The following is a 55,325-nucleotide window of genomic DNA, read 5'->3' on the forward strand; positions in this document are numbered from 1 at the left end:
TTTGGTTGCGCAGTGACTAAGCAGATGCCTGCTAGAGTAGGCGGGAGTCAGGAAGTGCCACTGGCGTATTGTGCTAGACCCGATCATTTCATATATCTTGTGGCGATTTTTCTTTAACTTGGCAATATCCCTGGTGACCTTATCTCTTTGGTGTTCGTACAGCTCCTTATCAGTTGGGTTTCCTTCCGGACAGTAGCACTGAAATACAATTCCTGTTTGGGTGTACCCCTCAATTCCCAGGTCTCCGCCGTAGCGCGCCGGCACCTCGTGATACCCGTCGTTCACGTACATCAAGCGCAAGACTTTCTGGCACAGCGACTCCCAGTCGGGGCCGTTCAGCTCGCCAACTGAGGTTCTCATGCCTTGCGAGTGATAGTTATGAGGAAAGGGGCAGGCTCGTCGGAGGCGTCCTACTAGGCATTCCGCAGCACAAGGCGGCTTGGCCAGGAGAGGTGGAACGAGGAGAGCAGGGAGCTAACTCCGAATGGGCGGCAGGACAATCTAGCCAAGAAGACCCCTAGGTATGGCTGAGTGGTCATGGGAGGATAATGTAGAGTAGCCGCGTGCACCGTGTCACCGTCATGGGGCCATTTGGTCGACATATATTGCTATTTGCAATAGTATATAGGTTGATTGCGGCGGGTCTTGGGCTAGGTCTCTAGTAAGGCCTGATTAATTATGCTGTGCGCAGCACTAGGGCGTATCCGGGTGTACCTCTCTGTGACGACAATAGACGAGTGGCCAGCGAATTGACGAATGACCTCCACCGGGACCCCTTTCTTAGCAAGCCGCGTCAGCGCAGTGTGCCTAGTCGAGTGGAAGTTTGTCTCGTTCGGCAGTCCTGCCAGCTTCCTAAACTTCGAGAAGCCCCGTGACAACTGATGGAGTCGAGGGGCCTCACCTTGGTGGGTCCGAAAGACGGGTCCGGATTCAGCGGACTGTTGGAGCCGTTCGATGACGGTGAGCGAGGGGCCCGGAATGGGGATGGCCCTCTCCTTCCCCGACTTCGTCTTGAACCCGTCCTCGTTCCTGACCAGCAGCACGCGGGCCTCGATATCGACGTGGTGCCACTGGAGCGCGCAGACCTCCCCTCTCCTGAGGCCAAGCCAGACGTTGGCCCTCACCACGTCTGCAATCCATGACCAGTCCACGGCCCTTCCATCTCGTCGGGTGATGGCGCTGAAGGACTCGACAGCGGCGAGGAAGGCCTCGACCTGCTCGTCTGTCATCGACTTCGGCGCCTGCTCGGGGAGCTTGGGGAGCCGGACGGCCTTGGTGTGGTCCGCATTCAGCACTCCGTCTCTCACCAGCCACCGGTAGAGGTAGCCGATGTGGTTCCGGTACTTGTGCTTCGTGATGAGCTTGACGGACCTCGACGCCAGCAGTGAGGCTACGTGGTCCGCCGAGAGGGCACACGCTGGCGTGTCCTTGCCGACGTGGGCCTCGAACACGCTCAGGATGTCCGAGTAGGTCTGGACGGTGAACGGGGAGAGGTGGTCGTGGGCTTCGAGGTAGGCCGCAACGGCATCCCCAAGAGTCAGGTCGCTTGGGGCCGTGGCTTCTGGCTCCTGAGGTGGCTGCTCTTTCGGAGCCCATGGGTCATCGGTCCACGGGTTGAACTCCTGATCCGCGAACCGGCGCTCTAACTCGGCCAGTCTCCTTCGTGCTTCTGGCTTCGTCGTCGTCTTGAGTGGGACCCGCTTGCGTTGCGGGCGGAGGTGCTTGCAGAAGAACTGGGCGTAGTAGAGGTCGCCTTGCTTGAAGAGGCTCGCCATGAGAAGGGGGGCTGCGTCCCCACCCACTCCCTCCAGGCCACCGGCCCCATAGAGGGGCTGGAAATCGTAGCAGTATCGTAGCACTGGACGCTGACGCCAACGAGGAAGCCCACCCCTACTCAGTGTAGAAGTGGGCTTCGAGGCCTCTAGAGGCCCATCGCGCGGGAGGTGCCGACCGGATTTGAACCGGTGTAGCAGGTTTTGCAGACCTGTGCCTAACCCCTCGGCCACGGCACCATGCGGGCAATCTACGGACGACCACCCCGGGTGCGTATGAGAACCCTGCGGAGCGTCACGTGTACCCCGGCCAGGACTCGAACCTGGACTCAACGGCTTAGAAGGCCGTCGCTTTATCCAATTAAGCTACCGGGGCGGACAATGGAAACTAGGATGTGTTCAGACTGTCGGGAGCGTCTCCCCCTGGGCGACTTCTACCGATCCGGGGCGAAGGTCCAGTCGCGGTGCAAGGCGTGCTTCAACCGAATGGGCGTCGAGCGCTGGCGCCGGATCAAGATCGAGGAAGTCGAACGCCTCGGCGGGCGCTGTGCCGACTGCGGCGGTCGGTTCCACCCGGACGCCTTCGAGTTCCATCATCTGGACCCATCGGCGAAGGACTACCAGTGGACGAAGCTTCGGCTGTTCTCTGCAGACCGACGCCGCCGAGAACTCGACAAGTGCGTCATGCTCTGTGCCAACGGCCACCGGATGCGGCACGTCGTCTCCGAAGACCCTGTCGCCTACCAGATCCATGTCGGGGCGGCGGGATTCGAACCCACGACCTCCTGCTCCCAAAGCAGGCGCGCTACCGGGCTGCGCTACGCCCCGAGGTGACCGCGAACGGCCGCGCCGAAGATACAGGTTCAGGAGAGTGAACCCATGCGGACCGTCGCGATCCGTCCGATCTTCGGGCATGACGCTCTTCGAGACCGCCCGCCTCGGCGTCCGCCGGCTCACCCTCGCCGACGCGCCCTTCATCGCGGAGTTGCTCACCGAGCCGCTCTGGATCCAGCACATCGGCGACCGCGGCGTCCGCACCGTCGCCGACGCAGAGGGGTACCTCCGCTCTGGCCCGCTGGCGAGCTACGCCGAGCACGGGCACGGGCTCTACCGCGTCGCCCTCCGCGACACCGGCGAGCCGGTCGGCATCTGCGGCCTCCTACGCCGCGAGGGGCTGGAGGCGCCCGACCTCGGCTACGCCATGCTCGCCCGCCACCACGGCCGCGGCTACGCCACCGAGGCGGCCCGAGCGACGCTGGCGCACGCTCGCCACGACCTCGGGATGGACCGGGTCCTCGCCATCACGGGCCTTGACCACAGGGTGTCGCAGCGGGTGCTGACCCACGTCGGGATGCGCCGGGCCGGGACGGTCGATGGCGACCCGCCGCTGGCGCTCTTCGAGACGGTATGGGGGGATCCTCGGTCGGGGGCGTGAGCCGGACCCCAGCGTCCCGCCGCGCGTCGGATCTGGCATGACGCCTCGCCCGACCCCGCTCGACACGTCCGTTTCCTTCCGCCAGCGGGCGCGCTACGTGGTCGTGCTGGTGGCGCTCGCCGTGGTGGCGCTGTTCGTGCTGTGGACCACACGCCAGGCCGTGCTGCTCGTCTTCCTGGGCGTCGCCATCGGGGTGCTGTTCTTCCACGCGAGCCAGTGGCTCGCGGAGCGAACCGGGGTGCCACGCGGCGCCGCGCTGGCGGGCGTGGTGCTGGCCGTGATCGGGGCGATCGCGTCGGCGTCGGCGCTGGGCGGCCCTCGCCTGATGGCCGAGGCGTCGGAGCTCTGGGGGGCGGCGCCCGAGTTTCTGGAGGCCACCCGCGCGCGCCTCGGTCTGCCGGAGGGCGCCCTCTCGCTGCCGTCCGACCTGAACGCCGTCGGCGGTCGACTGCTCGGGTGGTTCTCGTCGGCGGCGGGCGTGCTCTCGGGCGCGCTGGTGGTGCTCGTGGTGGCCGTCTACACCGCCGCCTCCCCGGCACAGTACACGGGCGCCGTGGACCGGCTGTTCGACCGCGACCACCAGCCGTTCGTCGAGGACGTGCTGTCGGACATGGGCACGGTGCTGCTGGCGTGGGTCAAAGGCGTCGGCATCGCGGTGGCCGTGCTGGGGCTGATGGCGGTCGTCGGGCTGACGGCGATCGGGCTACCGGGCGCGCTGGCGCTGGCCGCGTTCGCGGCGGTGCTGACCGTGATCCCCACGTTCGGGCCGTTCATCGGGTGGGCGCCGGCCATCATCGTCGGCTTTGCCGAGGGCACGACGACGGGGCTGTGGACGCTGGGGCTGGCCGTCGCGGCGCAGCAGGTCGAGGGCAACCTCATCACCCCCAAGGTGCAGGGCGCCATGATCCGCGTCGCGCCGGCGTTCGTGGTCGCGGGGCAGATCGTGCTGGGCGCGCTGACCGGCTTCCTGGGCATCCTGCTCGTCGTCCCCATCCTGGGCGTCGGGCGGGTGCTGTTGCAGCGCCTCTACATCGGCCCGTTCGTGGAGGGCGAGGCCGCCGACCCGGACGACCCGTCCGAGGCGGCCCTGGTCGAGCCCGACGCCGAGGCTGGCTAGCTCGGCCTCGGGCCCGAGGCGGGCACGGCGGCGCGTGGCACCGGCGCCGCGGCCGAGGCGACGAGGGGCACGGCGGGCTGCTTCTCGGTCAGGTACGGCCAGTAGCGCTTGGGCACGTGCCGGAGGTGGAGCTTGAGGTTGCGTCGCTCGGGGATGGTGACGGCCTGGAAGTACGCCTTCCACATCGTCTGGTACGCCGCCTCGTCGGGCGCCTCGTCGGCGAGGCCCAGCGTCACGGCCGGGACGATGCGGGACGCGGGCGCCCCCGCCTCGCGCTCCGGAGCCGGCGTGTGGACGAGCGCCAGCCCGCGGCGGGCGTCGACGATGCGCCACGCCAGCGTCGGGTAGCGCGCCTCGAAGTGGGGGTGCAGGATGGGCAGCACGTGGTACTCGGGCCGCGCCGTCGCCGTCCACGTCTCGACGCCGTCCGCGACGTGCTCCTCGAAGCGGACGAACGCTTCCATCCGGTGCGCCTCGCGGCCGACGCGCCCGGCCCACCGCCCGACCTCGCGCGCAGGCTCGAACGTCCAGTCGTCGGCCACCGCCTTGCCCTCCACGCGGACGGCGTCGGCCAGGCGGAGCACGGCGACCTCGATGCCCGGCCGCTCGCTCAGGACCGCCCGCCGGAGCCGCCCGACGAGCCCCGGCACCGCGCGGTCCAGCCCTCGCTCGACGCGGTCGGCCACGGTCGCCTCGGTCTCGACGCGGAGGGTGTCGCCGAACAGCGTCCCGCTCGCCCGCTCTCCAGCGAGGCCCACCGAGGCGGGCAGGGCGCCCCGCCGGTACGTCTCGGCGTAGGCGCAGAGCAGGCCGGCGAACGTGCCGTCGGTCTCGACGGCAAGGTGCGGGTCGACGGGCAAGGCGGGATGCTCGGACATCGGCTAGGCCGCCTTCGCGAGAGGTGCCGCTTTCGCGAGCGGCGCTGGCATCACGAGCGGCGCCGGCGCGAAGAGCGACAGCTGGGGGGCCTCGGCCTTGCCGCCCACGATCCGTCGGCGGACGGCGCCGGGGTCGGAGCCGATCAGGTGAGGCTTGTGGTCCGGCGTCGTCAGGAAGTACTGGGCGCGCTTCATCACGACGCCCATCGCCCGCAGGTCGTCCCAGCGGACGGTGCCGCGCCGCCGCGCCGCGACGATCCGCTTCGAGCTCCGGATGCCGAGCCCGGGCACCCGCTGGAGCCACTCGATCGGCGCCGTGTTGACGTCGACAGGGAAGAGGGTCGGGAATCGCAACGCGTAGGCCGTCTTCGGGTCGATGTCGCTGTCGAGGTTGGCGGACCCAGGCGGGGCCACCTCGTCCAAGTCGAAGCCGTACTTGCGCAGGAGCCAGTCGGCCTGGTAGAGGCGGTGCTCGCGGTGGAGCGGGGCGCGATAGCTCTCGGGGTCCGGCACGCGGTCGTCGCCGCCGAGGGGCACGAAGCCGGAGAAGTAGACGCGCCGGAGCTTCTGCTCCGAGTACAGCCCGTCGGTCAGCTCCAGGATCTGGCGGTCCGTCTCCGGCGTCGCCCCGATCACGAGCTGGGTGCTCTGGCCACCCGCCGCGAACCGGGGCGCGCGGCGGTCTTTCTGCCGCTCCTCCCTGGCCGCGTCGATCCGGTCGCGGACGTGGCCCATCGGCGCGAACACCTGGTGGTAGTCCTTCTCCGGCGCGACCTGCTTGAGCCCGGCCTCGCTCGGGATCTCGACGTTGACCGACAGGCGGTCGGCCAGGCGCCCGGCCTCGGTGAGCAACTCGGGCGAGGCGCCTGGGATCACCTTGAGGTGGATGTAGCCGTTGAAGAGGTGGTCGTGGCGGAGCGACCGGGCCACGGCGACCAGCTTCTCAGTCGTCGTGTCGGCGTCGCCGAAGATTCCCGACGACAGGAACAGCCCCTCGATGTAGTTCCGCTTGTAGAACCCCATCGTCAGCTCGACGACCTCCTTGACGGTAAACGCAACGCGCTCGACCTCCTCGTTCGAGCGGCGGCTCACGCAGTAGGCGCAGTCGTAGATGCAGACGTTCGAGAACAGCACCTTGAGGAGCGAGACGCACCGGCCGTCCTCGGTGTACGAGTGGCAGATGCCCGCGCCCGTGCTGTTGCCGATGCCGGTCGGCGAGTTCTTGCGTGTGCCGCCGGACGAGGCGCACGAGGCGTCGTACTTGGCCGCGTCGGCGAGGATTTCCAGCTTCTCGATGACCTGTCGACGCATTCCGGAGGGGGCCCGAGGCGGGCGAATTGGGCGGAGCCCAAAGATCTGGGATAGGTGTGACAGGTGTGTGGCGCGTCCCTGGGAGAACCCGTCGCTAGTGCACCGCTCCCATGACCGGCCGCTGACACCCGGGCGTGCGACCCTGCGGCCTCCCCACCGCGCCCGTCATGGACCTCACCGTCGGCGTCGGGCCGCCGCGCTCGGCGCTCCCGCCCGACCTCGGCGTCGGCCTCCCGCTCGTCAAGGCGGCGTTGCTCTACGGAGACCGTGTCACGCTGTGCAGCCCGGCCGCGAGCCTGCTGCTGCGCCTGCGGGATCACACCCCGACGGCGGTGGGGTCGCGACTCGCCGTGCTCGCCGGGCTGGCCGACGACCTCGGCCTCGGTGACGCGCCCGCTCGCCTGGCCCATGTCGTCGACACCCCCCATGTCGACCCCGAGGTGGTCCGGCTGACGGTGGACGCCTGGTGGCGGCGCTACCGCCGCGCGTTGGCCGAGGCTCTCGTGGAGAGCGGACTGGAGGCGCTGGGCCCGGCCGTCGCGGCAGGGCGTCTGACGGTCGAGACGCTCGGCGTCGGGGCCATCGCCGGGCCGTCGGACTTCGCGGAGGCGGCGGCCGAGACCTACGCCAGGGTGGTCGCGGATGCGGTCTCGCAGGGCCATACCACGCCGTTGCTGGACGGGGCCACCGCCGACGGGCTCCGCGGCGCGGTGGCGTCGGGGCGCCTCGGCGTGTCGGAGCCACGGGCGCACCGGGCGCGCGACGGCGGCCTCGCGGCGCACGTGCTGCAGCGACTCCCGCTGTTCGACCGGGCGACGGTCGCCGAGGTGCTCGACATCCGCGCCGACCTGGACGCGGCACTGACGCGGTTCCGCGCCGCCGTGGGTGCCTTCGCGGCGGAGGTCGCCGCAGCGGCCTGGGACCCCGACTTCGCCGTCGAGGCGGACCGCGTCTACCAGCGGCAGGTGGCGCCCGCGGTCGCCGAGATCGAGGACGCGGTCGCGACGGTAGGCTACCTCCGCGAACTCGTCACGCGCTACGCCGAGCGTCCGGGCCAGTTCGTGCCGCTCGCCGCGCCAGCGCTGACGGTCGCACTGGCCTCTCCGGACGTGCTCGCCCAGACCGTCGCGGCGACGCTCGCGGGCGGGTCGGTCCTCGCCAACGCCGCGCAGGCGGGCTGGGCCGTCGCCGACGCTCGCCGTGCGGCCCGCGCGAAGCGCCTGTTCTTCGTCTACGCCGCCCGGCGGCGCTTCGCGGGCGACCGGTCGTGGCGGGGCCGGACCGCATAGCCTGCTCCGCCTCGGGCCCGAGGCGGGCGCGCTCAGTCGCAGCCAAAGGCGCCGTCCGCCGGAGGGGTCAGTTCCATGCGGACCTGCGCGTTGCCGGTGGCGCACATGCCGCGGAGCGTGCCCGCGTCGTCCGACGAGAGGTCGCAGGCGAGGGGGCGGGGCAGGATCGTGCCTGGCAGGCGGAGGCGGCTCGTCGTGAACCGGAGCCGCCCGCGCTGCCACGTGGCTGGAGCGCTCTCGGGGACGCTCGCGGTCCGCCCGGCGACGCTGAGGTCGAGCGTGAAGCCCGTCGCGCAACGCTCCAGCGTGGCATTGACGGCATGGCGAGCGCCGTCGGCGTCCGTGAGCGTGCCGGTCCATGTGCCGGAGGGCAGCATCTGGGCCGCCGCACCGGGCGCGGCGAGGAGCACGGCGAGCAGAAGAAGGCGAGAGACGGGGGCGGACATCGGCGTGGTGGGGCGGCTCGGGCTTCAGGGCGTGTGGAGGCGGTGCGCAAGATCGGCCGGGACGGGAACGGGTGCCGGACGCACGCGGCCGATCTCGAACGTGGCGGCGACCGCGGCTGGTGTCCGCGGGCGCGCGTCGCCCTGCCCGAGCGCGGCCGCCAGCCAGCCGACCAGCGCCTCGGGCGCCACGCCGGCCTCGCGGAGGGAGCGGACCGTGAGGCCCTCGTCTCGCTTCGACAGCTTCTCGCCGTCGGCGCCGACCAGCAGGGGGAGGTGGGCGTAGGTCGGGGGCGTCCCGCCGAGGGCCTCGATCAGGCGGATCTGCCGGGCGGTCGAGTCCAGCAGGTCCATCCCCCGGACGACCTCGGTGACGCCCATCGCGAGGTCGTCCACGACGACGGCTAGCTGGTACGCGTAGACGCCGTCGCGGCGCTTCAGCACGAAGTCGCCCACGGACGTGCTGACGTCCTCCGAGACCTCGCCCACGACGCGGTCGGTGAACGCGACCGTGCCCGCCTCGACGCGGAATCGGAGGGCCGCATCGGCGACAGCGGCGGGGTCGTCGAGCCACGCGGCCGGGAGGGCGTCGGGGCGGAGGCTGACAGGGTAGGGGGGGAGGCCGTCAGAGCCGTGGGGGGCGCTCGCGAGTGCGCGGAGGTCGGCGCGCGAGACGCGGCAGGGGAACAGGTGGCCTCCGTCGGCGAGGCGTCGCAGCGCAGCCTCGTAGATCGCGCTGCGCTCGGACTGACGGTATGGTCCGTCCGGTCCGCCGACGTCCGGGCCCTCGTCCCAGTCGAGACCGAGCCATCGGGCGTCCGCGATCTGGCGCTCGGCCGAGCCCGGGACGGCGCGCGGTCCGTCGAGGTCTTCCACTCGCCACACGAACCGGCCGCCCTGGCGTCGTGCGCTCGCCCAGGCCGCCAGCGCGGCCAACGCGCTCCCCACGTGGAGGTCGCCCGTCGGGCTCGGCGCAAACCGGCCCACGGGAGGATGGCTCGTCGGCTCGCCGAGGGCAGGGGCAGGGGCAGGGGGGAGAGGAGCGGGCATACAGCGGCGACGCGCGCGACGGCGTCGGGGTTCACGAGGGACTGTGATCAGGTGAATGACGAGATCGTCCCCCTGGGAGGCATTTCGCCGAGGGCCGGGAAACTGGCCGGAGCCGCCGCCCGTGCCCCAATGGCCACCTCGCTCTCTGCTCATACTTCAGGACACGCATGCATCTCTCCAGACTCTTCCCTCTCGCGCTCGTGGCGCTGGTCGCCGCTGCGCCCGCCGCCCAGCCCGACCTCCGCATCTCCTCGTTCCTGGAAGAGGGGGACCAGCAGGCGGAGGCCGGCGACCGGGTGACCGTCGAGTACACGGTCACGAACTCCGGCGACCAGGACGTCGAGGACGTGCCCGTCGCGTTCTATTTCTCCAACGACGCCGCCTTCGACGACGGCGACCAGTTCCTCGAGGCCGAGGAGGTCAACGTCGAAGCCGGCGAGAGCGAGGGCGACTCCGAGCAGTTCAACCTGCCCTCTGGCATCGCCGACGGCGACTACTTCGTGCTCGCCGTCGTCGACCCGAACGACTTCGTCTTCGAGACGGACGAGACCAACAACGTCGGCGCGAACGCCATCACGATCGGTGAGGGCGGCGGCGGGCCAGGCCCGGACCTGGTCGTCTCCGCCTCGGTCGCCCCGGATGACGGTGACGTCGGCACGTCCCGGCCCGACGCAGGCGAGGACGTGACGCTCGACTACACGGTGTCCAACGTCGGCGGCGTGAACTCGGGGAGCCTGACCCTGCGGTTCTACTTCTCCTCCGACACCACGATCGACGGGGCGGACGAGGTGCTGCTCGACATCGGCAACGATGGGATCGACGCAGGTGACAACGCGGACGACTCGGCGACGGTCACCATCCCTGAAGGAACAGCTGACGGGACGTACTACATCTTGCTCGAGGTCGACACCTTCGACGAGGTCGCGGAGACCAACGAGGGCAACAACACCGCCTCGGTCGAGGTCGGGGTGCCCGGCGGCGGCGGCGGCGGCGGCGGCGGCGCGGACCTGGTGGTCTCGGGCACGCTCACGTCGGGCGACCCGATGGCCGGCGAGGACGTGACCCTCGACTACGCGATCTCGAACGTCGGCGACGAGAACACCGGCCCGCTCGTGCTCCGGTTCTACTTCTCGGCCGACCCCGTGCTCGACCCCGCGGATGACGTGCTGCTCGACATCGACAACGACGGCGTCGACGCGGACGACGAGTCGGACGACTCGGCGACGGTGACCATTCCCGAAGGCACGGCCGACGGGACCTACTACATCGTCCTCGAGGTCGACGCCGACGAGCAGGTCGCGGAGAGCGACGAGGACAACAACACGGCTGCGGTCGAAGTGACGGTCGACGGCACGTCGGGAGGCAATGCGGCCATCGGCGAGATCGGCGTATTCAACTGGCCCGAGCAGGAGCCCGGCCGCTTCTACCCCATTTTCCTGGAGCGGGCCTACACGAGCCCGGTCGTGGTGGCGCCCTCGTTCTCCTCGGAACAGGTCGCCAGCCCCGCCGTCCCGCGCGTGCGTGACGTGACGGCCGACCGGTTCGAGATCCAGCTTGCCGAGTGGCCCTACCTCAACGGCACGCACCTCGACCTCGACATCCCGTACCTGGTGGTCGAGGAGGGCGTCCACACCCTGGACGACGGGCGGCGGATCGAGGCGGGCTTTACCACGACCAACGGCAACGGCGTCGGGTCGATCGACTACGCGACGGCCTTCCCGGGCGCGCCGATCGTGTTCGCCCAGGCCATCGACACCGACGCCGTGGTGACGGCGCGGCTGCGGGTGCGGGAGGACCGGGCGCAGGTCCGGTTGGTGCAGCAGGAGGCCGGCGGCCCCTCCCTGGCGCCGGCCACGGTCGCCTGGGTCGCCATCGAGGCGGGTGTGGGCAGCGGGTCGCGCCCGGCCGTCGCCAAGCGGGTCCGCGCTGGTGACTCGATCACGCGGACCCGCTACGGCACGACCGTCTCGACGAGCGCCCTGATCCTGGCCGCGACGCAGTCGATCGCCGAGGCCGACCCGGTGACGGTCCGGGTCCGCCTGACGGGTCGCATCGGCGCGCGGCTGCTGCTCCAGGAGGAGCGCTCGGCCGACGACGAGACCTCGCACGCCCAAGAACTGGTCGGCTACGCCGTCTTCGAGCCGGGTACGCTGCGGTCGTCGTCGTCCGCGCGTGTGGCGCCGGTGCGCGCGTCCTCGGAAGCGTCGGCGCTGGTCATGGGGGCTCGCCCGAACCCGGTCCGAGGCCGGGCCGTGGTCGCCTTCGAGGTCGCCGAGGCCGGGACCGTCCGCCTCGACGTGTTCGACACGACGGGCCGCCGCGTGACGACGCTGGCCGACGGGCCGCAGACAGCCGGGACGCACGAGGTGCCGCTGGATGCGTCGCGGTGGTCGGCAGGCGTCTACCTGGTCCGGCTGGTCGATGGCGCCGGCGCGGTCACGACCAGCCAACTGACGGTCCTCCGTTAGCCGAGATCGCGCAGGACGCGGTCGTTCAGCCGGTGCCCACCGCTGAACGTCCGTGTCTCGACCGGGACGTCGGCGGCCCGGAGCCGGGCCTCCTGCTCCAGCACGCGGGCGGGCGTGGCGAACCCGTCGCGGTCGCCCGCGACGAGTGTGACGCCCGCGTCGGTGAGCCACCCCGCCTCGGCGCCGAGGTCGAGGTCGTGGGGCAGGCCACCGCCCCACAGGATCAACCGGTCGGCACGCCGCGGACGCCGCGCCAGCAGCGGACTCCGGGCCAGCCATCGGGAGACGGTGGCCGCGCCCTGGCTGAACCCGAAGCCGGTCAGGCGGACCGCGAGCGGGTCGGCGTCGGCACGGGTGCAGGCGGCCACGAACACGTCGTCGAGGTAGCGCGTGAGGTCGGCGATGTCGGACGCCCGCTCCTCGCGCGTCATCCAGGTGGCCCCGACGCGGCGGTCGCGCGCGGGCGCCGCGTCCACGGGCGTGACGTAGAACCGGCTCAGCGCCTCGGGGGCCACCACCAGCCGCCCCGGTCGCTCGACGGCGCGGAAGTGACGCCCGAAGTAGGGCACCAGCTGGCCGTAGCCGTGGCAGGCCATCCACACCTCATCCACGGGGCCGTCCTCGGGGCCCAGCACGGCGTACCGGGCGGTCTTGACGGCGGCGATCTGGCGGACGGTCACGAGTGAGGAGTGAGGAGTGAGGAGTGAGGAGTGAGGAGTGAGGTCGCCACGGCCATGAAAAGTTCCACTCCGTCTCCGACTCCGCCCACCTCGGTGCCGAGGCGGGTGCACCTTGGCTCTCCGCGCTCTCCGCGCTCTCCGCGCTCTCCGCGCTCTCCGCGCTCTCCGCGCTCTCCGCGCTCTCCGCGCCCCAGTGGCCCATCGCAAGCCTCACCTTCCCACCAAGACGTGCCCCGTCTGCAGCCGTCCCTTCGCGTGGCGCAAGAAGTGGGCGCGCGACTGGGAGGCCGTCGTGTACTGCTCCGAGCGCTGCCGACGCAGCAAGTCGTCGGCAGGCGGGCCGTCTACTGGCGACGGAGCGAGAACTCGTCTTGGTTCGACGGGCTGAGAGTGATCGTGAAGTCGCTCTCGTAGTCCTCGAACACCTCGAAGGTGTAGCCGTGAATGATCTGGGTCGCCTCCAGGCGTGCCCGGTCGCCGACGACGGTGAACGTCCAGAGGTCCTTCGGGAAGATGCCCAACTCCTCGGCCTGCGGCAGGTCGAGCTCCAGCGTGGGGCGGCCGTAGGTGCCGTAGACGGGCCACGTCTGCACGAGGTCGTCGTCCCAGATCGCCGTCCGCTCGATGATGGTCTGGTTGCCGTCCTCGTCGTCGCGGGGCTCGCGGAGCGTGAACGTGCCGGTGTTGTACTGGTAGAGGTAGCCGAGAACGAGGCCGTCCTCGTCTTCGGTCAGTTCGAACTCGTAGCGGGTCTCGTAGTCGGTGAGCACCCGGAAGTTCTGACCCGCCATGAGCGTGTCGATCTGGAACTCGGCCGTGCCGGCCCAGACGCCGGACGTGGCGCTGGTGGACGAGCCACTCGAGTCGCAGGCAGAGAGACCGAGCAGGACCGTGGCGGCGAGGAGGACGCGGAGGGCAGTCATAGGAGGGGGCGAGCGGACATCCCCACGGATATCGGCTCCCTCCGAGCGGGCCTTAATCCCGGCGCCCGACTTCTGCTACGCCTCGGTCTGCGGACGCCGCGGGGCGCGGACGATGCCGTACGGACCCGCGTGCCCGGCGTAGCGGCCGAGTACCTGCGGCTCCACCGTCGGCTCGTCACACTCGACGTCGCCGTCGGTGCCGACGGTGCCGAGGGACAGGCGGCCGCCGTCCATCACCACGACAGTCTCGCCCTCGGGCGCCTCGTCATCGGAGACGAACACGTAGCGGGCATCTCCGAGCTCCGACGTGCGGGCAGTGTCGTCCTCGATTTCCAGGGCGTGGAGGCCCGAGAAGTCCGGGAAGAGCGTCGTCAGCGAGAGCCGGTCCGAGGGGGACGGCTCGATGCGCCCGTCGCGAAAGGCCCCCTTGACGCGGATCGACCCGTCCCGCGAGGTCGACTCCACGAGCGCGTAGCCGTTTCGGTCGCGCTGGAGAAACCCCTTTCGTGAGAGCGCCTGCAGGTTCTGCGTGACCGAGTTGGGCGACCGGTAAGCGAAGTGGTCGGCGATTTCGCGGTAGGTCGGCCAGACCTTGTGCGTCTCGACGTGCTCGCGCAGGTATTCGAGGAAAGAGTGCTGCTTCTGGGTCAGCTGTCGACGGCTCATGGAGGACCAGGGTGTCCGTCGCGAAGGTAGGGCACGCGTCCGTCACACACAACTCTGCACAGGTAGCCGATGGCGGAAGCCAGGCCGCCTCGCGAGGGGTGCAGGGCGGTTCCGTACGGAACTCAGGCCTCGTCCTGGCGCCCCAGTCCGGCATCGAGTTGGTCCGCCACCTGGCGAACGCGCTCCGGGTACGTGGACTCGGTGTGCACCCGCACGAAGGCGTCGACGAGGCCCTCCACCTCGCGGCGGACGTCTGGGGCGAGGCGCATGCGACCGGCGGTGGCGAGCGGCGTCCGCGCGAGCACGGCGAAGGCGCGGAGCGCGGCGCGGCTGGCCTCGATGCCACCGCTGGAAGACGACATCTCGTATGCGCCCGCCTCGGCCCCCGCCGGGATCACGGCACCGCTCTGGAGGAGCAACCGCCCGCCCTCGTCCCCGAGCGCCTCGACATCCTCCCGCCGGATGTCGGGCGCGAAGCCGAGCAGCGAGGCGAGATGAAGCTGAAACCAGGGCACGGCGTTGGCTGCGTTGGCGTCCGCCTCGTCGATGTGCTCCAGCGTCCGTACGACGAGGTCAAGCGCGAGCGGGTGGGCCTCGCCTTCCTCCACGAGCGAGCGCGTGACCTCGAGCACGCGGAGGCCCAGCGGAACGCGCTCGATCTCGGACGTGAGGCGCTTGAACCGGACCACGTGGGCGGTCTCCTTGAGCGTCTGTAGGCCACGCTGGGGCCGGTGGTAGTAGACCGCCTGGACGTACGAAAGAGGCTGGAGCGTCGAGCCGAAGGCGCTCGTCGGACGCCGCGCGCCCCGTGCGAGCACGCCGATGACGCCATGAGGGCGCGTCAGCAGCCGGACGATGCGGCTGGTCTCGCCGTAGTCGAAGGCGTGGAGGACGATGGCGTCGGTGCGGACGATCATGCCCGACGTACGCTCGCCGGTCGGCGCGGTGCCGCGAGCGGGGCAGAGGTTACGTGTGGCGGTGTCGCGGGTCTATGGGGACTCTCGCAGACTTTCTTCCTGCCATGCGCTGGCTCTACCGCCTCCGGACGCACGCGGGACTGAGCGGACCCGAAGGCACGGCGGCGCTCGTCCTGCTCCTCGCCTTGCTGGGGGGCACGGCCGCGCGTCACGTCCAGTCCTCCTCGGCGCCGGTCCCGGCTGACCTCTTCGCTGCTGCCGACGCCGCCTTCGCCACGGCCGCTGCGGACACGGCGTCGTTCACCCCTCGGGCCTTCGCTGCGCCGCTCACTGGCGCAGAAGAGGCTGCCGAGCCTCCCCCGAACGCCGCGCCAGAGGAGAGCGACTCGACGGCGTCCGAGATCGCCGAGGCCGTCGTCGAGCGCGCGGCGGCCCCGCGCCGCTCGGGCAAGCCCCCGCCCGCGCCGACCAACATCAACACGGCGTCCGCGGCGGAACTGCAGCGGTTGCCACGGATCGGTCCCGCGCTGGCCGGGCGAATTGTCGAGTACCGTCGCGTGAACGGACGCTTCCGGAGTGCCGAGCAGATCACCGAGGTGCGCGGCATCGGCGAGAAGACCCTGGAGAAGATGCGGCCGTGGATCCGGTTGTGATCCCTCAGCCGTCCGGCGTCGGCGGGTCAGGGGGCGTCGCCTTCCGGGCTGCCCGCGTCCGGTCCGCGACCGCGCGAGGCGTCCAGTCGTCCGCGATGCGCTCCTGGCGCTGGAGGAACCGGTAGACCGGGTACAGGAGCACGAACGCGAGCAGGATGAACCCGAAGAAGGTCCCGGCGATGACGAGGTAGATCTGACCGTCCATGGGGTGTGAACCGCGCCGAGGCGGTTCCGTTCTCCCGCCATGCCCGTCCTCTCGATCCACGCCGTCGATGTGTACCCGTACCGCCGTACCCCGGCGGGGGAGACCGAGTGGCTCGTGGCTCGGCGGGCCGCCGGGCACGCCTACGCAGGTACCTGGCGCATGATCGGCGGGAAGGTGGACGCAGGGGAGGCTGCCTGGGAGACCGCACTCCGCGAACTGGCCGAGGAGACCGGCTGGCATCCCGGGGGCGGGCTCCTCACGATGTGGACGCTTCCGTCCGTCAACGCCCACTACGACTGGGTTGCAGATCGGGTCGTGCTCGCGCCCGCCTTCGCGGCCGAGGTCAAGGGTGAGCCCGTCCTGGACGAGGAACACGATGCCGCGGCGTGGCTTCCTGTCGAGGCGGCCGCGCGGCGTCTCGCCTGGCCTGAGCAGGCCCGCCTGCTCCGCCTCGCCGCGTCGCTGGCCGGAGCGGAGCGCCCTGCCACCTGGACGGTCCCTGTCGACGGGAGGTGAGGTCAGGAATGTCCGTATAAGGCCGTGAAATGCAGGTGAGTGGCGATCCTGTGCGTCGGTAGCGGGTTAGGGAGACAAAGGGCTTCTTGCCCCTCTCTCTCCTTACCCGCCCTGCTATGACCTCCCGTCTTCCCCTTCTTGCACTCGTGCTCGCGTTGCCCTTCTCGGCGTGCGAGTCCACCCCCGACGAGCCTGTCGTCGAGGACACGGCCGTCGTCGAGACCGTCGACCCCATGCCGGCTGACACCATGGCCGCCCCGGCGACCGACGTGACCGCCGAAGGCACCGTCGAGGCGGTGCAGGCAGCCGGTGGCCTGACGTCGCTTCCGGGCGAGGCCGCCATCAGCAACATCGACGGCTGGATCGCCCAGCTCGACGGCAACCCGGACTTCGCGCCAGTCGTCGAGGATCTCCAGCTCCTCCGTGGTCAGCTCCAGGAGTCGCCCATCGACGGTGCGGCCGTCGGCGCGACGCTCCAGCGCCTCGGTGAGGCCACGTCAGCCGCGGCTGGCGACAACGCGTCTCTCCAGACGCTCGGCTCGGCCCTGACGGAAGGAGGCAACGCCCTCACTGGGGGGGCGATGTAGTTTCGCGCAGAGACCATTCGAGGCCGTCGGCTCTCCCGTTTGGATGAGCTGGCGGCCTTTTGTCTGTGATACAGGACGGGTCCACAGTCTTCACAGAGCGGTCGAAAACAGTCCTCAGAGGGCCACAGGGCCGAATAAGGTGCTCGGGGAGGCGTCATTCTGGAGGCTGTGTCTGAAAAATTGGACGCCGTTGTCCAGCAATGTGGGCAACTACCGGGCGGTGGCGCCGTTGTAGCAGCACTCGTCACCTCGGTGCGCGAGTCCCGGCGATCGCTCCCGGGTCCCCTGTATCACACCACCCCCTACTACCATGACGAAGCGTATTGCGCTGTTCGCGCTCGCTCTCTCGCTCCCCATCGCCGCCTGCGGCGATGATACGGACACCTACCAGACCGACGACGCCATCGAGGCCGATGCCGAGATGATGGGCGCCGAGGCCGACGCCGCCATCGACGAGATGGGTGCCGAGACCGACGCCGCCATCGACGAGATGGGCGCCGAGGCTGATGCGGCCATCGACGAGATGGGTGCCGAGGCCGACCAGGCTGGCGAGGCGATCGAGGACCAGGTCAACGAGACCGCCGGTGACGTCGAGGAGGCCACCGACGACGACGGCATGTAATCGGCTCGGGGCTCCGGCCCCGGATCCGTTGCCAGCGGGGCGATCTCCTTCGGGAGGTCGCCCCGCGCTGCGTTCGGGCCCCGCGGGCTCTATTTGGTCGGCCAGGCACCACCCGGCAGGACGCCGCGTTGGGTCCCTGGCGGCTCCGTGGTCTCTGCGGATGGCCCCCACCTCTGGTTGACTCCTGTTCCGGCGCAGTCTATCCTGCCCGATCCGCCCCGACCGTCTCGATGCGCACGCTCGCCCTCGCCGCTCTCCTCGCTTTCGCCGTGCCCGTCCGCGCTCAGCGCGCGGCCGATGTGCCCGTTCGCTCAGCGCCGGTGGTGCTGTCTGAGACGCCCAGTGCTCTCGGCCTGGGTCAGTTGTTCAACGCCCAGACGCTGAAGTTCAGCCAGTCCTACGAGGCGTCGTACAGCGGTGGGGCGGGCGGCTCCATCGGCCTCGGCGTGTACACGGCCTCGCTCCGGTGGCAGCCGACCCAGAACCTGGCCGGGCGCGTGGACGTGGGCGTGATGCACAGCCCGTTCGGTTCGTCCGAGATCCAGGGCGGCCTCGGGCTTGACGGCGCCAGCGACACGCGTGTCTTCCTCCGCAACGCGGAACTCGCGTACCGGCCGACGGAGAACGCCATGATCCACCTCAGCGTCCAGCAGAGCCCGTACGGGAGCTACGCCTCGCCGTACGGCACGTCCGGGTATGGCTATGGGGCGCGTAGCTACGGCCTGTACGGCGGCGGTGGCACCGGCTTCAGCACGGGATTCAGCGTCGGCTCCGGAGACGACCTCTTCTTCCGCGACGCCGAGTAGCGATCTCTTGTCCGGCTCCCGCCTGAGCGACGGCCTTCTCAACGCGGCCCTCCTGGTGGGCGGGCTCGCGGTGCTCGTGCTCCTCTACGGCTTCGTCACGCGGACGTTTACGCCGCGGACGGTACCCGAGCGCACCGCCGCCGAGGACCACTCGCGCATCCAGGTGGAGGTCCGCAACGCGGCCGGCGTCGATGGGCTCGCGGCCGGGGTGACGGCCCACCTCCGCCGTCGGGGGTTCGACGTGGTCGATATCGGCAATGCGCCCGCGCGGGACACCACGACGGTGGTCGTGCGTTCGGGCACCGCCCTCGACGCTCGCTACGTGGCCCAGGCCCTCGGCCTCGGCGCAGAGCGTGTCGACACCGGAGGGCCGACCACCGACTACTCTCTCGACGTGACCGTGTACGTCGGCGCCGACTACCGCGCGCTGGCCTCGTACGATTCCGACTGACCTTTTCTCTGATCTCGACCGACTCCATGTCTGCCTCTGCCTCCCAGTCTCAACGCGCTCCCCGCTCCGGCCCCACCCCCGGCCGTGAGCTGGCCCGCATCGCGCTCGACGCAGCCCTCGACAAGCGTGCCCGCGACGTGACCGTGATGGACCTGCGCGGCATCTCCGGCGAGGTCGACTATTTCGTGATCGCGACCGGCGAGTCGGACCTTCAGATCCGCGCCATCGTGGACGGCGTCGTGGACGCGATCCGCAAGCAGGCGGGCGAGCGGCCCGTGGCGCGCGACGGCCAGCCCGGCACGAGCCGCTGGATCGTGCTCGACTACTTCGACCTCGCCGTCCACGTCTTCGACCCCGAGCTGCGGGCGCACTACGACCTGGAGCGCCTCTGGGGCGACGCACCCACCGAGACCGTCACCGACGAACAGCCCGAGGCGAAGCTCCTCGCTGGCGACGCGCCGTCGTCGCTGACGCCGCCGCCGAGCCGGGCCGCCGAGGCGGCGCCGGTCGCGGACGATGAGGCGGCTCCGGACGACGAGGCCGAGTGATGCGCGCGCTCTTCCTGGCCGTATTCGCCCTCGTGCTGGCCGCCTGCGGCGGATCGTCGGGGGCAGCGGATGGCCCTGACCGCGACCGCTTCGGCTATCGTGTCGGGAGCGACCCGAACCGCGAGACGATGCTGATCCGGCCGCTCTCGGACAGCACGCGCTACCTCGTCTACCCGGCCGTCGTGGATTCCATCGCGGTCCGCCCTGCGGGACGCCCGCTACCGGGCGACGGCGTCGCGGTGGAGGTGCTCGTCCAGGGCGCGCTTCCCGACGCGTGCGCGGAACTGACCGACGTCACGCAGAGCCGCGACAGTCAGTTCGTGACCGTCGACCTGACGATGCGCCAGCCGCGCGAGACGGTCTGCGCGGCCGTCGTCCGGCCGTTCCGGTTCTATCTGATGCTGGATGGGTCGTACCCGGCGGGCAGCTACCTGCTTCGCCTCAACGGCAAGACAGTCCCGTTCCAGGTGCTCCCGGCGCGGACGGTCGAGGGCGGCTCCGATGCGGGCTGAGCCCGGCCTCCGGCTGGCAGCCGTGGCGGCCGTCCTCGGCGGCCTCGCGGTCGCGCTCGGTGCCTTCGGCACCCACGGCCTCGCCGACGCCGTGACGCCGGAGCGGCTGACGACGTGGCGGACGAGTGCGCAGTATCACCTCGTCCACGCGCTCGCGGCGGTCGGTGCGGGCGTGTTCGCAGGGCGTCGCGGCTCGGCGGTGGCGCTCTGGGCCGCCCGACTGTTCGTGGCGGGCGTGGTCCTGTTCTCAGGGAGTCTCTACGCGCTCGTCCTGCTCGACCTCGGTGTGCTCGGCGCTGTCGCGCCACTCGGTGGCCTCGCGTTCATGGCGGGCTGGGCAGCGCTCGCGCTCGCGCTGTGGCGCGAAGGGACCGCGGTCGACTAGACGGCCGACCGCCGGCCCGCAGGATCCGGTCGGGCCGCCGCCGAGACGGACACCGCCCACCCCAGCAACGTGCCGAGGTGGGCGGGATCGAAATCGGTGCGGTCGTCTCCGCAGTCCGGAGCGCTAGGCCGTGTCCTCGTCGAAGAGGATCATGAAGCTGGGGCCGAGGTTGTGCTCGCGGGCGAGCGTCATGAGCACCTCTGCGGCGGCCTCGGGCGTCTCGTAGGTACCGTACTCCTGACCATCGACGGCCAGGGCGTAGTCCACCTCGCCATCCTCGTCGGCGTCGAGCTCCTCCCACTCGACGGCCTCCTCGATGAGGTAGATGTCGCGGTCGGGGTCGTAGGACGCGAGGTAGCGCTCGCGAACGCTCTCCTTGTCGATGAGGCTGACGTTGCCGAGCGCGCCGTACTCTTCATCGTAGAAGAGGGCCTCGGCGAGGAGCTGGCGGGCGAATTGGTCGACGTTGAAGGGAGGCATGGGCACGCGGTTGAAAGAGGGGATGGGGAACGTACGCAGCCGCCCCGCGAAGTTGCCCGGCAGGGCGAATCTCCGCAGGGAACGGGGAAACAGGCGGTCTCAGGCGTCGCTCAGCGCCAGCCCCAGCCGGTCCCCGAGGTGGACCAGCAGCCGGTCAGCGACGGCGTCGAAGGTCGCCGGGCGGTCGGACTCGCGGGCGAGTGAGGTCACGCCTCGGTCGTCGATGCCGCAGGGCACGATCCGGTCAAACCACCCCAGGTCGGTCGTCACGTTGAGGGCCAGTCCGTGCATGGTCACCCAGCGACTGCAGCGGACGCCCATCGCGCACACCTTCCGCTCGTCGCCGCGGGCGTCGGGGCCGACCCAGACGCCGGTACGCCCGGCTACCCGGTCGGCTGTGACCTCCCACTCGGCGCACGTCCGGATGACGGCCTCTTCCAGTTCGCGCAGGTAGCGGTGCAGGTCGTGGAGCGACTCGCCCTCGGGCGTGTAGAGCCGGTCCAGGTCGAGGATCGGGTACACCACCACCTGCCCCGGACCGTGGAACGTGATGTCGCCGCCGCGGTCGACCGGTACGAAGGTGGCGCCGAGGAGGTCCAACTCGGCCTCGCTGGCGAGCAGGTTAGCCGCGTCGCCGCTCTTGCCCAGCGTGTACACGGGCGGGTGTTCCACGACCAGGACGGCGTGCGGGAGGGCCCGCGGCGGGTCGGCACGCTTGGCCGCTACGAGCTCATCCTGGAGCCGCTGCTGGAGGGCCCACGCTTCGCGGTACGGCATCCGCCCGAGACGGTGGAGAACAGCGGGTTGGGGCAGACGCATCGGGGGCAGCGAGCCCGGCGGGTCCCGACGAGTCCTGGGCGGACCGCCTCGACCCGTCGGAGGGCGCCTAGTTCGAGAACAGAATCCGCAGGCTGACGCCGCCGGTGAACCGGTTGGTCGTCCCGGCGACCTCGGAGGTCGTCTGCTCGTACTGTGCGATCAGGTTGGCCGTGACCTGGCTGGAGACGGTGTAGCTGATCTGCGGCGAGAGCTGGAAGCGAGACGTGAGGGTCGGGGTCTGGATTGCGAGGTCTCTCCCCTGGAGGAGGTTGAGGACATCCACCTGGAGCGGCAGCCCCGTGAAGGTCTCGTCGTCCGCGATGAGCGCCGTCAGCTGGAGGCGGATCTGGTTGTTGACGCCGCGGAGGCCGAAGAGCCGGAGCCCGGTCCGGGCGTACGACAGGTCCACGCGGAGGTCGCGGGAGGTGCGCTTGAAGACCGAGGCGGACGGCGTCGAGAGCGTGTAGAGCGACGTCCGGTTGGTGGAGAGGCTCGCCTGGATGTTGCGCTTGAAGCCGAAGGACATGCCGACGAGCGGCTGGAAGCGCTCGTTGACGGTCACCGAGGTCGCCTCGTCGTACCCGCTCTCCGAGAGGGCCGCGGCGCCCGCGTAGAGGTCGCCGCCCAACTCCGACGGGAGCTGGATCAGGCGGGCGTCCGGGTCGAAGATGGTCGCGAAGCCCGTCTGCGAGGTCGCCGAGTAGCCGTGCTGGAGGCTCACCTGGTTGGCGATCTTCCGGATGAGCGGCAGCCGCTCCAGGCCCGAGTACGTGACGTTCCAGTTGGGCAGCGGAATCGGAAAGAGCCCGTTCGGCCCGAACGCGCCAAAGCCGCGCCCCAGCTCCGCGGCGAAGTCGTCGGCGTAGCCGGTCGGGGAGAGGAATTCCGACACGATGATGCCGTCGGCGTTGGGCGTCGCGTTGGCGTCGTAGCGCTCCGCGTGGCGCGCGACGATGGCATCGTAACTGCCGCCGAACGCGAACACCGTCGACTCGCCCTGGCCCGACCGCCGCCCGACCGAGCGGATCGGGTCGCCGCCGCCCTCGGGGATCTGGAAGTCGATCTCCTCGGTCGCGCCCCAGGCGGTGCGGAGGCTCAGCCCGACCGAGAGGCCGCGGAAGGGCGACAGCTGCGTCCGCACGTCCACGTCGTGGTTGGCGCCGAGCAGGTCCGAGAAGGTGTTGAAGGCCGCGTCGTTGGCGATGCGCTGGTCGATGCCGATCTCGCGCGAGAGCCCCAGCCGGTAGCCCAGCGACGGCGCAGCGCCGGTGAGGCCGGAGAGCAGGCTGTAGGCCTGCCCGTCGAGGCCGCCCGTGGCCGTCGTGGACGCCCCCCGGTAGGTGACGGTGATGTCGTCGATGCCGGTCGCGGCGACGAACACGCGCCGGGCGAGACGGGCCGGGTCGAAGCCGCTCGACGAGTCGGACGCCGCCGCGGGCCGCTCCCAGGAGCGGTAGAAGGGGAAGAGCCGCCAGAACGTCCGCGGCGCGATCCGGAGCGAACTCTGAACGGAGGCCGAGGCGCCCGCGGAGGCCACCTCCAAGTCGGGCGCCGCCGCACTCGGCTGATCGCGCCACTGGTAGTTGGTGGACACGCTGATCGGCTGGAGCTGCAGCCACGAGAGCCACTTCTGCTTCGCGATGTTGACCCGTAGCGAGGCCGTCGCCTGCTGCGTGTACTGGCGCGTCCGGAGCTGGCCGTTGAACACGTTGCTCAGCGCCTCGCCGAGGGGGAGGATCTGGAGGTCCGAGCCGCCGAGGATCTCGACGCGGTCGCTCGGGAACGGGTCCCCGTCGTTGAAGCCGTCCAACTCGGCGACGAGGTCGCGGTAGACGATGCTCGTGTCGGAGCGTGCGCCCGCCGGGCTGAGGTCGTAGACGCGGGCGAAGCCGCCGTCGCGCTCGCGGACGAGCACCCGGAACTGCTCGCGCTGGCCTGCCTCACCGAGATCCTGGTCGGTGTCCGACCCGAACGACATCTGGAGGAACGGGAAGGGCGTGTACTGGAGGTTCATCTGGCGGCCGTGCTCGAAGCGCTGCGAGCGCCGCGTGAGGGCCCGGAAGGCGCTGATGGAGTCCGGCTCCGAGAGGAACTCACTGCCGAGGCGCTGCTGCGTCGCCGAGAGGCTCCGCTGGGCGTCGGTCGCCAGCGTCAGGTTGGACGGCAGCAGGTTCAGCCGCAGCCCGCCGATGGCCCGCCCCAGCAGCGGCACCGACCGCGTGAACCAGAACGGCTTCACCGCCAGCGGGTCCGGCACCGTGACGCGGTAGTTGAGCGTGCCCGTCCACCCGTCCGACTCGTTGAGGCTGCTCGACGGGTTGGTGCTGCTCTGCATCGAGCGCGAGTAGGACGCCGAGAGGCCGTCGACGGTGTAGCGCAGCCAGGGCGAGCGGCTGCCGTTCTTCGACACCTGCACGCGGACGCTCTGGGACGCCGTTTGGGTGCGCGCCCGCTCCAGGATGGCGTCCGCCCGGAGGTCGGGGGGGAGCGCGGTGCTGCCCTCGACCACCTCCGCCTCGCGCGCCTGCTGGACGAGGTCGTCCAGGCGGACGTCGCCGTTGTCGGGGTCGAAGCGCGGCGTCGAGCCGTTCTGCGTCAGCGAGTACGAGAGCGGGATCGACCACCCGAAGCGCTCCGGCAGCAGCTTGTGGGCGTTGAACGAGGACGACAGGGTGAAGGCGGTCTGCTGGGCGAAGTTGCGCCCGCCGAGCGCGCCGCCGAGCTCGCCAAAGCCGTCGTCGGTGAAGCTGACCCGTGCGTTCAGCGACGCCACGTCCGCCAGCGCAACCGTCGCCGTCAGGAAGCCGCTCGCGCCGCCGCCTTCGTCGTAGCCGGTCACTCGGAGCTCGTTGAACCAGATCGAGACCGTGTCCACGACGGCCGCCCCGCCGGGGCCGTTGCGGACGCCCAGGACCACCGTCCGGATGTCCTGGATCGAGGGCTGGCCGCGCACGGTGATCGTGGCGCCCGGCGGCGCGCCCTCGGGGTCGCTCAGCGTGAACCGCTCGTCGAGCGGTCGGCCGCTCCGGTCTCGCTCCAGCTTGGCCCGGTTCAGCTCCGAGAGGACCACGTTGATGGGGTTCAGGTCCACCCGCTCGCCGCCCACCATCACGTTCGTCTGCCAGAGGCTGTCCGACTTGGCGCAGTTGAAGGGCTGGTCGATGGGGCAGTCGCCCGGCACCAGCGCGAGGTCCTGCGGGTCGAACGGGTAGACCGGCTGCTCGATCTCGTAGTAGTTCTCCGTCTCGTCGTCGCCGAAGCGGAGGAAGACGCGCATCGAGTCGCTACGCGCGAAGCCGTCGCCGTGGATGGCCGTGCGCAGGTTGGAGTACTTGGTCAGGTCCAGCGGGCGGGTCGCGTAGGAGCGCGCCAGCGCGGCGCGGCGGCCGTCGGAGAGGCCCTCGGCGCGGAAGACGAGCGCCTGCTCGCGGGTCGCGCGGATGCTGCCGCTCTGCGTCCGAGCCGTGTTCTGGATGGTCCCCTTGGGGATGGCGTAGATGGACGCGTTCTCCTCATTGTTGACCGACTCGATGAACAGCATCGGGTCCAGGCCGCCGCTCGCCGCAGGGTCGTCCTGGGTGCCCTCCTGCACGAAGCCGATCTCCTCGGACTTGAGCCACTGGCTGCCGACGAGCTCGAACGACGCGATCCGGAGCGTCGCCGGGCGGTCGTGGCCGGTCGTCCAGAGGCGGACGGCCTCGACGCGCGAGAAGTCATCCTCGGCGATGCCGCCGATCTCGGTCTTGTTCTGGGTGCGGACCGGGATCCGGAGCAGGTACCACGTCTGGGTCTGGTTGAGGCTGTTGGTCGTCGAGAGGGTATTGAGGAAGAATGGGCTGGCGGCGATGCCGGCGGCGTCCAGCGGAATCTCGTAGCGGTGGAAGGACTCCGCCTGGTCGAGGGTGTTGTTGTTGTTGATGTCCTCGGTGTTGGGCTGCACCGAGACGCCGCGGCCGTCGGCGAGGAGCCGCTGCTGGGCGACGGCCGAGTTCAGCTCGTAGGCCGGGTAGTAGTGCGCGTACCGCTCCTGGACCGAGGCGCCATTGGTGCCGGGGTAGCGCAGCTGGTCGTTGAAGCGGTTGTCGGCGAAGTTGTAGTAGTCGTCGGCGGCGGGGTCCTGCGCGGCGCGGCGCTGCTCGGGCGAGTCCACCGCCAGCGCGTCGAGGAACGGCCGGAACTGGTCCACCTCGGTGATCGCGTAGGGGAAGGTGGGAAACAGCTCATTGGTGGAGGGCAGGCCGTCCAAGCCGAGGTCCTCGGTGCGCTCGGTCTCGTCGAAGAAGTCGACGAAGCCATTGGTGCGGCCGGTCGGCCGGCGGCTCCACGCGTCGACCTCGCCCGCGACGGGTGCGTCGCCGTTCTGGAGGCCGTCCTCGGAGTTGAGGAAGCCGTTCGGCAGCACATCCTCGTTGAGGCGCCCGAGGTCGAGGTAGAGGCGCGCGCCCTCGGCGATGGGCTCGGTGCCGTTGCGCCCGCCGAGCGGCGACACGAGCAGCTCCACGAACTCGATGTTGTTCTGCCCGTCGAAGTTGGAGTAGGAGCTCTCGATGGAGCGGATGAAGCCGCCCCACACGTCCTCCGGCTGCTGCACGAACTCGCCGCCGGTGACCGTCCGGTTGAAGTTGTACGGCCCGCGGCGGGTCGGGTCGAAGTAGAGGTCCAGCAGGTCCAGCGGCAGGTCCTCCTCGCGAGACGAGGTGTAGGGCCGCTCGGGGAAGAGCTCGACGGCCGGGATGGGCTCGGTCGCCGGCGACAGGATCTGGTTGAAGCCGCGGTACACCGACTCCGTGAGGGTGTACCAGGTGAAGAGGCCGCGCCAGTTGGAGCGGAGGATGGGGTCGGTGACATCGGCCTCCTGGGCGGCGCCGTCGCGGCTGCCCTCCGGCCCGGCGTCCTCCGGCGGGGCCGCGATGCGCCAGCCGTCGGTGAAGCGGAGCGCCGTGTAGGCGTTCTCCGAGCCCTCGAAGTCGTCGACGTAGCTGACGCCGGACTGCTCGTCCTCGGCGAAGTCGAGGCCCTGGTCGCGGAGGGCGTCGCGGGTGCGGTCGTAGGCGAACGTCTGCGGGTGGCCGGGGTTGAGGCGGGCCACCTCGCCGCGGAACTCGAGGCGCGACGGCGCGCGCGTCTGGATGAGCGGCAGCGCGTCGATGGCACGCGTCAGCCAGCGCGGCTCGGCGCGGAAGGCGCCGTCGAAGCCGACGATCGAGTTGTTGAGCGCCTCCTCGCCGACGCGGAACTTGTCGCCGAGGGGCCGCTCCGAAAGCCGCATCCAGGTGGCGCCGAGGCCGAAGTCCTCGCTCAGGCGGTAGTCCGCCCGGAGGCCGAGCAGCGTCTTGCTCCCGATCGAGAAGAACTTATTCTGCTCCACCGAGACGGCCACGCGCTGGCCCTCCAGCAGGTACTGCGGGTTGGTGATCTCGACCGTGCCCGCGGTGTAGTTGACGCGGTAGTCGGTGCCCTCGACCAGCTCCAGGTCGCCGGAGGTCACGCGCACCGTCCCCTCGACCAGCTGGAAGCCGATGTTGAACACCGACTGGGTGGCGCTCTTGAACTGACCCTCGACGCGGTAGTCGGACAGGCGCGGCAGGCGGCGCCGCGCGTTGTCGCTGGTGAGGTCGTAGAGCGACTCGCCCGCCTCGGTGCCGTCGGACAGCGTCGGGACGTACTTCGCGACCGCCTGGGCGGGCGTGAGCGACCCGGTGGAGACCACGATGCGGCCGTTGTCGCTCGGCGCGCCGATCGTGCCGACCGTCCAGCCCGTCTCGATCAGGTTGCGCAGGTAGTCACCGAAGGGCTGGCGGACGGGGAAGATGACGCGCCCATTGTCCGGGTTGACGGTCACGCCCGAGCTGAAGTCGAAGACGTCGTCCGGGTTGGCGAGACCTTGCTCGTTGACGCGGTCGAGGCCGAGGACTTCGAGGAACGTCCGCTGCTCGAACGAGAGCTCGGCGGCCGGCGGCGTGGTGCCCGCGCTGCTGCCGGCAGGCTTGTACGTGATCCCCAGCTCGAACGTGGTCGGGTTGAGGCTCCGTCCGCCGACGCGGTAGATGTTGCGCATCGTCAGGTCCCAGAGCGGGTCGATGGGCGTGGCGCGGTCCGACCGGATCAGCTTCAGGATGGTGCGCGGGCCGGTCTGCGAGGTCGACTGCGCTGGGCGGCCGTAGTCGCCGACCGTGACGAGGCGTCCGTCGAGCGTCTCGTACTGGTAGGCGACCGCGATCAGGTCGCTGTCGGTGACCGAGGTCGCGAGCGAGATCCAGCCCAGCTGTGCGTCGAACGTGTAGTCGATGTTGGCGCGGAGGCGCCGGAAGACGTTGTTGGCGAAGGCGCCAGAGGCGGGCAACGGCCGCTCCAGGCCTGCGGTGATGGTCTCGACGGTGGCCGTGGCGCCGTTCACGCGGACCCCGTCCAGCACGGCGTCGGGATACTGGTCGAGCGCGGGGTTGGGCAGCGGCGCTGCCTCGTTGGCGTACTGGCCGGTCACCGGGTCGAACGCGCCCAGGTAGGCCTCGCCGCCGTCGAGCACGCTCGTCGGCTCGCCGAGGTCGGCCAGGGCGACCGCCCACGTCGTCTCGACGCCCTCCTGGGTCGAGTTGATCAGGCCCGGCTCGTGCTTCCACACCTCGATGCCGACGAACCGGCGGAAGCCGCCCTGGCCGGGGGCGCCCGGCGGCAGCTGCGGGTTCTGCGGGCGCTCGTGGGCGCGGTCCCACCAGTTGTGGAACGCGTAGCCGAGGAAGAGGTGCGTGTTGTCCTCGTACTCGTAGGGCGCCAGCGAGAACGTCTGGGCGTCGGCACCGCCCTCGAAGACGCGGTCGACGGTCTCGGCGTCCTGCTGGCTCGCGACCGCCGTCACGGCGAGCGGGCCGAACTGGAGGTCTGTCCGCAGGCCGAACAGACGCTGGCCGCCGCGGATGAGCGTCGCGGGCGTCTGGAGGAACACGTTGCCCGCCTCGATCCGCTGGATGATGTCGTCCTCGTAGCCGGTGTAGACGAGCGAGACCTGGTTCTCGAAGTCGAACTGGCTCTGGGTGTCGTAGTTGACGTTGATGGCCAGCTTGTCGCCGATGGTGCCCGCCACGTTGAGGTTGAGCTCCTGGCCGAAGTCGGGCGCGAAGGGGCTGCCGCCGCGGGCCAGCGCGTCCTGGAGGTCGTTGCGGTCGTACCGGACGCCCAGGTTCACGTTGGACGTGCCGTTGACCGTCAGCGCGACCTCGTTCTTGCCGAACAGCGTCCGGAACGCGCTCTGCTCGCCGCCGGGGATGTCGACGGCGAAGCCGAAGCCACTCCGGCGGGCCTGCTGGCGATCGGAGCGCTGGGCGGCGAGCGTCCGGAACTGATCGCCGAGCGCCTCGGTGCGGCGCGCGGCCAGGAACTCGGAGAGGGAGACTTCGGCCGGGGCTCGCACCTCGGTGTCGCCTACGCTCTCGCGGACGCGGTACACGTAGGCCGCCGAGTCGAGCGTCACGTCCCGCCGCCAGTACGTCCCCAGGCGACCGCGGATGCCGGGCCGGAACGGCGGCACGATGGACACCGACGAGCCGGTCCGGGCCGGCTGCTGGAAGTACGTGCGGGCCCGCAGCGTCGAGTCCACCTCGGTGGTGTCGGCGGCTAGGCTGTCCACGTCGATGGTGTCCGGCGCGGCCAGCCCGAAGCCGTCCGCGACGAAGTCCTCGGCCGTCGGGTCGATGAGGTCCGGGACGGCGACCGAGTCGGTGTCGGCGGCGGCGAGCCAGGGCCACGCGGCGGCGCCCGCCGTGGCCGTCCGGTCGGGCCGGGCGATCAGGACGAGAAGGCCGACGGCAGCGAGCACGCTGAGCGTGGCGGCACGGCGGCGAGAGAAGCGTGTCCGTGGGGACGACGGCGCGCGCAAATCGGGGGCGGGCTACGAGCAGACGCTGGGCGACCGCGGGGTCGCCGTCAGGGCGTCGGGGAAACGAACGGGCGTAGCGAACGCGGCGATAGGGCGCGGGCTGAGGCGGACGATAGAAGGGGCGCGCAGACGTGCGGACCGGCGGCCCTCCAGGGATCGCGAAGCTACCGGCGGCGGCGGAGACCGACAAGGGAGCTTCTGTGTGCCCGGCCCAACGGTCGCCCTGGCGTGCGTAGTCTGCACGCCCGCTCCGACGCCCCCGATGCCGTTCTCGTCGTTTCGCCACGTCCTCGCTCTGCTCGCCGTCCTCGCGCTCGCCGGGTGCGCCTCGACGGCTCCCTCCCCATCCGGTGAGGTCGACGCCGCTGCCATCGAGGCGGGCGTCCGGGCAACACTCGACGCGCAGGTCGAGGCCTGGAACGCGGGCTCGGTGCGAGGCTTCATGGACGGCTACGCGCGGACCGACACGCTCCGCTTCCTCTCCGGCGGCACCGTCCGCGAGGGATGGGAAGAGGCCCTCTACGGCTACATCCGCAGCTACCCGGACGCCGCGGCGATGGGACAGCTCGCGTTCTCGGACCTCTCCGTCTCGCCGCTCGCTGCCGACCGCGCCCTCGTGTGGGGCCGCTGGCGCCTCCAGCGCGACGGCGACGCGCCGGGCGCCGGGCCGGGGGGCCTCTTCACGCTGATCCTCGCCGAAACACCCGACGGCTGGCGCGTCGTGCACGACCACACGTCGGCCGAGTGAAGGCCGGACGGGTGAAGTTTCCCGTCGCGTCCGCACGGCGAAGGGAGAGTGGGGGCATCTTTCCGTACCCCCACCCCTGAGTTTCTCCATGTCTGACTCGTCCCTCCCCGACCTCTCCGGCCGCGTCGTCGTGGTGACCGGCGCCCACGGCCGCCTCGGGCGCGTCGTCGCCCGACACCTCGCCGAGGCGGGCGCTCGCGTGGCGGGCCTCGACCGCGCCCCGCACGACGTGGGCGACCTCTCGGTCGTGGCCGACGTGACCGACGAGGCCGCCGTCGCCGACGCCTTCGCGCGGGTCGCGTCCGACCTCGGCGAGCCCGACGGGCTCGTCCACACCGTCGGCATGTGGGCCGGGGCGCCGTTCGCCGAGACCGCCCTCGACGCGTGGCAGACGGTCTTGGACGTCAACCTGACGAGCACGTTTGTGGTCTTCCGGGAGGCCGTCCGCCGGATGCAGGCGTCGGGGCACACCGGGCGCCTCGTGGCGCTCGCCTCGGGGCAGGGGGCGGACAAGGGCGTCGCCGAGCAGGCGGCCTACTCGGCCTCGAAGGCGGGCGTGGTGCGACTGGTCGAGTCCGTCGCGGCGGAGTACCGGGCCGACGAGGTCTCGGCGGCGGCGGTCGCGCCCTCCATGATCCTGTTCGGCGACGAAGAGGAGGGCACGCGCGGCGTCGAGGCGGACGAGGTGGCGCGTCTCTGCGTGACGCTCTGTGGCTCGGCAGGCGGCGTCCACAGCGGCTCCGTGCTGCGCGCCTACGGCTCGATGCGGTGAGGCAGGACGGAGGGCATGGAGCGCAGGGGCGGGGGGGGGCTCGGCGCTCCGGGGTCTACACCGCCACCCAGCGCTCGTGGACGGCGATGCCGCGCTCGGCGAGGCGGTCCATGAACGGCTCGATCGGAAGCACCTGGTCGGCCGGGCCGACGCCGCCGCCGGGCAGCGCGCGGGCCGCCAGCAGGACGGCCGCCGTCGCGGCGGGGAAGCCGGTGCAGCGCTGCATCGCCGAGAGGCCCGTCTCCGGGTCGCAGCGGTCCGCCATCTCGTAGACGAGCGTCCCCTCGGCGCCGTCGCGGGTGCCGTCGACCTCGATGCGGAGCAGGACGGCGTCGTCGTAGTCGCCGCCGAGGCGCTTGCGGAGGCGGCGGACGAGCACGTCGCGGTACGTCAGGTGCGTCCGCACGTCGAGCGACGTCCGCTCGGCGAGGCCGAGGTCGAGCACGAAGCGCATGCGCTCAGCGTGGCCCGGGTGGCGGATCGTCTTGACGTCGAGGCTGGCGACGCGGCCCTCCAGCGCCTCGGCGAGGCTGCCCAGCCCGGCGCCCGTGTAGAAGGCCTCCATGGTGCCGAAGCCGTCCACTTCGACGCTCTCGACGCCCGTCATGGGCTCGCGCGTCTCGATCTTCCCGTCCACGAGGACGGGGGCGGGCTCGGTGTAGTCGTCCAGGAGGCGCTCCGCAGAGTGGGCCAGCCGGTGACGGAACGGCTCGCGCGGCTCCTGCGGCACGTCGCCGACGCGGATGCGCACCGCCCGCGCCTCGTCCATCGCGCCGACGGCCCGCATGGCCAGCACGCCGACGAGTCCGGGCGCCAGCCCACAGCCGGTCACCACCCAGCGCTGCCGCCGCTCGGCGTGCTCGGCGAGGGCGGGGTCAGGCAGTGGGTTGCCGAGGTCGACGAAGTGGGCGCCCAGGTCGAGCGCCAGCCGCGCCAGCCGCGGCGAGTGCTCCGGCCCGACGCACGACACGACGCAGGTGCTCCCGTTCAGGATCGGCTCCAGCGCCTGCGCGTCGCGGGCGTCAGCCTCGTAGGTGCGGAGGCCGGGGTAGGTGTGGGCGGCGCGGAAGGTGCGGAGGGTGGCGGGCTGGGCCTCGCACACCTGTACGTGCGCGGTCTCGCTGCTGCGGGCGAGGTCGACGGCGACGGCGGTGCCGACAGTTCCGGCTCCGAGGACGGTGATCTTCATGCCCCAAGGTAGGACGGCCAGCCGGCGGCGGGAAAACGCTTCCACTCCGGAAAAGCGCTTCCAGACCGCTCGGGCGGACCCCATGCATTCGGTGGGCCCCTGTACGAGACTGTCGGGGATGACGAAGTCGGAGACCGAACGCACATCGGCGTCACGGGTGGGACCGTCTCCTTCGAGTATGGCGGGGACACCCAGGCCTTTCCGGTGTGCTCACCGGACGAGGTGCGGACCGTTCGCGTGTACGCTCTCGCCATGGAAGAGCCATACTTCGATCGCGGCTACTCTGGTCCAGATGGCGAAGTGAGGGGGCGATTCAATGGGATTTGGGATCATGTCGACTCGAACGGAGATGGGCGAGTGGAGAAGGAAGAGCTGTTCGAAGAGTACTGGGAAGTGAGTCGGATGGCTGGGTTGTTCGCTGTGCCAGAGTTCATGTCTCCACGCCTGAATGGTATGCCTGCCGGTCAAGTCAGGGGGAGGGTGGAGTCGCCCAACTATCACGCTGATGTCGTGGACCGCACGCGCCTGTCGTGGGATCAAGCTTGTATTCTGGTCGAGGTCGAGCCCGTGACGGTATACGATCCCGGTCCGGACTTCTTTACAGAGACCTATCTGGACGGCGATTTTGATCTCCTCTTGCGGGGTGCAGATGGGAAGGGGTACGAAGAAGGCGACATCATTCAGTCCGTCGCCGCTCTCGTTCCAGCCGGATCGGTCGCCGTCGTGTACACGGCGACCATGACCGCCCGGCTTGGCGCAAGCCCCGGTCAGCCGACGGTAACCGCCTCCGCCTACGGGTTCGCTGCATCGGCTGAGTTGCTGGAGGCCGGGTACCCGGGGTTCCCCGAGATCGAGCCGACGATTGAGTTGGTGGGGGACCGCGCCGTCATGTTCGTGAACCCAATTTCGAAAGTGTCCATGCGCGTTCTCGCCCACGAGGTCGGGCACGTTCTGGCCGTGCAAGGCGATCCTTCGGACCCGAACGAGGGGCGGAGTGAGGGGTATTTCTTCCCTCTCCATGGAGGAGAAGAGGACGATTCCGTCGGCTCCATGCGCCGACTCCCTTCGGAGACTGTCCATCGTGCCCGGCAGAGCCCTTTTGTCCACTAAACGTCTTCAATGTCGATCCGCTCCTTCCAGACTCTCACCTTCCTCGGCGCGCTCCTCGCGGCCTCGGTGGCCGTCGTAGCGCAGCCCGCACCGGACGCTGTCGCCCGGGACGTGGAGGCGTTGCTGACGCCGTCTCACGGCTCGACCGGCGCGTTCGTGCTCGCCGACGCCGACCTCGTGCAGCGGATGCGGGAGCACCCGGCTGCCTACCTCCCCATGATCCGCGAGCGGCTCGGCGCGCCCTTCGACACCGTCGCTGTGCCGCTCATCGAGGACCTCGCGCAGCGACGGCGCGTACTGGAGTTCGCCTACCTGCTGGACTCCAAGGCGGGCGTGGATCTCGCCCGGTCGCTGGAGATCCAGGTGCGGCCCATCGTGCAGGAGACCTCAGACGAGCAGATGGCGCTCATCGCGGAGTACTACCGCGCCCGTCGGGCGGGCGATCTCACGTTCGAGATCGACTCGACGGCCTACCGGCGTGCCGAAGCGCGGGTGCTCGCCGCGGCGGGCGTGTGGTCCCGGGCGCTCGACGTGATCGCGTCGGCGGGCGACATCTCACGCGCGAGCGCGGCCTACGATCTCATCTGGAACGATGCTACTCCCGGGTGGGGGAGGGACACTTCGACGTTCGCATGGCTGGCCGCTCGGAAGTACCTCCGTGGAGTCGCTTTCATCCTTCCCCCGGCGACCGACGTGGAGCCCGCGCGGGTGTGTATGGGGCGGGGACCGTCGACAAACGGCGGGCCGGTCGCTCTCTTCGGGGGCCTGACTCGGTCCGCCGAGGTCGTCCACCTCCCCGTGGGCCCGGACAACTACTACACGTCCAGCCTGGGCCGGGAGATCGTCCAGCCGCCGCCGATCTTCTACCAGGAGAAGGTCGCCGAGCGACGCCCGCTCTACCAGTGGGAGCCCGACCGGACGCCGGTGTCGGTGAGCACCGTCGACCTCCAGCCCGGCGAGACAGTCACGTGGACGCTCCTCGGTCGGCGGGCGGTTGCGGGAGCGGCCTCGCCCCGCTGTGACGGGACGGACCCGCTCGTTTTCGAGGCGCTTCCGGGCGCGGTCGCTCTTGAGGCCGGGGCGGAGGTCCGCGTCGAGGAAGACCGGTTCGCGATCTCAGGCCGGCCGCATACGCTCCGAGGGACCCCTGAGGGGGGCGACGCCGGCCGCGCGGCGCTCATCGCAGAGGACGATCCGACCACAGCTGCGGTACTCAGGGCGCTCTCGGATCGGCAGCGCTCTCGCTTCGACGGCGGCATCGAGGTGGGGCCATTCGAGGTCTCGCCGAGGTCGTGGGCGTCGGTGCTGTCCGCTCGGCCGGACGTGGTGATCGATGGGTCGACGGACCGCCGGATCGGCTCCGCGGACGCTCCGGTCGTCGCGTACGCACCCGCCGGAGCCCGCTTGGACGGGGTCACGACCGGGTGGGGCGTGCTCGTGGCGGACGGCCCCCTCGTAATCGAGCAAGGTGCCCGCTGGACGGGCCTCGTGATTGCCCGGGACGGGCTCGACGTGTCCGGCTCGGCAACGGTGGTCGGGGGAGCGGCGGTCCACGGCTCGCTGAGGATGCAGGGGGGAGGGCAGATCCTGTACAGCCCGTCCGCGCTCGCGCTCGCCCGAGAGGCGGCCCCACACGCCGAATACCGTCCTATGCGCACCGTCCTGCTCCTCGCCGCCCTCACCCTGCCCGCCTCGGCGCAGGCCCCGGCCCCCACGCCGTGCCGTTCGCCTCGCTCGGCAACGCCCTCGAACTGGCCGTCGCCGGGGAGGCGGGGGCCGGGCTGACCGTCGCCGTCGCCGAGGCGCCCGCGTGGCTCACCTTCGCCCAGCCCGTCGCCGAGGCAGTCCGCCTCGACGATGAGCCCGAGCCCCTCGCCCGGCTCGCCTTCGACGTGGCGCGGACCGCCCCGGTCGGCGAGGTCGCCGAGGTCGTCGTCGAGGTCCGCGACGGGGAGACCGTCGTCGCCACGCATACGGTCCGCCTGGAGGTCGCGCCGCCGGAGGCGCTGGCGCTCGACGCGCCATACCCGAACCCGTCGCACGGCACGATCACGGTCCCGTTCGTGGTGCCCCGGGACGGCCCGGTGCGGCTGGCGGCCTACGACGTGCTGGGCCGCGAGGTGGGCGTGCTGGCCGAGGGCGACACCGAGGCGGGCGCCCACGAGGTCCGCTGGCCGACGGCGGGGCTGGCGTCGGGCGTGTACCTCGTGCGCGTGGTGGCGGGGGCCGAGGCGCAGGTGCGCCGGGTGACGGTGGTCCGGTAGGCGAGGAATTAGGGGCCGGGAAACAGGAATCAGCAGAACAGGCAGAGCGAGTGAGCCTGCCTTGGTGCCGAGGTGGGCATCTTCGCCCCACGCCCCACGCCCCACGCCCCACGCCCCACGCCCCACGCCCCACGCCTCACGCCTCACGCCTGCACGCCCTGTCCCCCCAGCCGACGGCTCACGACCACCGCGACCACCACCAGCCCCATCAGCAGCACGCTGTACGCCGCCGCCTGCCCGAACGCGAAGATGCGGAGCTGGGAGAACACCTCCACTGCGATCGGCCGGTTGGCGTAGACGTAGAGCATGATCGAGGCCACGAACTCGCCGAGCGCCGTCACGAACGTCAGCAACCCGCCCGCGATCACGCCGGGACCGATGGCGGGCAGCACGACGCGCCGGAACGTCGCCCAGCCGCCCGCGCCCAGGTCGGCCGAGGCCTCCGCGAGGCGGTCGTCGAAGCCCTCCAGCGACGCCTGCGCGGCGCGCACCACCAGCGGCAGGTGGCGGACGAAGTAGGCGAGTGGCAGCAGCCACACGGTCCCGATCAGCACCGCGCCGCCCGCGAGCAGCGTCGGCTCGTCGAACAGGACCAGCAGGCCGAGCGCCATCACGGTGCCGGGCACGGCGAAGGGCAGCAGCGAGAGCGCCCGCAGCACCCCGCGGCCAGGCACCTTGCCCTTGACGATCACGACCGCCGTCGCCACGCCAAAGACCACGTTGGCCGCCGTCGCCAGTGCGGCCATCCACAGGGATGAGGTGATCGGCGCGAGCACGTCGGGCTGGGTGAACAGGGCCGTGTAGTTGGCGCCCGTGAACGTGTCGGGCAGGATCTGAGTCGTCCACGAGCCCTCCTGCACGAACGACAGCAGGACCACGGTCGCGACGGGCAGCAGCACGACGAGCAGCGCCACGCCGACGAGGACGCTCGCCACGACGCGCGGCCACCCCCGCAGCGGCCCCGGCCTCCGCCCGACGCCCTTCCCCGCGCCCGCGCCGGTCGCCCGTCCGCGCGTCTCGGCGCCGACGAGGAAGAGCAGGCAGATCCCGGTCAGCACCACCGACACCGCCGCCGCCCGGTCGAGCGCGCCGTTCGTCTTGAACTGGTAGATCTGGGTCGTCAGGAACGGCTCGCCCTCGGCGAACAGCAGCGGCGCCGTGAACGAGGCCATCGACAGCATGAACACCAGCAGCGACGCGCCGACGAGCGCCGGGCGGAGGAGCGGCATGACGACCCGCCGAAACGTGGTCCACGCCCCCGCGCCGAGGTCCGCCGAGGCATCCAGCAGCGACGCGTCGAGGTCGCGCAGGGACGCGCTGACGAACAGGTAGAAGTAGACGTAGAACACGTACACGTGCACCGCCAGCACGGCGCCAATGCCGCCGAAGGCGAACGGCACGGTCTCCAGCCCGAACGCCGCCTGGAGTGCGCGGGGCAGCATCCCCGACTCGCCGTAGAGGAACAGGAACGCCAGCACGCCCACCAGCGGCGGCAGCGCGAGCGGCAGCGCCGCGACCGCGCCGAGCGTCCGCCGCAGCGGCAGGTCGTAGCGCCACAGCGCCCACGCGAGCGCCGTCCCCACGGCCCCGCCCAGCACCACCGTCCCCAGCGACACGCCGACGGAGTTGACGAGCGCCCGCACGCCCGCCGCACGCCCGCGCCCGAACAGCTCGCCCAGCAGCTCGCCGTCGAGCCCGAGGCGGAACGTCTCTACGTTCGGCCAGAGCACGTAGCCGACCAGCACGACGAAGACGGGCACGGCGAGCGCCCACCCGGCGCGGCGGCTCAGCATGCCCGCAGCCGCTCCACGAGCGCCTCGGGCGTCGCCTCCACGATCACGGCCTCCCGGCGGTCGGCCGTGACGAAGCCCTCCTCGACGGCGTGGTCCAGGAAGCGGACCAGCGGCGCATAGTAGCCCTCCACGTCCAGAAAGGCGCACGGCTTGGCGTGGATGCCGAGCTGGACCCAGGTCAGCGCCTCGGCGATCTCCTCCAGCGTGCCGAGCCCGCCGGGCAGCGCCACGAACGCGTCGGCCAGATCTGCCATCATCGCCTTCCGGTGATGCATCGTCTCGACCACGTGCAACTCGGTCAGCCGTGCGAAGCCGACCTCGCGGTCCATCAGCGCCTGCGGGATCACGCCGACGGCCTCGCCGCCCGCATCCAGCACCGCGCCCGCCACGACGCCCATCAGGCCGACGCGCCCGCCGCCGGTCACGACGCCCAGGCCCGCCTCGGCGAGGCGCTGGCCGAGATCGCGCGCGGCGTCGGCGTAGGCGGGGCGGAGGCCGGGGCGGGAGCCGCAGTACACGCAGACGCGGCGGAGGGAGGAGTCATGCATGCTGCAAGCTAGGCCGACCACCAGGGGAGGCGCAGGGAGACGGCGTCGATCTGGGGGCCGTACCCTCAGGCTCGCTCCCCCTCTCCTCGCATGGCTCTCCGCATCGTCGGCATCGACTGCGCGACGCAACCGAAGAACACCGGCCTCGCCCTCGCGGTGCTGGAGGGCGACCGCCTCACGGTCCACCACGCCCGCGTCGCCGCACACGCCACCGACGCGGCCGAGACAGCGGCCGACTGGCTGGCGGACGCACCGGACGGCGTCCTCGCGCTCGACGCGCCCCTCGGCTGGCCCGCCCCGATGGGGAAAGCGCTGGCTTCCCACACCGCAGGCGCCCCGATCTCCACAGAGGCCGACCGAATGTTTAACCGCGCCACGGACCGCGTCGTCCGCCAGCGGCTGGGCAAGAAGCCCCTCGAAGTCGGCGCCGACCGGATCGCGCGGACGGCCCTGGTCGCGCTCGCCACCCTCGACGCCGTCCGCCGGCGGGTCCCGGTCGCGATGGGGTGGACGCCGGGCGACGTCTGCGGATACCACGCGCTGGAGGTCTACCCCGCCGCGACGCTCCTCGCCCGTGGCCTCGACACACGCGGGTACAAAAGGCCCGACGCGTCCGCACGCCGCGCAGCCCTCCTCTCCGCCCTTGACCTCTCCGCCAGCGACCCGGTCCGCGCCGCCGCCGAGGCGGTCGACCACGCCCTCGATGCGGTCCTCTGCTGCGTCGCCGCGGCCGACTACGCGCGGGGCCGCGCCCTCACGCCCGCCCAGGCGGGCGTCGACGACGCCCTCGCCCGGCGAGAAGGCTGGATCTGGTTTCCGGCCGACTGACGTGCCGCCTCGGGCGGCGGTGGCCGGGGGACGCCAGCACGAGGAGAAACCCGGAGGCGCCCGGGGGGAAGCCCTGATTCCGAGACTCGGACGAGACCGGCCGGCCGGCCGCCCGGTACGGGAACCAGTCTCATACTCCATCTCGCATGTCTGTTCGGTTACTCCCCGTCGCGTTTCTGCTGCTCGCACTCGCCATCCCGGCCTCGGCTCAGGCCTCGTTCACCGGACTGTACGTCCAGAGCTTCGACGACATCGGCGGGGCGCCGAACGCGGAGCTCCCTGAGGGCTGGCGTGTCCAGACGCTCCCCGGCATCCGCGCCCTCGGCGACTTCGCCGACGCGAGCACCACGACGGACGCACACGGCGGCAACCTGTTCGGGCAGAGCGCGCCGACCGGCGCCATCAACTTCGGCTCGGGTCCGGAAGCGACCGCCACGGAGCGCGCCATCGGCTTCGCGTCCAACGGCGACATCGGGACCGGTCTCCTCTACTTCCACTTCCGGGTAGACGTGTTCGGGTCCTTCGACGAGATCTGGTACGCGAAATCCGAGGAGACGTACCGCGGCGGCCAGGATGAGGCAGAGTCCCAGACGGAGGCGTTCTATTCGTACGACGGCAGCACGTGGTACGCCCTGTTCGGGCAGGGCCGGACGTCCGGAGGCGACCGGGATGGCTACGAGGACGCACCGGCGGCCGGGGGAAGCTCGGGCGCCGGCCGGGTCGACCTTCCGACGCCTCTCCAGCAGGGAGACGAACTCTATCTGGCCTTCCGCTACTCCGCCGCACCAGGGTGGAGCACGGCACAGGTCCCGGCCGAGGCCTTCGACGACTTCGTGATCGGGACCTCGTTCTCGAGTCTGCGGCACATCTTCGTCGGCCGCGGCGAGCGCGTCTTTGGCGACGTGCCCGTCGGCGAGACGGCGGGGCCGCTGACCGTCGATTACAACCCCGTGGGATACTCCGGTGAAGACCCCGTCGTCGAGATCACCGGCCCGGCCGCCGCCGACTTCAGCGTGGAACTGAACGCCCCCTTCAACAGGGCTGAGGTCTTCTTTACGCCGAGCGAGCCGGGCCTCCGTGAGGCCTCGCTTCGGTTCCGCATCGGGTCGATGGTCAGCCGTGAGGTGGCGCTCCGAGGAGGCAGCGGCGAGCCTGCCGGCGAGATCGTGGCGTCGGTCGAGCGCGTCGGGGACGACGCGCCCATTCCCGCGGGCGGCGGGCGGTACCGGTACCGCGTCCTCGCCGACATCGACGGCCCGGACGCCCGCGAGGTCGACTTCTGGTCAGACCTGCTCTTCCCCGATGGACGCGTCGTCGAGTTGCGCGAGCCAGAGACCGTCACGCTCACGCCGGGCGAGACCCGGAGCGTCGCGGCGTCGCGGCTCATCCGTGCGCAGTGGCCGACCGGGACGTACACCCAGCGCTTCTACTGGGGCGCCTACCCCGACGGAGCTGAGGCGGAGGCGTCGCTGTCTATCGAGAAGGTGACCGGCGGCGAGATCGATGTGGCGGTCGAGCGCGTCGGAGACGACGTGCCGATTCCTGCGGAGGGTGGGCGGTACCGGTACCGCGTCCTCGCCAGCGTCGACGGCCCGGACGCCCGCGACGTCGACTTCTGGTCAGACCTTCTCCTCCCCGACGGCAGCGTCGTCACGCTGCGCGAGCCGGAGGCCGTTACGCTCGCGCCGGGCGAGACCTGGCGCGTCGGGGCGTCTCGCCTGATCCGGGGAGCGTGGCCGACCGGGACGTACACGCAGCGCTTCTACCTGGGCGCGTTCCCCGACGGGGTCGAGGCGCAGACGTCCCTGACGGTCGAGAAGGCGGGCGGCGCGCTGGCCGCGCGTGCGGCCTCCATCGGTGAGACCGAGGGGCCGAACCCGTTCCGGGACCGGACCGTCGTTCGCTTCGAAGAGGGGAGTGGCGGATTCGTCCGCGCCGAGCTGTTCGACACGGTCGGCCGCCGCATTCGGGTGCTGTACGAAGGTGCCGCGCCGGAGGGACGCCCGCTCGTCGTCACGGTCGACGGGAGCGACCTGCCCGCCGGCGTCTACATCGTCCGTCTCATCGGAGAGAGCGGCGTCGAGACACGGACCGTCGTCCGGGCGCGGTAGTCGGGGTCGCTGGCCCACGGCCGTCCGGGGCTCACATCCCGGCGCGGCCTTCGAGCGCGCGGCTCAGGGTTGCCTCGTCGGCGAACTCCAGGTCTCCGCCGATGGGGAGGCCGCGCGCGATGCGGGAGACCGTCACGCCGAACGGCGCCAGCATCTGGCCGACGTAGTAGGCCGTCGTGTCGCCCTCCACGTTGGGGTTCATGGCCAGGATGACCTCGGTCACCGCGACCGGCGCGTCCGCCTCGGCGCCGTCGTCGTAGCCCTCGGGCGTCTCCGCGACGGCCGGGCGAGCCATCGAGGCGGGCTGGGCCACGCGGCCGATCAACTCCGAGATGTGGAGGTCGTCCGGCCCGATGCCGTCGAGCGGCGAGATGACGCCGCCGAGCACGTGGTAGAGGCCCCGGAACTCGCCCGTCCGCTCCAGCGCCAGCACGTCCGAGGGTTCCTCGACCACGCAGATCACGCTCCGGTCGCGCTTGGCCGACTGGCACACCGGGCAGGGGTCCACGTCGGTCACGTTGAAGCACACCGAGCACGTCTTGACCCGGTCCTTGGCCGCCACCATCGCCTTGGCGATCTCGACCACCTCCTCGCGCGGCATCTTCAGGATGAACGCCGCCAGCCGCTGCGCGGTCTTGCGCCCGACGGTCGGCAGCCGCGAGAGCTGGTCCACCAGCGCGTCGACGGTCTCTGAGGTCAGATGCATGGAGTCGGGGGACAGTCGGGGACGCGGATCGAGCGAGACAGGGTCAGCCAGCCGGGCGACAGCGGTAGGTCACACGGCATCCGCCTCACCCCTCGAGGTCTCTAAAACTTGGGCAGGTCCATGCCGCCGAGGTCGAGGCCGGGAGGCAGCATCGAGGAAGCCGCCTCCTGCATCTTGCTGTTGCGGATGCTCTCGGCCTCCGTGATGGCTTTGTTGACGCCCGCGACCACGAGGTCCTCCAGCAACTCCAGGTCGTCCGGGTCGACGGCGGCGGGCTCGATCTTGATCGAAACGACGCGGCCGGTACCGTCGGCCACGACGGTCACCATGCCGCCGCCCGCTTCCGCGGTCACGCGTTCCTCGGCCAGCTTCGCCTGCGTGTCGGCGACGCGCTGCTGCATGTCGGCCATCTTGCCGAAGAGATCGGCCATGTTGGGGGTTCCGTCCATCGAAGTGCGGGGTGCGAGGTACAGGGTATGGAGTACGGGAGGGCGTACCTCGTACCGAGTACCCCGTACCGCTGCTAGTTCCAGACGATCTCTGCGCCGAACTGGTCGAAGAGGGCGCGCACGACCGGGTGGTCCTGGCGCATTTGCTTGAGCGTCTCGAACGGGTCGTCCGCGCGGACGGTTTCGGGCGTGTCGCGCGCCGACTCGACCCATCGCAGCGGCGGCACCTCGCTCCGCAGCACGTCCGACAGGACGTCCAGCAGCGCCGCCTCGTTGTTCGTCGCCACGGTCACCCCGAACGCGTCGTCCATGCCGATCTCGACCGCCCCGCGGGCCACGCGCACCGGCGCGCTGGACTGCAGGATGGCCCCCACGCGGACGCCCACGCGTTCGCGGACGGCGGCGATGACCCGCGGCCATGCCTCAGTGAGGCGAGCCAGTGCCGGCCCCAGCGGGTCGGCCGGGGCGCCAGGTGCCGGTCCCGACTGCCCGTCGCCCTGTGCAGGACTTTCGGTGCGTCCCAGCGCCGCCGGACCCGAGGCGCCGTCGCCGCCCGTCGGGCGCTTGAGCGCGGGGCCGCTGAAGACCGGTCGCCGCGGCCGCGGGGTCGCCGGGGCGGGCGCCGAGGCGGGCGGGGTCGGGGCCGGGCGGCGGGGGGCCGTCGGCTCGGGCAGCCCCCCGTCGTCCTCAGGTCCGAAGCGGGGCGGCGACGGAGCGTCGGAGTCGGGCGGGGGCGGCTGAGGCCGCGGGTCGCCGAGTGGCAGAGGCTCCGGGCGGCGGGGCGGCGGGGCGTACACCGCGGCTGGCTCGGCCGCCTGCGACGACGCCCGCGGATCCGGCGAGGTCGTGCGCGGCGCAGCCCTCCCCGCCTCGGGCGCGGGCTCGCCCCCCGGAGAGGCAATCGGCGTCGGCACCGGATCGACGGGCCCACGCACCGGATCGACGGGCCCACGCACCGGATCGACGGGCCCACGCACCGGATCGACGGAGCCGCGCACCGGATCGACGGGGTCGCGCACCTGATCAACGGGGCCGCGCACCTGATCAACGGGGCCGCGCACCTGATCCGACGGCGTGGGGGCCGGTTCACTCGGCGTCCGCGGCTGTTCAACTGGCTCGGGAGCCGGCTCCGTCGGCTTGGGGAGGGCTGCAACCGGGTTTGGAGCCGGCAGCGTCGCCGTCGTGAGCGGCCCCTCCGGCAGCGTGCCGCCGCGCGCTGCCCGTTCCAGCGCGCCGAGGCGGTCCAGCAGGCGCCCGAGGTCGGCGGCGCGCTCCAGGCTCGCCATCTTGAGCAGCGCCAGCTCCAGCGTCAGGCGCGGCTGGCGGCTCTCGCGGAGGTCCGTGGCCGCGCCCTCGGCCAGCATGAGCAGGTGCAGCAGGTCGGTCTCGGCGTACGGCGCCGCGGCCTGGAGGTAGCGCTCCCGCGTCGCCTCGGTGCCCTCGATCAGGTCACCCGTGCCCGTCGAGCGCGCCACGAGCAGGTTGCGGAGGTGGTCCGCCAGCCCCAGCACGAACTCGTTCAGGTCGTGCCCGCTGCGGACGACGTGGTCCACCAGCGACAGCAGCGCGGCGCGGTCGGCCCGTTGCGCGCGGGCCGTGGTCTCGAAGTAGATGTCGGCGTCGACCACCCCGAGTGCTTCGCGGAGCGGCCCGATCTGCAGGTCGGCGCCGCAGAGGGAGACCGCCTGGTCGAACAGCGAGAGCGCGTCGCGGAGCGCGCCGTCGCCCTTGCGCGCGATCAGCACGAGGCTCTCGTCGTCGGCCGCGATGCCCTCGGCCGTGCAGATCTCCCGGAGGCGGTCCACGATCTCCGGCACCGCGATGCGCCGGAAGTCGAAGCGCTGCGTCCGGGACAGGATGGTGGGGAGCACCTTGTGCGGCTCCGTGGTCGCGAAGATGAACAGCGCGTAGTCCGGCGGCTCCTCCAGCGTCTTCAGGAGCGCGTTGAACGCGCTCGCCGAGAGCATGTGGACCTCGTCGAGGATGTAGACCTTCTTCCGCGCCCCCTGCGGCGGCACGCGCACCGTGTCGCGCAACTCGCGGATGTCCTCGACCCGGTTGTTGGACGCCGCGTCGATCTCGATGATGTTGAGCGAACGGCCCTCCTCGAAGGCCGCGCACGAGTCGCACGTCCGGCACGGCTCGGCGGTCGGCCGCTCGCTCAGCGGCGTCTGACAGTTGACCGCCTTCGCGAGGATGCGCGCCGCCGTCGTCTTGCCGACGCCGCGCGGCCCGCTGAACAGGTACGCGTGGGCGAGCCGGTCCCGCGTGATCGCGTTGCGGAGCGTCTCGGCGACGTGCTCCTGCGCGACGAGGTCGTCGAAGGTCTGCGGCCGGTACTTCCGGGCGGTGACGGTAAAGCGGGCGCCCTGGGAGGGGCTGGTCGTGTCGGCCATCGAGGTCGCGGGTCCGGGGGTGCCGGGGGAAGGGGGCCCTCCACGGTCCGCCCCGGCAGGGTCAACATAGCGTCACCGGTCCCGCCTCGCGGGCCGTGTGGACAAGCTTCGCAGGGGAGGCGTGGGGCGCAGAGGTCCCACAGACGGCGCCCGGTGCGTCAGTGCCTCGCCTCGATCACGCGCGTCTTCGCCCAGCGGTCCCCGAGGCGCCGCGCGGCCGGGTCGATGGCCACCAGCACCGCCTCGAACAGGATCACGATCCCGGCGGCGCCGAGCACGAACTCGCCGAACGGGATGCCCTTGTACCCGCCGATCAGGTAGAGCACCGCCCAGACCGTCGCGGCGCCCGCCACGGTCGCGTTGCGGCGCATCGAGAGGCGCCACGTCAGCGGCTCGCCGGAGACGGCGTACGGCCGGATTCCGATCCAGCGCTTGCCCAGCGACCGCGCCCCCCACTCGGCGTAGGGGATGGCGTCGCGGAGGAGCAGGTATGCGGCCCCCAGCAGCAGCCCGAGGCCGAACATGCGGCCCTTCAGCACGCCTGGCACCAGGGCCGCGGGCGCCAGCGCGAGCAGGAGCGTGATCGTGGCGTCGAGCAGACCGGCCGCGAAGCGGCGGACGCGGACCGGGCGGGGAGAGCGAGACATGGCAGAGCGAGAGTCCGTCCCGACGATACCGAGCGCTGCGGCTTCGGACACGGGAAGCTCTGCGAAACCGATCCCTCTCCGATGCCCGGTCGCCCCGGCGACACATGGTTCGTTCACGCGCGCGCGTTCCCGGTGGCGTACGTTGATTCCCGATGTCCCCTCTCCACTCTGTCGCTCGGTTCGCCGTGGTGCTCGCGCTCGTCGCGAGCACGCAGGGGCTTCTGCTGGCGCAGTCGGCCTGGCTCGTCAACCAGGAGTGGATCGCCGAGACGCTTTGCGTCAACCCCGGCACCGACTGCGACGGCAAGTGCCAGCTGGCCGATCGGATGGAGCACATGGGCCACGGGGAGCACTCGCACGACGACCCGGCAGCGCTGCTGGAGCTCGCGCTCTCGGTGCGCGCCCAGGTCGCCGAGGCGGTCGGGGTGCCGCTGCCAGATGCCGTCGACGCAGCCGACCTGGTCGCCCGGGACATCGCAGACACGGGGAGGGAGGCCTCCCAGGGCGTGTTCCATCCGCCGCGGGAGGCGGCCCACGCATAGCGACCGTCCTCGCGGACGGTCCCGGGGCGCTGCCTTCTAGCAGGCGGCACCCCTTCGTCTTCGTCGCGCACTGACGCTCGACGCCCGTGGTCCATGCTCTCCTCAGCCGGAGTCCGCGTGCGCAGGCCGTCCGCGCCGACGCGTCCCTCCGGTCTCGCACGAGACCGGCCGTCTCCCCGCAGGCCGCGACCGTGGCCTGTGCTGCATCCGCAGGCGCCCCGCGCCGCGGACCCTCCCGCAGTCCCCATGACCTTCCGTTCCCTCGCGCCTACCGGCGCGCTCCTCGTCGCCCTGCTGGGCGCCCCCCTCACCGGCTGTGACTCCGGCGGCTCCTCGTCCGACCCGGCGATGCTCCGCCTCGACGTTGAGGCGATGGCGGGCGCCGACGCCTTCCAGGCCGGGCAGCCCTTCACCGTCAACGGCACCACGGGCCAGCTCGACATCGCGCAGCTGTACCTCTCCGGGATCACGCTCCTCCACGAGGACGGCCGCGAGATCTCGATCCTGGCCGACGAGCCGGTCACCGTTCGCGCCCAGGACGAGAACCAGACCGAGATCCAGCACTCCGTCTCCGAGCGCTACGTCCTGGTCGACGCCGACGCGGGCAGGACCGTGGCGACGCTCGGCGAGGTGCCCGCGGGCCGGTACACCGGCGTCCGCTTCCTGCTCGGCGTGGATGGGCTCGACAACCGCGCCGCGATGGAGGACTTCCCGGCGGGCCACCCGCTCGCAGCCCAGGCTTCGTCCATGCACTGGAACTGGAACGCGGGCTACGTCTTCCTCCGCCTCGACGGCCTCCTCGACGTCGACGGCGACGGCGTGGTCGATCCCGCGACCGGCACCCCCGGCGACGCCGCCTCGGGCCAGTGGCGGCTCCACGTCGGCGGCTCGCCGAACGCACAGACCGTCACGCTCGACCAGGACTTCGAACTGATGGGCGGCGAGATGCAGGACCTCCACGTCCAACTCGATCTCGCCCGCCTCGTGCAGGGCATCGACTACACGGCCCCGGCCAACCGCTTCTGCATGACGGGCGGTTGCCAGGCCGTCGTGGATCAGGCCAAGGCCAACACGCAGGCCGCGTTCACGCTCCACGGCGTCCACGGCCACGACATGTAGCCCGGTGCTCCGGCGCCGACTCGCTGCTCGTTTTCTGCTGGCGGCCGCGTTCGTCGTGACCGCCAGCGGGTGCGATACGTCCGGCCCCGAGGGACCGGCGACGGTCGAGGTGCGCGTGCCCGCGACGTTCGCGCCGCTTCCGGTGCCGCCGCAGAACCCGCTCCGCGCCGACCGTGTGGCGCTGGGCGAGCGGCTGTTCTTCGATCCCATCCTCTCGCGCGACCGCTCGGTCTCGTGCGGCTCGTGCCACTTCCCGGACCTCGCCTTCTCGGACGGTCGGACCCGGAGCGTCGGCGTCGAGGGGCGGACGGGGCCTCGGAATGCGCCGTCGCTGCTGAACGTGGCGTACCGCAAGAGCCTGTTCTGGGACGGCGGCGCGCTCTTCCTGGAGAGCCAGGCGCTCGTCCCGCTGGAGGACCCGCACGAGATGGATCTCGCACCCGAGGACGCGCTCGACCGGCTCCGACGGCATCCCGACTACCCGGCCCTCTTCGCCGACGCCTTCGATGGCGAGGGGCCGAGCATCCAGACGCTGACCTACGCGCTCGCGGCGTACCAGCGCACGCTCGTCTCGGCGCCGACGGCCTTCGACCGTCACCTCGCGGGCGACACCACGGCGCTGGCGGCCGAGGCCCGGGCCGGGCTCGCGCTCTTCCAGACGCACTGCGCCTCGTGCCACGTCGGCGCGCACCTCACCTCGGACAGCTTCGAGAACAACGGGGCCGCCGTCACCGACGCCGATCCCGGTCGCGAGCGCATCACGTTCTCCGACGCCGACCGCGGCACGTTCCGCGTCCCGAGCCTCCGCGCCGTCGCGCGGACGGCGCCCTACTTCCACGATGGCCGCTTCCAGACGCTGGAGGCCGTCGTGGCCCATTACGACCGCGGCGGCGACGCCACGCCGGGCCAGAGCCCGCGCGTCCGTCCGCTCCGCCTCGCCCCGGCCGAGCGCGACGCCCTCGTCGCCTTCCTCCGCACGCTCGACGACGCACCGGCCCCGGTCGACCGCTCCTTCTGATCGAACTGAACTCATGAACCGACTCTTCCTCTTCGTCGCCCTGGTGGGGCTCGCCGGGTGCGTGCCCGACGGGCTCACCGACTTCGACTTCCAGGGACTCCAGCCCGACCCCCCCGCCGACGAACTGACCGGCGAGGTCGTCGTCGGGACGGCCCGCGACGCCGGGTTGACGGTCGAGTTGACCGCGATGCGCGGCGGCCCGCACCTCGGCTACGTCCGCCTCGGGCTGGCCGTCACGCGGGGCGGCACAGCTGTGACCGACGCGACCGTCTCGCTCTCCGCGACGGCCGACGGTGGCCCCGCGGCGGGCGTCGCGCTCCCGGTCGAGGACCCCGCGCGCGACGCGGACGGGGTCTACCGCGGCGCCGCATTCCTGCTGGCGCCCGACACCACGGCCCGGCAGTTCACGCTCACGGCCACCATCGCGTCGGGCGGGACGACCGCCGAGGTCGCGTTCCCCATTGAGGCGCGCAACGACCTGTGGATGCAGGCCGCTGGCGTGGACGTGCTGGTCTCGTGGGTCGATCCGCTCCGGCCGGTCGTGGGCGAGAACCGCTACGTGGTGGCGGCGCACCGATGGACCGGGACCGCGTTCGAGCCCGTCGACGGCGCGACCGTCCGGCTCTATCCGTACATGGACATGGGCGGCGGCGACGGCCACTCGACCCCGCACGGCGCCCCGGAGGCGCTCGGCGACGGGCGCTACGGCTGGGACGTGGACTTCATCATGTCGGGCGGGTGGGAGATGACGGTCACGCTCGCGCCTCCGGGTGAGGCCGACCGCACCGCCGCGTTCGTCGGCTACACCGTGTACGAGCCCGAGGTGGAGGCATGAACCGACTTCTCTCTACTCTCCTCATCGTGCTGCTGGCGGCGACCGCCGCCAGCGCCCAGGGCGCCATCGAGGGCGTCGTGCTCGACGCCGAGACCGAGGCGCCCGTCGTCGGCGCGACCGTCCGCGTGGACGGGACCGGGCGCGGCGTCGCGGCCGACCTCGACGGCCAGTTCTCGATCGCGCTCCAGGGCGGCGACCACTGGCTCGTCGTCTCGGCGGTCGGCTACGCTCCCGTGCGGCTCCACGCCCACGACGGGCATCGCCTGACGGTCCGCCTGCGTCCCGCGGCGACGGCGTTCGACGCCGTGACCGTCGAGGGCGAGCGGGCCGTCGCGGGCGCGCCCTCCGCCCCGACCAAGACGCCCGCCACGACCGAGGATCTGCTCGCGCGCCTGCCGGGCGTGCGGATGATCCAGCGGGCCAACTTCGCCGCCGAGCCTGTCGTGCGCGGCTACCAGGGCGGCCAGATCTCGCTGACCATCGACGGGATGCCGGTCTATGGTGCGTGCGTCGACAAGATGGATCCGGCGTCGAGCTACGTCGAGCCCGAGAACCTGGCGGCCGTCGAGGTCTCGAAGGGCGCCTCCGACCTGGGCCGCGGCTCCCAGATCGGCGGGGCCGTGGATCTCGTGACGGAGCGGCCCCGGTTCGGCGTGCCGCTCGCCGCTGAGGCCGAGGTGGGCGTCGAGTCGAACGGCCTCGCGCGCCGCGTCCGGGGCGCCGCGAACTGGAGTGCCGGCCGACTGGCGGCCCGCGTGAGCGGGTCGTACCGCGGCTCCGGCGACTACGCGCCCGGCGGCGGGGACGCCATCGAGACCTCGGGCTACGAGAAGCGCAACCTCGCCGCCGCCGCGACGCTGCGGTTGGCCGAGGGCCACGAACTGACGGCGCAACTCGTCACCGACGACGCGTGGCTGATCGGCTACCCGGCGCTCCTCATGGATGCGGTGCTCGCGCAGGCGCGCATCGGCAGCCTCGCCTACGAGGGGGACGCGCCCGGCCTGGACCGCCTCGACGCCCGCCTCTATCGCAACCGCGTCGACCACACCATGGACGACCGGTACCGCAACGTGCTCGCGCGTGAGGTCATGCGGGGCATGTTCATGCCGATGGGCGGGTACTCCGACGTGCTCGGCGGCCGCGTCGAGGCGGGGCGGACCGTCGCGGGCACCGGGCTCGCGCTCTCGGCCGACGTGCACCGGCTCCGCCAGTTCGGCGACATGACGATGTACAGCCTCTTCCCCGGCATCCGCGACATGGTGCTGCTCAACGTGGGCGACGTGGAGGCGCTCAACGCCGGGCTCACGCTGGAGGCGCGCCGGCCGCTGACGGACCGGCTCACGGTCTCCGCCTCGGGCCGCCTCGATGCGACCTCCCGCGACGTGGGACGCGAGGCGATGCGCCAGCTGTTCGAGCGTCGCACGGGCGACCCGGACGTGAGCCGCCGGATGCTCATCCCGAGCGTCAACGCGACGGCCAGCTACGCGCTCTCGCCCCGGACGCACCTCCGCCTCACCCTCGCCGACGCGGGCCGTCTGCCGACCGTCGTCGAGCAGTACGGCCACTACGTCTACAACTACGTCGACGGCTACTTCTACACCGGCGACCCGGACCTGAAGCCCGAGCGGAGCCGTCAGGTCGAACTCGGCGTGGCGCACGCGGGCGGGCGCGTGGCCGTCGAGGCCGCGGTCTATGCCCACCAGCTCTCCGACCTCGTCATCGGGCTGGCCGACAACGAGGTCGTCGGTGGGCTGGCGGGCTCGACGTATCGCTTCCGGCTTTACGACAACGCGGATCGCGGCTGGATGGCGGGCGGCGAGGTCAGCGCGCTCGCTCGCCTCGGTGCCGGACTGGAGGCCGTCGCGAGCGTGTCGGCGGCCTACGGCCAGAACCTGACGTTCGACGAGCCGCTCCCGATGATCCCGCCGGTCGGCGGCGTCGCCGCGCTGCGGTACGACCGCGGCGGGGTGTTCGGGGAGGTCGAAAGCCGGTGGGCGCTCGCGCAGGACCGCGTGGCCCGCTTCACCTACGCCGAGCGGCCGACGGACGGCTTCGCCGTGTTCGCCGTCCGCGGCGGCTGGCGTCCCGACGGAGTCGCCTCCGGACTTCGTCTCCAGGCCGGTGTCGAGAACGTGCTCGACACGTTCTACCAGGAGCACCTCGCCATCTCCGACCTCGCCGCGCGCGGCCGGAGCGTCTACCTCTCGGTCGGCTTCGACCTGTGACCCCTCCCGCCATGCCCCGACTCCTCGGTCTTCTCCTCGTGACGCTCGCCGCCAGCGGCGTGTCGGCCCAGCACGTCCACGACGCCCCACCGGCCGACTCCGTGTCGACCTACCTCGCGACGGGCCTCCGCGTCGACGAGGCGGCCCCGCCGCCGGGCAGCGCGCTCGGTCGGGCCGGGCTCCGCTACGGCGACGGCGGCTACGTGTCGGTCGTCTACGGGCGGCCGTTCGTGCGCGGGCGCCAGGTGCTCGGCGGGCTCGTCGGGTACGGCATGGTCTGGGCCGCGGGCGCGCACCGGGCGACCGAGCTCTGGACGACGGTCCCGCTCGTGATCGGCGGGACGCGCGTCGAGCCGGGCGCCTACAGCCTGTTCGCCACGCCGCGGCCCGACCGCTGGACGCTCCACGTCAACCGCCGCCTCGGCATGCACCTCGCCGACGAGTACGACCCGGCCGACGACCTCGTCACGGTCGACGTATCGCCGGAGGCGCTCGACACCCCGGTCGAGGGCCTCACGTGGGCCTTCGCCACCGACGGCTCGGCGCTCACGCTCGCCTGGGACCGCGTCCGCGTCTCTCTGCCTCTCGCCCGCGCCGACCGGTAGCCGGCTCTCGTCGGCCTCCGAGGTCACGGCAGGAGACGACGCAGGCGGAGGCCGGATGCCAGCAGAGGACGGTCTGTGGCGGCATTTCGTGGAATGCCACGAGCGTGCGTCCGCCCCGGTCGAGGTATCCACAGGTACCTCCTGCCTGTGCTCATGCCGACGCCCGTCTCCACGGACTGCCTCCTCGCCTTCGCCTCGGAACTCGCCTACCGGATCGAGCCCAACCCGGACCACCCGCGGGCAGCGCCCCACATCCCGCACTCGGCGCCCCACTACGACGACGTGATCGTCGGCGAGCCGACCTGCTTCCTGCGGGGCGAGGACAAGATCGACGCCGCTTTCGTGGCTGAGATGCCAGACGACACCGTGGTGGTCTCCTTCCGCGGCACGCTGCCGCCGTTCGGCGCCCCCTTCTGGTCCTGGGTCGAGGACTGGCTGGAGGATTTCGACATCGACCCGGTGCCGTGGACTGTCGCCGGGCAACCGTACGGAAGGGTGGAGCACGGCTTCGACCGGGCGGTGCTGGAGCTGTGGAACGACATCCAGGGCGTCGGGCCGCTCACCACGGACGACTCGGCGTTTGCCGAAGGTGAGGAGGAACTGACCCTCGGCGACGAGCGCCGCACCCTCCGCGGCGGCATCCGCCACGCACTGCTCCACGGGGGGATCGACTGGTCCACGAAGACGGGCATCCTGGTGACGGGCCACTCGAAGGGCGCCGCAGCCACCTACCTCGCCGCCTCGCTCATCCGCGGCGAGCCCGACCTGGCAGACGTGCCCGTGCGCGTGGCCTGCTTCGCGTCGCCCTACACCTGCGACGCCGCTTTCCTCCAGGCCTACACCGAGGCGGGCCTGGAGGACGCGACCGTCCGCTACCAGAACGTGGACGACCTCGTGCCGTTCGTGCCCAACTACCTGATCTCGCTGCCCCTCCGGCTGGCCCGGTGGCTGGACCCCACGTCGACCGCCTCCACGAAGGCCACCTGGACGTGGCGATACGTGACCATCGGGCACCTGCGCGTCATCACGCGGGCGTGCGACATCCGGGAGGGCACCGGGGCCTACTGGCGGGCGCTGCTCCGGATCGTGGCCGACCTGCTCACGCTCCAGGTCGGCCGCATCGCCGACGCGCACAGCCTCGTCCACGACCCCGACGCGTCCCACCCGACGGGCCGGTACACAACGGCCGTCTGCCGCGCGTCCGCTCCGGAGCCCGTCCGCCTCGGCGTCGAGGCGGAGGTGGTCAGCCGCTGAGGCGGGCCTTGAAGAAGGCGTAGGCCTCGTTGATGGCCTTCGTCTCCTCCTCCGCGAGCCGCTGCAGCTTGGGCCCCAGGCCGACCACGCGGTCGGGATGGTAGGCGACCACGAGAAGCCGGTACTGGCGCCGAAGCGTGTCCGCCTCGACGGGACCCGTGGGGAGGTCGAGCACGGCGCGGTGCAGTTCCTCAGGCGTCGGCGGACGCGCTGCGGGGCGATCCGGCTCCGGGGTGCCTGCCGTCGCGGTGGGCGCCTTGGGGCCGCGGGCGCGCTCTCGGCGCATCCGCTCCCGGCGGATGCGCTCCTTCATGGCCTCGGCGCGGTCCGAGCGCGACGTGTAGAAGGCCCGCCCGTCCGCCTCCGCTGCCGCCCGGCTCTCGCGCGCCGACACCGCACCGCCCGCCCGCTTCAGGTCCGCGATCCACCCCAGCATCACCGACGCGACGAGCATCACGACGGTGAAAGCGGTGGCGATGGCGACGAGCGACATGGATCAGAGGGCCAGCGTGGGGTCGATGGGCTGGGGCGTGGGCTGCGAGATCGGCGGAAGCGGGGGCGCCGTGACGGCCTCGGCCTTGAAGCAGCGGCGGCACCGGGGCTCGTACGCTTCGGCCTCGCCCACCAGGACGCGCGCGCCGTCGGCCACGATCCGCTGAGAGTGGTTCGCAGGCGCGCCGCAGCGAACGCACACAGCGTGCAGCTTCGTCACGTGCTCGGCGACGGCCATCAGCTGAGGCACCGGCTCGAAGGGGCGGCCGAGGTAGTCCTGGTCGAGCCCCGCCACGATCACGCGGCGCCCCTCGCGGGCGAGGTGCTCGACCACGTCCACCAGCTCGACGCCGAAGAACTGCGCCTCGTCGATGCCGACCACGTCGGCGTCGCCGGCGAGCAGCAGCATCGGGTCGGCGGAGTGGACGACCTCGGACGGCATCGCCGTCGCGTCGTGGCTGACGACCTCGGTGTCGTGGTAGCGGGTGTCGAGGGCCGGCTTGAACAGCGCGACGCGCTGGCGGGCGATGCGGGCTCGCTTGAGGCGGCGCAGCAGCTCCTCGGTCTTGCCGGAGAACATGCTCCCGCAGACGACCTCGACCCAGCCGCGCCGCTGGCCGTCCTCGGTTCGGGTGTAGACGTGGGGTTCCATGCCGGGAAGGTAACGGGCCGGGCGCTGCTGTCCAGACACGGACAACGTGGAGAGGTCGCCGGTGGTGCTGAGAACGCGCTAGATCCGCGCCACCGCATCGGCCCGCACCCAGCCCTCGGCGCGGCCCACGGTGACGGGCCGCCAGCCGTCCACCGCTTCGCCCGCCTCGACGGTCTCCCCGGCCCGGAGGCGTGCGACGCCCGGCGCGCTCGGCGACGGCGTCTCCACGACCGGCGCCTCGTCCACCAGCACGACGGCGAGTGGCCGCGCGACTTCCATCACGGCGAGCGTCGCGACGGACACCGCGGCGACGGCCAGCACGCCGAGTCCGGCCGCCCAGCGGCGGCGCCCGGCTATCCCCAGCCCGAGCGCGCCGAAGGCGACGGCCAGCGCCAGCGCCACTAGCCCGAGCGGCGTCAGCACGCCGACGACGGCGGCGAAGGCACGTTGGGCGGAGGAGGGGGGACGCTCGCCGGCGCGCTCGCGGGCTAAGCGCAGGTTCTGCGCGATGGCGGCGTCCAGCGGGTCCAGGCGCGCGGCGCGCTCTAGGTGGAGCCGCGCCTGCGGCACGTCGCCGCGGGCCAGCGCGACCGTGCCGAGGTTGTGCTCGGCCGCGGCCGAGGTCCAGCCCGTCGCCACGGCACCCTCCCAGGCGGCGACGGCGCCCGTCGTGTCGCCCTCGGCGACGAGCTGCTGGCCGAGCGCGAACAGGCGGTCCGCCTCGGTGCGCGCGTCGGAGGGACTGGCTTGGAGGAGGGCCAGCGCGAGGAGGAGGCCGATCATGCGGTCACCGGCTCGCGGCGTCGGCGCCGACGGGCACGCGCGACGTCCGGCGCGACCGCGTCGAGGGCGCCGAGCGTCGCCTCGGCCTCGTCGGCCACCACGCCCGGCGGGTCGCCGAGGCCGGGGGCGAACTGGCCGCGCGCGCAGGCCGCGAGCACGGCGCGCGTCCGGTCGCGGAGCACCTCGGGGACGGCGGGGGCGAGGGCCGCGTCGACCTCGTCCACCGAGGCGCGCGTGGACACGCCGAAGCGCTCGGCCAGGAGGGTGCGGACGGCCCGCTCGATCTCGACGAAGGCGGGCGCGCCGGTCAGCGCGCGGGACGACGCCAGCCGGTCGCGGACGTCGGCGGCGGCGCGGCGGCTCCGCTTCTGGGGCGTGTCGGCGGCGAGGCGGCGGCGCCCGGCGCGCGCGGCGAGGAACAGGCCTGCGCCCAGGGCCGGAAGCGCGAGGCCGCCTCCGAGCAGACCCCACAGCCACACCGGGCGGCCCGGTGCACGGCGCCAGTCGGCGGCCGTGAGGAGCGCGGCGGGCGCGTCGGGGCCGTCCGCGGGCGCGGCATCGGCGAGCGCCGGGCCCTCCGCCACGACCTCGACCGGGTCCGTGCGGAGTGTCTTGTAGCGCCCGTCGGTCGGGTCGAAGTACGTCCACGGCGCCGCGGGCACGTCGAAGGTGCCGCCGCCCTGCGGGACGAGCGTGTACGTGAACACCTTGCTGCCGCGCATCGCGGTGCCGGTACGGATCAGGTCGCGCTCCTCGCGCGGGTCGTAGGCGTCCAGGCCTGCGGGGACCTCCAGCGTCGGCGCCTCCAGCGTGGCCATGTTGCCGTCGCCCGA

General features: G+C 71.6%; 53 protein-coding genes, 3 tRNA genes and 1 pseudogene (2 of these 57 cut by a window edge). 28 read left to right on the forward strand and 29 right to left on the reverse strand.

All coding sequences use genetic code 11. The features are described from left to right. The 6 genes from B1759_RS19320 to B1759_RS12740 form a co-directional block, all read right to left on the reverse strand. Positions 1-360: the start of a hypothetical protein gene (locus B1759_RS19320; RefSeq protein WP_143537377.1), read on the reverse strand. Its footprint begins 549 nt before the window's first position; only the first 360 of its 909 coding nucleotides appear in the window; the start codon lies at positions 358-360; its stop codon lies off the left edge, out of view. 290 nt (positions 361-650) lie between these two features. Continuing rightward, positions 651-1,775, reverse strand: a complete 1,125-nt coding sequence (locus B1759_RS12725; protein WP_095515450.1) for a site-specific integrase — start codon at positions 1,773-1,775, stop codon at positions 651-653. Positions 1,776-1,941: 166 nt separating this feature from the next. Beyond that, a tRNA-Cys gene (locus tag B1759_RS12730) sits at positions 1,942-2,012 on the reverse strand. Between the two features lie 62 nt (positions 2,013-2,074). Continuing rightward, positions 2,075-2,148 (reverse strand) — tRNA-Arg (locus B1759_RS12735). Between the two features lie 23 nt (positions 2,149-2,171). After that, positions 2,172-2,525 (reverse strand): hypothetical protein, encoded by a 354-nt coding sequence (locus B1759_RS19325; RefSeq protein ID WP_143537378.1) that lies wholly within the window; start codon positions 2,523-2,525, stop codon positions 2,172-2,174. A gap of 1 nt (position 2,526) precedes the next feature. Continuing rightward, a tRNA-Pro gene (locus B1759_RS12740) sits at positions 2,527-2,600 on the reverse strand. 85 nt (positions 2,601-2,685) lie between these two features. Here B1759_RS12740 and B1759_RS12745 point away from each other — a divergent pair. Both B1759_RS12745 and B1759_RS12750 read left to right on the forward strand, forming a co-directional pair. Beyond that, the gene (locus B1759_RS12745; RefSeq protein ID WP_095515451.1) at positions 2,686-3,207 is read left to right on the forward strand and encodes a GNAT family N-acetyltransferase; all 522 of its coding nucleotides are present in this window, start codon (positions 2,686-2,688) and stop codon (positions 3,205-3,207) included. 37 nt (positions 3,208-3,244) lie between these two features. Next, positions 3,245-4,324 carry an AI-2E family transporter gene (locus tag B1759_RS12750; protein WP_158225244.1) on the forward strand — a complete coding sequence of 360 codons (1,080 nt, stop codon included), beginning with the start codon at positions 3,245-3,247 and terminating at the stop codon, positions 4,322-4,324. On the opposite strand, the gene B1759_RS12755 is transcribed toward B1759_RS12750, so the two are convergent. After that, complete coding sequence (locus B1759_RS12755) at positions 4,321-5,202, reverse strand: TIGR03915 family putative DNA repair protein (protein WP_095515453.1); 882 nt, start codon at positions 5,200-5,202, stop codon at positions 4,321-4,323. The two genes, B1759_RS12750 and B1759_RS12755, sit on opposite strands and share 4 nt — an antisense overlap. Before the next feature lie 3 nt (positions 5,203-5,205). Then, a complete protein-coding gene (locus tag B1759_RS12760; protein WP_095515454.1) occupies positions 5,206-6,513 on the reverse strand; it encodes a putative DNA modification/repair radical SAM protein in 1,308 nt (435 codons plus the stop codon). A 167-nt stretch (positions 6,514-6,680) separates the two neighbouring features. Between B1759_RS12760 and B1759_RS12765 the strand changes: the two genes are divergently transcribed. Next, positions 6,681-7,802 carry a hypothetical protein gene (locus B1759_RS12765; protein ID WP_095515455.1) on the forward strand — a complete coding sequence of 374 codons (1,122 nt, stop codon included), beginning with the start codon at positions 6,681-6,683 and terminating at the stop codon, positions 7,800-7,802. Between the two features lie 32 nt (positions 7,803-7,834). Here the strand turns inward: B1759_RS12765 and B1759_RS12770 are convergent, their stop codons facing one another. Both B1759_RS12770 and gluQRS read right to left on the reverse strand, forming a co-directional pair. Further along, positions 7,835-8,248 carry a hypothetical protein gene (locus B1759_RS12770; RefSeq protein ID WP_095515456.1) on the reverse strand — a complete coding sequence of 138 codons (414 nt, stop codon included), beginning with the start codon at positions 8,246-8,248 and terminating at the stop codon, positions 7,835-7,837. Between the two features lie 24 nt (positions 8,249-8,272). Next, positions 8,273-9,295, reverse strand: a complete 1,023-nt coding sequence (gene gluQRS, locus B1759_RS12775) for a tRNA glutamyl-Q(34) synthetase GluQRS (RefSeq protein ID WP_095515457.1) — start codon at positions 9,293-9,295, stop codon at positions 8,273-8,275. 167 nt (positions 9,296-9,462) lie between these two features. On the opposite strand from gluQRS, the gene B1759_RS12780 reads away from it, so the two are divergent. Beyond that, positions 9,463-11,763: a CARDB domain-containing protein gene (locus B1759_RS12780; RefSeq protein ID WP_095515458.1), complete on the forward strand. Its 2,301-nt coding sequence runs from the start codon at positions 9,463-9,465 to the stop codon at positions 11,761-11,763. Here B1759_RS12780 and B1759_RS12785 read toward each other — a convergent pair. After that, positions 11,760-12,443 (reverse strand): alpha/beta hydrolase, encoded by a 684-nt coding sequence (locus B1759_RS12785; protein ID WP_143537379.1) that lies wholly within the window; start codon positions 12,441-12,443, stop codon positions 11,760-11,762. The two genes, B1759_RS12780 and B1759_RS12785, sit on opposite strands and share 4 nt — an antisense overlap. Positions 12,444-12,636: 193 nt before the next feature. Here B1759_RS12785 and B1759_RS20535 point away from each other — a divergent pair. After that, positions 12,637-12,768: pseudogene (locus B1759_RS20535) on the forward strand (DUF2256 domain-containing protein); the annotation flags it as partial. Positions 12,769-12,787: 19 nt separating this feature from the next. On the opposite strand, the gene B1759_RS12800 reads toward B1759_RS20535, so the two are convergent. From B1759_RS12800 to recO, 3 genes are all read right to left on the reverse strand, one after another. Further along, on the reverse strand, positions 12,788-13,366 hold the full coding sequence (locus B1759_RS12800; RefSeq protein WP_095515461.1) for a hypothetical protein: 579 nt from the start codon (positions 13,364-13,366) through the stop codon (positions 12,788-12,790). Between the two features lie 75 nt (positions 13,367-13,441). Continuing rightward, on the reverse strand, positions 13,442-14,032 hold the full coding sequence (locus B1759_RS12805; protein ID WP_095515462.1) for a LexA family transcriptional regulator: 591 nt from the start codon (positions 14,030-14,032) through the stop codon (positions 13,442-13,444). A 122-nt stretch (positions 14,033-14,154) separates the two neighbouring features. Beyond that, a complete protein-coding gene (gene recO, locus B1759_RS12810; RefSeq protein WP_095515463.1) occupies positions 14,155-14,949 on the reverse strand; it encodes a DNA repair protein RecO in 795 nt (264 codons plus the stop codon). A gap of 104 nt (positions 14,950-15,053) precedes the next feature. On the opposite strand from recO, the gene B1759_RS12815 reads away from it, so the two are divergent. Continuing rightward, complete coding sequence (locus B1759_RS12815) at positions 15,054-15,602, forward strand: helix-hairpin-helix domain-containing protein (protein WP_198948860.1); 549 nt, start codon at positions 15,054-15,056, stop codon at positions 15,600-15,602. A gap of 4 nt (positions 15,603-15,606) precedes the next feature. Here the strand turns inward: B1759_RS12815 and B1759_RS12820 are convergent, their stop codons facing one another. Beyond that, entirely contained in the window at positions 15,607-15,807 is a 201-nt protein-coding gene (locus B1759_RS12820; RefSeq protein WP_095515465.1) for a hypothetical protein, read from the reverse strand. Positions 15,808-15,846: 39 nt separating this feature from the next. Here B1759_RS12820 and B1759_RS12825 point away from each other — a divergent pair, with 39 nt between their 5' ends. From B1759_RS12825 to B1759_RS12860, 8 genes are all read left to right on the forward strand, one after another. Beyond that, positions 15,847-16,323 carry an NUDIX domain-containing protein gene (locus B1759_RS12825; protein WP_095515466.1) on the forward strand — a complete coding sequence of 159 codons (477 nt, stop codon included), beginning with the start codon at positions 15,847-15,849 and terminating at the stop codon, positions 16,321-16,323. Between the two features lie 116 nt (positions 16,324-16,439). After that, positions 16,440-16,910, forward strand: coding sequence for a hypothetical protein (locus B1759_RS12830; protein WP_143537380.1), 471 nt, complete (start codon positions 16,440-16,442; stop codon positions 16,908-16,910). Between the two features lie 310 nt (positions 16,911-17,220). Continuing rightward, positions 17,221-17,532, forward strand: a complete 312-nt coding sequence (locus tag B1759_RS12835; protein ID WP_095515468.1) for a hypothetical protein — start codon at positions 17,221-17,223, stop codon at positions 17,530-17,532. Between the two features lie 230 nt (positions 17,533-17,762). Continuing rightward, the gene (locus tag B1759_RS20010) at positions 17,763-18,338 is read left to right on the forward strand and encodes a hypothetical protein (protein ID WP_095515469.1); all 576 of its coding nucleotides are present in this window, start codon (positions 17,763-17,765) and stop codon (positions 18,336-18,338) included. A gap of 7 nt (positions 18,339-18,345) precedes the next feature. Beyond that, positions 18,346-18,789, forward strand: coding sequence for a LytR C-terminal domain-containing protein (locus B1759_RS12845; protein WP_198948862.1), 444 nt, complete (start codon positions 18,346-18,348; stop codon positions 18,787-18,789). Between the two features lie 26 nt (positions 18,790-18,815). Further along, the gene (rsfS, locus tag B1759_RS12850) at positions 18,816-19,337 is read left to right on the forward strand and encodes a ribosome silencing factor (RefSeq protein WP_095515471.1); all 522 of its coding nucleotides are present in this window, start codon (positions 18,816-18,818) and stop codon (positions 19,335-19,337) included. Next, positions 19,337-19,849 (forward strand): hypothetical protein, encoded by a 513-nt coding sequence (locus tag B1759_RS12855; RefSeq protein ID WP_198948864.1) that lies wholly within the window; start codon positions 19,337-19,339, stop codon positions 19,847-19,849. Before rsfS ends, B1759_RS12855 begins: the two co-directional genes overlap by 1 nt. Beyond that, positions 19,839-20,234 (forward strand): DUF423 domain-containing protein, encoded by a 396-nt coding sequence (locus B1759_RS12860; RefSeq protein ID WP_095515472.1) that lies wholly within the window; start codon positions 19,839-19,841, stop codon positions 20,232-20,234. The genes B1759_RS12855 and B1759_RS12860 overlap by 11 nt, the downstream gene beginning before the upstream one ends. Positions 20,235-20,357: 123 nt before the next feature. Here the strand turns inward: B1759_RS12860 and B1759_RS12865 are convergent, their stop codons facing one another. The 3 genes from B1759_RS12865 to sprA form a co-directional block, all read right to left on the reverse strand. Next, the gene (locus tag B1759_RS12865) at positions 20,358-20,714 is read right to left on the reverse strand and encodes a hypothetical protein (RefSeq protein ID WP_095515473.1); all 357 of its coding nucleotides are present in this window, start codon (positions 20,712-20,714) and stop codon (positions 20,358-20,360) included. A 99-nt stretch (positions 20,715-20,813) separates the two neighbouring features. Continuing rightward, positions 20,814-21,533, reverse strand: coding sequence for a lipoyl(octanoyl) transferase LipB (gene lipB, locus B1759_RS12870; RefSeq protein WP_095515474.1), 720 nt, complete (start codon positions 21,531-21,533; stop codon positions 20,814-20,816). A gap of 67 nt (positions 21,534-21,600) precedes the next feature. Then, complete coding sequence (sprA, locus tag B1759_RS12875) at positions 21,601-29,346, reverse strand: cell surface protein SprA (RefSeq protein ID WP_158225245.1); 7,746 nt, start codon at positions 29,344-29,346, stop codon at positions 21,601-21,603. A gap of 322 nt (positions 29,347-29,668) precedes the next feature. Here sprA and B1759_RS19740 point away from each other — a divergent pair, with 322 nt between their 5' ends. Both B1759_RS19740 and B1759_RS12885 read left to right on the forward strand, forming a co-directional pair. After that, a complete protein-coding gene (locus tag B1759_RS19740; RefSeq protein ID WP_158225246.1) occupies positions 29,669-30,154 on the forward strand; it encodes a DUF4440 domain-containing protein in 486 nt (161 codons plus the stop codon). An 88-nt stretch (positions 30,155-30,242) separates the two neighbouring features. Continuing rightward, complete coding sequence (locus B1759_RS12885) at positions 30,243-30,926, forward strand: SDR family NAD(P)-dependent oxidoreductase (RefSeq protein WP_095515476.1); 684 nt, start codon at positions 30,243-30,245, stop codon at positions 30,924-30,926. Between the two features lie 55 nt (positions 30,927-30,981). Here B1759_RS12885 and B1759_RS12890 read toward each other — a convergent pair whose 3' ends face one another. Next, positions 30,982-32,115 carry a saccharopine dehydrogenase family protein gene (locus tag B1759_RS12890; RefSeq protein WP_158225247.1) on the reverse strand — a complete coding sequence of 378 codons (1,134 nt, stop codon included), beginning with the start codon at positions 32,113-32,115 and terminating at the stop codon, positions 30,982-30,984. A 237-nt stretch (positions 32,116-32,352) separates the two neighbouring features. Between B1759_RS12890 and B1759_RS12895 the strand changes: the two genes are divergently transcribed. Genes B1759_RS12895 through B1759_RS12905 form a run of 3 tightly spaced genes read left to right on the forward strand, consistent with a single transcriptional unit; the run spans position 32,353 to position 35,489 of the window. Beyond that, on the forward strand, positions 32,353-33,225 hold the full coding sequence (locus B1759_RS12895) for a hypothetical protein (protein WP_143537381.1): 873 nt from the start codon (positions 32,353-32,355) through the stop codon (positions 33,223-33,225). Positions 33,226-33,234: 9 nt separating this feature from the next. Continuing rightward, positions 33,235-35,010: a hypothetical protein gene (locus tag B1759_RS12900; protein ID WP_095515479.1), complete on the forward strand. Its 1,776-nt coding sequence runs from the start codon at positions 33,235-33,237 to the stop codon at positions 35,008-35,010. After that, positions 34,944-35,489 (forward strand): T9SS type A sorting domain-containing protein, encoded by a 546-nt coding sequence (locus tag B1759_RS12905; protein ID WP_095515480.1) that lies wholly within the window; start codon positions 34,944-34,946, stop codon positions 35,487-35,489. Before B1759_RS12900 ends, B1759_RS12905 begins: the two co-directional genes overlap by 67 nt. 143 nt (positions 35,490-35,632) lie before the next feature. Here B1759_RS12905 and B1759_RS12910 read toward each other — a convergent pair whose 3' ends face one another. Both B1759_RS12910 and B1759_RS12915 read right to left on the reverse strand, forming a co-directional pair. Next, positions 35,633-37,282, reverse strand: a complete 1,650-nt coding sequence (locus tag B1759_RS12910) for an iron ABC transporter permease (protein ID WP_095515481.1) — start codon at positions 37,280-37,282, stop codon at positions 35,633-35,635. Beyond that, positions 37,276-37,830, reverse strand: coding sequence for a TIGR00730 family Rossman fold protein (locus tag B1759_RS12915; RefSeq protein WP_095515482.1), 555 nt, complete (start codon positions 37,828-37,830; stop codon positions 37,276-37,278). The genes B1759_RS12910 and B1759_RS12915 overlap by 7 nt, the downstream gene beginning before the upstream one ends. Positions 37,831-37,920: 90 nt before the next feature. On the opposite strand from B1759_RS12915, the gene B1759_RS12920 reads away from it, so the two are divergent. Together B1759_RS12920 and B1759_RS20015 are read left to right on the forward strand one after the other, a co-directional pair. Beyond that, the gene (locus tag B1759_RS12920; protein WP_095515483.1) at positions 37,921-38,658 is read left to right on the forward strand and encodes a DUF429 domain-containing protein; all 738 of its coding nucleotides are present in this window, start codon (positions 37,921-37,923) and stop codon (positions 38,656-38,658) included. A gap of 146 nt (positions 38,659-38,804) precedes the next feature. Continuing rightward, positions 38,805-40,769, forward strand: a complete 1,965-nt coding sequence (locus tag B1759_RS20015) for a T9SS type A sorting domain-containing protein (protein ID WP_095515484.1) — start codon at positions 38,805-38,807, stop codon at positions 40,767-40,769. Positions 40,770-40,800: 31 nt separating this feature from the next. On the opposite strand, the gene recR is transcribed toward B1759_RS20015, so the two are convergent. The 4 genes from recR to B1759_RS12950 form a co-directional block, all read right to left on the reverse strand. Continuing rightward, the gene (gene recR, locus B1759_RS12930; RefSeq protein ID WP_095515485.1) at positions 40,801-41,475 is read right to left on the reverse strand and encodes a recombination mediator RecR; all 675 of its coding nucleotides are present in this window, start codon (positions 41,473-41,475) and stop codon (positions 40,801-40,803) included. Positions 41,476-41,576: 101 nt separating this feature from the next. After that, positions 41,577-41,906, reverse strand: coding sequence for a YbaB/EbfC family nucleoid-associated protein (locus B1759_RS12935; protein WP_198948865.1), 330 nt, complete (start codon positions 41,904-41,906; stop codon positions 41,577-41,579). 92 nt (positions 41,907-41,998) lie between these two features. After that, positions 41,999-44,320 (reverse strand): DNA polymerase III subunit gamma/tau, encoded by a 2,322-nt coding sequence (gene dnaX, locus B1759_RS20020; RefSeq protein ID WP_198948867.1) that lies wholly within the window; start codon positions 44,318-44,320, stop codon positions 41,999-42,001. A 158-nt stretch (positions 44,321-44,478) separates the two neighbouring features. After that, the gene (locus tag B1759_RS12950) at positions 44,479-44,967 is read right to left on the reverse strand and encodes an RDD family protein (protein WP_095515487.1); all 489 of its coding nucleotides are present in this window, start codon (positions 44,965-44,967) and stop codon (positions 44,479-44,481) included. A gap of 152 nt (positions 44,968-45,119) precedes the next feature. Between B1759_RS12950 and B1759_RS12955 the strand changes: the two genes are divergently transcribed. From B1759_RS12955 to B1759_RS12985, 7 genes are all read left to right on the forward strand, one after another. Next, on the forward strand, positions 45,120-45,509 hold the full coding sequence (locus tag B1759_RS12955; RefSeq protein ID WP_095515488.1) for a hypothetical protein: 390 nt from the start codon (positions 45,120-45,122) through the stop codon (positions 45,507-45,509). Positions 45,510-45,755: 246 nt separating this feature from the next. Next, positions 45,756-46,628 (forward strand): MbnP family protein, encoded by an 873-nt coding sequence (locus B1759_RS19745; RefSeq protein ID WP_095515489.1) that lies wholly within the window; start codon positions 45,756-45,758, stop codon positions 46,626-46,628. A 4-nt stretch (positions 46,629-46,632) separates the two neighbouring features. After that, the gene (locus B1759_RS12965) at positions 46,633-47,646 is read left to right on the forward strand and encodes a cytochrome-c peroxidase (protein WP_095515490.1); all 1,014 of its coding nucleotides are present in this window, start codon (positions 46,633-46,635) and stop codon (positions 47,644-47,646) included. A 13-nt stretch (positions 47,647-47,659) separates the two neighbouring features. Then, positions 47,660-48,481, forward strand: coding sequence for a FixH family protein (locus tag B1759_RS12970; protein WP_095515491.1), 822 nt, complete (start codon positions 47,660-47,662; stop codon positions 48,479-48,481). Further along, the gene (locus B1759_RS12975; RefSeq protein ID WP_095515492.1) at positions 48,478-50,706 is read left to right on the forward strand and encodes a TonB-dependent receptor; all 2,229 of its coding nucleotides are present in this window, start codon (positions 48,478-48,480) and stop codon (positions 50,704-50,706) included. The genes B1759_RS12970 and B1759_RS12975 overlap by 4 nt, the downstream gene beginning before the upstream one ends. Positions 50,707-50,717: 11 nt before the next feature. Next, positions 50,718-51,311 carry a DUF2911 domain-containing protein gene (locus B1759_RS12980; RefSeq protein WP_095515493.1) on the forward strand — a complete coding sequence of 198 codons (594 nt, stop codon included), beginning with the start codon at positions 50,718-50,720 and terminating at the stop codon, positions 51,309-51,311. Positions 51,312-51,464: 153 nt separating this feature from the next. Further along, positions 51,465-52,565: a hypothetical protein gene (locus B1759_RS12985; protein WP_158225248.1), complete on the forward strand. Its 1,101-nt coding sequence runs from the start codon at positions 51,465-51,467 to the stop codon at positions 52,563-52,565. On the opposite strand, the gene B1759_RS12990 is transcribed toward B1759_RS12985, so the two are convergent. The 4 genes from B1759_RS12990 to B1759_RS13005 all read right to left on the reverse strand — a co-directional run. After that, positions 52,555-53,058: a DnaJ family molecular chaperone gene (locus B1759_RS12990; RefSeq protein ID WP_095515495.1), complete on the reverse strand. Its 504-nt coding sequence runs from the start codon at positions 53,056-53,058 to the stop codon at positions 52,555-52,557. The two genes, B1759_RS12985 and B1759_RS12990, sit on opposite strands and share 11 nt — an antisense overlap. A 3-nt stretch (positions 53,059-53,061) precedes the next feature. Beyond that, complete coding sequence (locus tag B1759_RS12995; RefSeq protein ID WP_095515496.1) at positions 53,062-53,709, reverse strand: thymidine kinase; 648 nt, start codon at positions 53,707-53,709, stop codon at positions 53,062-53,064. 78 nt (positions 53,710-53,787) lie between these two features. Further along, complete coding sequence (locus B1759_RS13000; protein ID WP_095515497.1) at positions 53,788-54,492, reverse strand: tetratricopeptide repeat protein; 705 nt, start codon at positions 54,490-54,492, stop codon at positions 53,788-53,790. Continuing rightward, positions 54,489-55,325: the final stretch of a BatD family protein gene (locus B1759_RS13005; protein ID WP_095515498.1), read on the reverse strand. The gene runs 1,023 nt beyond the window's last position; the window shows 837 of its 1,860 coding nt (coding positions 1,024-1,860); the start codon falls outside the window, past its right edge; it ends in the stop codon at positions 54,489-54,491. The genes B1759_RS13000 and B1759_RS13005 overlap by 4 nt, the downstream gene beginning before the upstream one ends.

The sequence above is a fragment of the Rubrivirga sp. SAORIC476 genome (assembly GCF_002283555.1).
Taxonomy (GTDB): domain Bacteria; phylum Bacteroidota; class Rhodothermia; order Rhodothermales; family Rubricoccaceae; genus Rubrivirga.

Coding starts and splice junctions, on each gene's coding strand:
- B1759_RS12725 (WP_095515450.1), bottom strand. CDS start 1,775: ATGGCGAGCCTCTTCAAGCAAGGCGACCTCTACTACGCCCAGTTCTTC.
- B1759_RS19325 (WP_143537378.1), bottom strand. CDS start 2,525: ATGGATCTGGTAGGCGACAGGGTCTTCGGAGACGACGTGCCGCATCCG.
- B1759_RS12745 (WP_095515451.1), top strand. CDS start 2,686: ATGACGCTCTTCGAGACCGCCCGCCTCGGCGTCCGCCGGCTCACCCTC.
- B1759_RS12750 (WP_158225244.1), top strand. CDS start 3,245: ATGACGCCTCGCCCGACCCCGCTCGACACGTCCGTTTCCTTCCGCCAG.
- B1759_RS12755 (WP_095515453.1), bottom strand. CDS start 5,202: ATGTCCGAGCATCCCGCCTTGCCCGTCGACCCGCACCTTGCCGTCGAG.
- B1759_RS12760 (WP_095515454.1), bottom strand. CDS start 6,513: ATGCGTCGACAGGTCATCGAGAAGCTGGAAATCCTCGCCGACGCGGCC.
- B1759_RS12765 (WP_095515455.1), top strand. CDS start 6,681: ATGGACCTCACCGTCGGCGTCGGGCCGCCGCGCTCGGCGCTCCCGCCC.
- B1759_RS12770 (WP_095515456.1), bottom strand. CDS start 8,248: ATGTCCGCCCCCGTCTCTCGCCTTCTTCTGCTCGCCGTGCTCCTCGCC.
- gluQRS (WP_095515457.1), bottom strand. CDS start 9,295: ATGCCCGCTCCTCTCCCCCCTGCCCCTGCCCCTGCCCTCGGCGAGCCG.
- B1759_RS12780 (WP_095515458.1), top strand. CDS start 9,463: ATGCATCTCTCCAGACTCTTCCCTCTCGCGCTCGTGGCGCTGGTCGCC.
- B1759_RS12800 (WP_095515461.1), bottom strand. CDS start 13,366: ATGACTGCCCTCCGCGTCCTCCTCGCCGCCACGGTCCTGCTCGGTCTC.
- B1759_RS12805 (WP_095515462.1), bottom strand. CDS start 14,032: ATGAGCCGTCGACAGCTGACCCAGAAGCAGCACTCTTTCCTCGAATAC.
- recO (WP_095515463.1), bottom strand. CDS start 14,949: ATGATCGTCCGCACCGACGCCATCGTCCTCCACGCCTTCGACTACGGC.
- B1759_RS12815 (WP_198948860.1), top strand. CDS start 15,054: ATGCGCTGGCTCTACCGCCTCCGGACGCACGCGGGACTGAGCGGACCC.
- B1759_RS12820 (WP_095515465.1), bottom strand. CDS start 15,807: ATGGACGGTCAGATCTACCTCGTCATCGCCGGGACCTTCTTCGGGTTC.
- B1759_RS12825 (WP_095515466.1), top strand. CDS start 15,847: ATGCCCGTCCTCTCGATCCACGCCGTCGATGTGTACCCGTACCGCCGT.
- B1759_RS12830 (WP_143537380.1), top strand. CDS start 16,440: ATGACCTCCCGTCTTCCCCTTCTTGCACTCGTGCTCGCGTTGCCCTTC.
- B1759_RS12835 (WP_095515468.1), top strand. CDS start 17,221: ATGACGAAGCGTATTGCGCTGTTCGCGCTCGCTCTCTCGCTCCCCATC.
- B1759_RS20010 (WP_095515469.1), top strand. CDS start 17,763: ATGCGCACGCTCGCCCTCGCCGCTCTCCTCGCTTTCGCCGTGCCCGTC.
- rsfS (WP_095515471.1), top strand. CDS start 18,816: ATGTCTGCCTCTGCCTCCCAGTCTCAACGCGCTCCCCGCTCCGGCCCC.
- B1759_RS12855 (WP_198948864.1), top strand. CDS start 19,337: ATGCGCGCGCTCTTCCTGGCCGTATTCGCCCTCGTGCTGGCCGCCTGC.
- B1759_RS12860 (WP_095515472.1), top strand. CDS start 19,839: ATGCGGGCTGAGCCCGGCCTCCGGCTGGCAGCCGTGGCGGCCGTCCTC.
- B1759_RS12865 (WP_095515473.1), bottom strand. CDS start 20,714: ATGCCTCCCTTCAACGTCGACCAATTCGCCCGCCAGCTCCTCGCCGAG.
- lipB (WP_095515474.1), bottom strand. CDS start 21,533: ATGCGTCTGCCCCAACCCGCTGTTCTCCACCGTCTCGGGCGGATGCCG.
- B1759_RS19740 (WP_158225246.1), top strand. CDS start 29,669: ATGCCGTTCTCGTCGTTTCGCCACGTCCTCGCTCTGCTCGCCGTCCTC.
- B1759_RS12885 (WP_095515476.1), top strand. CDS start 30,243: ATGTCTGACTCGTCCCTCCCCGACCTCTCCGGCCGCGTCGTCGTGGTG.
- B1759_RS12890 (WP_158225247.1), bottom strand. CDS start 32,115: ATGAAGATCACCGTCCTCGGAGCCGGAACTGTCGGCACCGCCGTCGCC.
- B1759_RS12900 (WP_095515479.1), top strand. CDS start 33,235: ATGTCGATCCGCTCCTTCCAGACTCTCACCTTCCTCGGCGCGCTCCTC.
- B1759_RS12910 (WP_095515481.1), bottom strand. CDS start 37,282: ATGCTGAGCCGCCGCGCCGGGTGGGCGCTCGCCGTGCCCGTCTTCGTC.
- B1759_RS12915 (WP_095515482.1), bottom strand. CDS start 37,830: ATGCATGACTCCTCCCTCCGCCGCGTCTGCGTGTACTGCGGCTCCCGC.
- B1759_RS12920 (WP_095515483.1), top strand. CDS start 37,921: ATGGCTCTCCGCATCGTCGGCATCGACTGCGCGACGCAACCGAAGAAC.
- B1759_RS20015 (WP_095515484.1), top strand. CDS start 38,805: ATGTCTGTTCGGTTACTCCCCGTCGCGTTTCTGCTGCTCGCACTCGCC.
- recR (WP_095515485.1), bottom strand. CDS start 41,475: ATGCATCTGACCTCAGAGACCGTCGACGCGCTGGTGGACCAGCTCTCG.
- B1759_RS12935 (WP_198948865.1), bottom strand. CDS start 41,906: ATGGCCGATCTCTTCGGCAAGATGGCCGACATGCAGCAGCGCGTCGCC.
- dnaX (WP_198948867.1), bottom strand. CDS start 44,320: ATGGCCGACACGACCAGCCCCTCCCAGGGCGCCCGCTTTACCGTCACC.
- B1759_RS12950 (WP_095515487.1), bottom strand. CDS start 44,967: ATGTCTCGCTCTCCCCGCCCGGTCCGCGTCCGCCGCTTCGCGGCCGGT.
- B1759_RS12955 (WP_095515488.1), top strand. CDS start 45,120: ATGTCCCCTCTCCACTCTGTCGCTCGGTTCGCCGTGGTGCTCGCGCTC.
- B1759_RS19745 (WP_095515489.1), top strand. CDS start 45,756: ATGACCTTCCGTTCCCTCGCGCCTACCGGCGCGCTCCTCGTCGCCCTG.
- B1759_RS12970 (WP_095515491.1), top strand. CDS start 47,660: ATGAACCGACTCTTCCTCTTCGTCGCCCTGGTGGGGCTCGCCGGGTGC.
- B1759_RS12975 (WP_095515492.1), top strand. CDS start 48,478: ATGAACCGACTTCTCTCTACTCTCCTCATCGTGCTGCTGGCGGCGACC.
- B1759_RS12980 (WP_095515493.1), top strand. CDS start 50,718: ATGCCCCGACTCCTCGGTCTTCTCCTCGTGACGCTCGCCGCCAGCGGC.
- B1759_RS12985 (WP_158225248.1), top strand. CDS start 51,465: ATGCCGACGCCCGTCTCCACGGACTGCCTCCTCGCCTTCGCCTCGGAA.
- B1759_RS12990 (WP_095515495.1), bottom strand. CDS start 53,058: ATGTCGCTCGTCGCCATCGCCACCGCTTTCACCGTCGTGATGCTCGTC.
- B1759_RS12995 (WP_095515496.1), bottom strand. CDS start 53,709: ATGGAACCCCACGTCTACACCCGAACCGAGGACGGCCAGCGGCGCGGC.
- B1759_RS13000 (WP_095515497.1), bottom strand. CDS start 54,492: ATGATCGGCCTCCTCCTCGCGCTGGCCCTCCTCCAAGCCAGTCCCTCC.